Consider the following 57,671-nt stretch of genomic DNA (forward strand, 5'->3'; position numbering starts at 1 on the left):
GGGACATCAAATACCCGACCCGTTTCGGTGCTTAAAGCTCAAATCCAGTAAAAATACTGGTTTGGGCACACCGTCTGCGTAGGCTCACCCTCTTCGGTTTAAAACCTAACGGCCAACCTGGCCAGAGAGCGGATTAAGCAGGGGCATTTAAACCTCAAACACCCACCGCACCTACGGTCTTTGACGACCCGCCACCCGCTAAGCAAGGTGGCGAACCCCAAAGTTCTTTTTACTGAACGCAGTGTATTCCCGAGGGAATTACTTAACGTCCAGAGAAGCCTGATCAAGAGTCAGACCCGGGCCCATAGTGGTGCTCAGGGTGATCTTTTTCAGGTATACGCCTTTCGCGGAAGCCGGCTTGGCCTTTTTCAGGTCAGCAACCAGCGCTTCCAGGTTCTCTTTCAGAGAATTGACGTCAAAACTTACTTTGCCGATACCGCCGTGGATGATGCCACCCTTGTCAGCGCGGAAACGCACCTGACCAGCCTTGGCATTCTTAACCGCAGTCGCAACGTCTGGAGTTACGGTGCCGGTTTTCGGGTTCGGCATCAGGCCGCGCGGACCGAGGATCTGGCCCAGCTGACCCACAACGCGCATAGCGTCCGGGGAAGCCACAACCACGTCGAAATCCATCTTGCCGGCTTTTACTTCAGCGGCCAGTTCGTCCATACCTACCAGGTCGGCACCCGCTTCTTTTGCGGCGTCGGCGTTCGCACCCTGGGTGAACACAGCAACTCGCACGTCTTTACCGGTACCGTGCGGCAGAGTGGTAGCACCACGTACTGACTGGTCGGATTTACGCGGGTCGATACCCAGGTTGATGGCGGCATCAACGGTTTCTGCGAATTTTACATTGGAGAACTCTTTCAGCAGTGCCACGGCTTCATCGATACCGTAGGCCTTGCCAGTTTCCACTTTCTCAGCGATCGCGCGCTGACGCTTGGTCAATTTAGCCACTTACAGACCCTCCACTTCGATACCGGCACTGCGTGCGGAACCAGCGATGGTACGCACTGCTGCATCCATGTCGGACGCAGTCAGGTCTGCCTTTTTCATTTCCACGATCTCTTCGATCTGAGCACGGGTCACTTTGCCCACTTTCTCAGTGTTCGGGCGGCCGGAACCGCTCTTGATCTTGGCAGCCTTGCGCAGCAGTACTGCGGCGGGCGGGGACTTCATGATGAAGGTGAACGAGCGATCGCTGTAAACAGAGATCACTACCGGTACCGGCAGGCCCGGCTCCAGGTTCTGGGTCTGTGCGTTGAACGCCTTACAGAACTCCATGATGTTCACACCGTGCTGACCCAGTGCAGGGCCAACGGGGGGACTCGGGTTGGCCTGGCCGGCCTTCACTTGCAGCTTGATATAAGCTTCGATTTTCTTAGCCATTACAGCTTCCTCTTTAACTGGGTATTAGCGCCTGCGCTGTACACTTGTACGAACATGCAACGCTCGGCTCCCCTGTTTACCCCGCCTAACCTGAGACCAATCTGGCACTATCAGGTTTTCAGGGACGCGAAAGCCCCCTTCCGCCAGCAGCGAAAGAGGGCCGAATCCTTTCAGCTCGAACTCAGTTCTTTTCTACCTGACCGAATTCAAGCTCTACCGGCGTGGAACGACCGAAGATCAACACGGCCACCCGCAGGCGACTCTTTTCGTAGTTGACCTCTTCCACCACACCGTTGAAATCATTAAACGGACCGTCGATAACACGCACCATCTCACCCGGCTCGAACAGCGTCTTGGGCTTGGGCTTATCGACAGAGTCATCAATGCGATTCAAGATCGCCTGCGCTTCGCGATCGGTAATCGGTGCCGGCTTATCTGCCTTGCCACCGATAAAGCCCAGCACACGCGGCGTCTCTTTCACCAGGTGCCAGGTATCGTCATTGAGCTCCATTTCCACCAGCACGTAACCGGGGAAAAACTTGCGCTCGCTCTTGCGCTTCTGTCCGGCACGCATTTCCACCACTTCTTCGGTGGGCACCAGCACCTCACCAAACAGATGGTCCATTTCGTGCAGCTCAATGCGCTCCCGGAGAGTCGTTTTCACGCGCTTCTCATAGCCGGAGTAAGCCTGAACTACATACCAATGCTTTGCCATGGATTAACCTTTAACCAATAATCTTGGATGCAGCCCAACCGAGCCCGGTATCCAGCGCCCAGAGAATCACTGCCATCAGCAACACGAACACAACCACAATCAGGGTGGTCTGAGTTGCCTCCTGACGGGTGGGCCACACTACCCGGCGCACTTCGTTCTGCGCCTCCCGCAATAGATTCCAGAAGGAATTACCCTTCTCGGTCTGCACTGCTACAAATACAGCCGCCAGGCAAAGCGCAACGATTGCCAGAACGCGATACAACAGGGGAATTTCGGCGTAGTAGGAATTGCCCGCCACAGCAGCACCAACAAGCAGCACCACCAACAGCCACTTGAGGCCGTCAAGACGAAAGGTTTTCGCCTCTATTTTAGCATTCATACACGGAAGCCTTTAGCGCGCCTCAATACTGCAAGGCGTCTTTATTGCCAACGACCACAAAGAGCGACAGCAGTACAGGATAGCCCAACTGCAGGCCCCTTGCGGGCATCTGAAAGTTGGCAGGCCAGGAGGGACTCGAACCCACAACAGCCGGTTTTGGAGACCGGTGCTCTACCAATTGAACTACTGGCCTGGAACACCCGGATACGTGACGACAAACGCCAGCACCGGAAAAAACGAGGGGCGGATCATACCACCCACCCCAGCGTTTGCAAGCGTGACTGCCAATTCTTGCCGGCAGCCACACTCAACATCGATTACTCGATGATTTTGGCTACAACGCCAGCACCAACGGTACGGCCACCTTCGCGAATCGCGAAGCGCAGACCTTCTTCCATGGCGATCGGGCAGATCAGAGTCACAGACATCTGAATGTTGTCGCCCGGCATTACCATTTCAGTGCCTTCCGGCAGCTCAACCGCACCAGTTACGTCGGTAGTACGGAAGTAGAACTGAGGACGGTAGCCTTTGAAGAACGGGGTGTGACGACCACCTTCGTCCTTGGACAGGATGTAAACCTCACCTTCGAACTTGGTGTGCGGGGTGATGGAACCTGGCTTCGCCAGAACCTGACCACGCTCAACTTCGTCACGCTTGGTGCCACGCAGCAGGGCGCCGATGTTCTCACCAGCACGACCTTCGTCGAGCAGCTTGCGGAACATTTCAACACCAGTACAGGTGGTAGAAGTGGTTTCTTTGATACCAACGATCTGAATTTCGTCACCAGTGTTGATAATGCCACGCTCTACACGACCGGTTACTACGGTACCGCGACCAGAGATGGAGAATACGTCTTCGATCGGCATCAGGAACGGCTGGTCTACAGCGCGCTCTGGCTCCGGGATGTACTCGTCCAGGGTCTCTACCAGCTTCTTAACAGCACTGGTGCCCAGCTCGTTGTCGTCTTCACCGTTCAGGGCCATCAGGGCAGAACCAGCGATGATCGGCGTGTCGTCACCCGGGAATTCGTATTGATCCAGCAGCTCGCGCAGCTCCATCTCTACCAGTTCCAGCATCTCGGAGTATTCTTCAGAGCCTACGCCGCCGCAGTCTTCTGCCAGCAGGTCTGCCTTGTTCAGGAATACAACGATGAACGGCACACCTACCTGACGGGACAGCAGGATGTGCTCGCGGGTCTGCGGCATAGGGCCGTCAGTCGCGCCACACACCAGGATTGCGCCGTCCATCTGAGCAGCACCGGTGATCATGTTTTTAACGTAGTCGGCGTGACCCGGGCAGTCTACGTGCGCGTAGTGGCGGGTCGGGGACTCGTATTCAACGTGAGAGGTGGCGATGGTGATACCGCGCTCACGCTCTTCCGGTGCGTTATCGATACCGTCGAAGGCAACGGCTGCGCCGCCCCATACTTCGGCACATACGCGGGTCAGCGCTGCGGTCAGGGTGGTTTTACCGTGGTCAACGTGACCGATGGTGCCCACGTTTACGTGGGGCTTGGAACGTTCAAACTTTTCTTTTCCCATTGCGGGCCTCCCAATATAAGCGTGAGCCGAACTAGCGACTTTACCCAAGAACGGCTCCCGGGCATCTATCAAAGAGCCTACTCGGGAACCAGTGCACCCAGGCCCGCCTAAAGGCATAAAAGCCGGATACAAATAGCCGCGGAGACACAGGTCACCGCGGCTACGAATAATGGAGCTCATGGGCGGATTTGAACCGCCGACCTCACCCTTACCAAGGGTGTGCTCTACCCCTGAGCTACATGAGCTTACTCCGAAACTGACAGCGAACTGCCAACGCAGGCGGGGCGGCCTGCCTTGCACTCAACTCAAAGCCAAGTACAAATCCAACCAAACTGGCTCCACACGAAAATTGGAGCGGGCAGCGGGGATCGAACCCGCATCATCAGCTTGGAAGGCTGAGGTTCTACCATTGAACTATGCCCGCATATCGCGTGCGAAAACCTCCAAGTAGAAGATCAAACAACCTCTTCTACCCTCGATGCCAGCACACAGGCATCTAAATAATGGTGCAGGGGGGTGGATTCGAACCACCGAAGCTTGCGCGTCAGATTTACAGTCTGATCCCTTTGGCCACTCGGGAACCCCTGCTCGAAAGCGGTGCGTATTCTCTACAGCCACCTCTTCGATGTCAACAATTTTTCTTTCAATTTCACACACTTACCTAAATTTCTTCGGCAGCCCGTGAAGCGGGAAAGAATGGAGCTGGCGAGAGGAGTCGAACCCCCGACCGGCTGATTACAAGTCAGCTGCTCTACCAACTGAGCTACGCCAGCGCCCCTGAATTACCACCTTAAAGACGGCAATCCCACCCGGGGTTGTTGACCTCCCCCTTAAGTGGAGGCGGGATTCTAGGGGAAGTGTCCGAGACAAGCAACAGGGGATTGTCGCTTTTCTTTACCCCAAAACGGCTCGTCGCCGGATTACTCATCGCCACCACTGCGGATCTCGCTACATAGATTCTGGCGGCGATCGATGTCCGGGTAGTCCAACTGAAGCTGGCTCCAGAAGTCATCAGCAACAGCGTCCGCAGACACGCCCCCGTTCGCGCCCCCGAGAACCACCCAGCGCTCCAGGTAGGTTTGCGGTTCTTCGCGGTATTCGGCGTCAAAGCCGCGACTCTGCAACTCTTCGGCCAGCGCCTTTGCGCGCTCGATTTCAGAAAAAATTCCGAAGGATATGCCGTTTTCTAACGACCCCTTGGGGATCACATAACTATCGATGCCAGCGGCCTGCAATTCCCGCAACTTGCGGAACGCCTGCTGTGAGGAGTTCAACGGCGCCAAGAAAACCCAGTAGCGCATCTGCCCGTGCATCTCAATTTCCCGCAGGGCGGCCTCCACCTGCAATGCCTGCAGGCGCCGGGCAACATCCTCTCCCTGATAGGCCTCTGTAAACGGCCCCACCAGGGTGCACAGCGCCTCCGCAGAAACCGAACGGCTGCCATCAACCGGCACTTGCGGCTCGGGTGCCTCCATCTGTTTCGGCTCGGGCGCTGACGATGCCAGCTCGGCAGGGTCCACTTCGCTGACCAGGGAGATACTTGCCGCCTCCCCCTCTTCCTGTGCCGCAGGGGTAACCCGTACGGCTGCAGGCTTGTCATTCGACAGAAACCAGGCAAACAGACCGAGATTGGCCAACGCCAACAACATGAATATCCAACGCATAATTTTCAGCTAGTTGAAAGGAGACAATTGAAACGGAGTCTTTACAGCCCGACTGCAAGAGGCCCGGCCGGGAGATAGAGCGCATTCTAGCCAACTACACCACCCTTCCGGCGACTACTGGCGCACACGAATGACGAAATCTCACCGAATCATGGATTCGTCACCGCCAACCCCTCCATCACCAGGTCCTCGACAACCTCGCTGGGACGATCACACCAGGGGGCGAGCAGGCTGCCGTCGCCCCCGCAAAACAGCAACCGCGGGCGAGCAGCGCCCTCCACAGCGCATTGATGAGCCAGCGCGTCGTAAGCGCGCTCCACAGCGCCCAACACCATCAGGGGCAACCCGCGATTTACCGCCTCTGCCGTGTTTCGCCCGGGGGAAAGAGAGATTTCCGGCTGCACCGGCGGCGCCACTTTGACCGCGTCGGTATCGCTATACAGCGCGCGGCGCATCAACCCCAGCCCCGGCACTATGTAGCCGCCGAGGTGCTGACCATCTGCGCCCAGCAGGTCCAGAGTAACGGCGCTGCCGCAATCCACGACCAGCGCAGGGGCCGGGGCGCGACGATAGGCCGCGAGCACCGCGAGCCAGCGATCCACCCCCAGACGAGAAACATCCTGATAGGCGCAGCGCACACCACCGCACTCGGCAGTAACGCGGGCAAATTCGACACTCACGCCAAGGGCACTCCGCAGACGGGCCGCGATCGACTCGGCCACAGATACCCCAGCCACATTCGCCACCCGCACCCGCGACGGTGCGTGTTCGCTCCACGCCGCGGGCAGGGATTCCGCATCCCACCATTCGCCAGGCGCGAGCACCCCCCGGTCGGCGACTTCCGTTTCGCTATGGCCGGCCGAACTGTCCGGGACATTGATCAGTCGCCACTTGGCTCGGGTATTCCCCTGGTCCAGCTCTAGAATCTTCACCTGCCCCTCTCCACTTGCCGACTCCCACCCCTCAACTGCCCGACTAACCTTGCCACTCAATCGCTGTCGGCCGGGCGCAGGGACACTTCGCCACCATGAAAAACTTTCTGTGCACCATCGATTTCCAGCAGCAGAGCGCCGGTGCTATCAACGCCCCGCTCAATACCGCACCAACGCTGCTGGAAAGACCGCAGACACACCTCTGCACCGGCAAACTGGTCGAGTGCCAGCCAGGCGTCCCGCCATTCGGAAAATCCGGATTCGGGATAGGCTTCCAGCATCGGCAACAGTTCATCGAGCATCGCCGCCACCAGGGCATTGCGGGAGATACCTGGGCGCACCTCGGCGAGATCGATCCAGGGCTGCCCGATTGACTCTGCCGCGGCAGCGGGCAAGCGCATGTTCAGCCCAATGCCCACCACCACGGCACAGCGGTCGGTAAGGTCCCCACTCAACTCCAGCAGCACGCCGGCCAGCTTGCGCCCGCGGCACCACACATCGTTGGGCCATTTCAGTCGCACATCCGGTACATCGAACCTGGCCAGTGCCCGCGCCAGCGCCACCCCCACCGCAAGGCTCAACCCCTCCAGCAGCTGCACCCCGCCACTGAACTGCCAACCTATGGAAATGCTGACACCGGAAGCGAACGGACTCGCCCATGCGCGGCCCCGGCGACCGCGACCCGCCGTCTGCTGCTCGGCAAGGACCACCTGCCCGTGGCCAGCGCCGGACTCGAGACTCGACAACACCCGCGCGTTGGTGGAATCCACCTGGTCAAAAATATTCAGCGCGCGCAATAGCGGGACGGTACCGGCGTCCAGCTGCTGCTGAATCGCCTCCGCACTCAGCAGATCGAGCCCACCGGCAACACGGTAACCGCGCCCTTTCACGGACTCTACCTCGAGCCCCAGCGGCTCCAGCTTTTGCAGCTGCTTCCACACCGCGGCGCGGCTGACTCCAAGCACCTCCCCCAGAGACTGGCCGGAGTGCACTTCGCCGTCGGCAAGCAATTGCAACAGAGGGCGCAGGTTTGCCAGTGACCCAGCCAGGGATTCGGACCTGGAATTTTCAGGTGTGGTACGGGAGGCCAAGATGCACTCTCCAGAAGTTCAGAAAATGAAAACAGAAATTAAAAAGTAGCCGGAAGAACCGATCGGGAAAACGAGCCGAGTGAACGAATCGAGAGTGCTACTCAAGCGTGCCGATCGGAACAAACACTCAGACATACTGCCGATAGTAGCGGTGTCCGAGCGACGTCAGGATTTCATACCCGATGGTGCCGGCCGCCGCCCCCATAGTATCGACTGTGAAGGTAGGACCGAGCACTTCGATCAGGCCCAGCTGCTCGCGCTGCCGACCATTCAATGCCGACACATCGAATACCGTGGTGTCCATGGATACCCGGCCCAGCATCGGCACGGGAATACGGTCTGTACCCGCAATAGCCACCCCCCGGCCGCGACCACTTTGCGCGCGCAACAGGCCGTCGGCGTAACCACCCCGGACCACCGCCAGCCAACTGCCCGCCACCGCCGTCTGGGTCGCGCCGTACCCCACGGCGCTGTCCTCAATGACCTGGCGCAACTGCAACACCGGGAGTCGTAAATTGACCACCGGGCGCATGGGGTTGGGCTGGGTGGGCGTGGGGTTGACGCCGTAGAGCGCCGAGCCCGGGCGCACCAGATCAAAATGAAACGCTTCGCCAAGGCAGATACCTGCAGAGTTGGCCAGGCTGGCACGCACTCCCGGGCAAACCTGCCTCAACCTGTCGACCATCTCGCTAAAGGCGGTTAACTGCCGGCTATTCTGCGCATGCCCCGCTTCGTCGGCACAGGCCAGGTGCGTGAGGATCAACTGCAGGTTTGCCCGGCGCAATAACGCGGGCTGCTGAATCAGCCCGGCAAATTCCTTTGCCCCCATTCCCAGGCGCGTCATTCCCGAGTCCACTTTTAACGCCGCTGGCGCTGCGAGTGACTCGTCACCGCCCATACCGAGGGTTTGATCGCACCAATGCTGAATCTGCGCTGTGGTCACCAGCACCGGAATCAGTCCGGCCCGGGCACAGCTCGCCTCACATCCCGGGCGCACACCGGTCAACACATAAATGATCGCCTCGGCGGGCAACAGGTTGCGCAACGCTTCACCTTCGGGCTGAGTGGCCACAAAGAAAGTTCGGCAACCCGCGGCAAACAGTGCCGGTGCGACTCGCGCTACGCCGAGACCGTAAGCGTCCGCCTTGACCACTGCGCTGCACTCACCACCCCCCTGCAGGTGTGCGCGCAGCCACCGGTAGTTTTCCACCAGGGCGCGCAAATCAATAGTGAGCAGCCCTTCGCGCTCCGATTCGGAAATTGTTACTGGCAAAGTCCCGTCACTCCACAGACTCGATTGATCGCCATCAACTGGCCGACAGCAGATTTTCCCGGCGCAGGGCCCGGGCGCCCGTCATCACCGCCGCAGCCACCAGGCCGAGCGTTACCAGTGAACCGGACAACATCCAGCCGGGAGACACCCAGTCGCCAATCAACAGGCCTTTCAACCACTGCTGGTGCCCCACCAGCGGCAGTAGTTGCCAGGACTCGGCCAGTTTTACCTGGGCGATATCCAGCATCATCAGCATCACCAGCGGGGCAATCTGGAAAATACTCAGCTGAGTCTGCGCGTCTTTGAATGAGTGAGAACGCAGCGCCAGGAGTATTTGCAATACCGCCACCAGCAGCGCCAGCGGCAACATGATCAGGCCCATGGTGATCACGCCGCTCACAGTAGTCGCACGCTGAATGCCCAGCTCGGTGAGCGGCATGATTGGCATCAATAACACCAGCGCCGTAATGGCCAGCAGTGACCCCAGCCAGCCCAGACTGGCCACCGCGACCGTCTTGGCGGTGATAATCTGCCAGCCGGCCAGGGGCTGCAACAGCAGCGGCTCCAGGCTCAGGCGCTCGCGCTCGCCGGCAGAACTGTCTACCGCGGTGGAGAGACAGGCGACAAACAGGGTCATGATCAGCAACCCCGGCACCGTGGCCAGAATCAACGCGCCGCGGCTTGAGGGAGTGCTCACATCCCGGGTTTCCACCCGCCAGGGCGACAAGGTGCGCGGCGCCACACCGCGCGCCGTGAGACGCTGGGTAACCACCAGTTGCTGCAGAGCGCCGAGACGCTCCTGCACATCGCGCTGGGCGCGGCCACTGGTGGACTCGGAGCCGTTTACATAGAGGTATACCTGCGGGGCGCGGAAGTCCTGATAGCGCTGGTCAAAGTCATCACTGAATTCCAGTACCACATCGTAGTCCTCAGCGAGCAACTCGCGCGGCGAACCCTCCCCCAGAGAATCCACGTCCAGGTTCGGCGACGTCAGCCGCTCGCTGATCAGCGGCGCGCGCTCGGCGCCCAGCAGCGCCACCCGGGTCACTTCCTCGCTCTGCTTTTTCACCATGAAGGTGGTACCCCCGGCCAGCATCACCGGGAACATCAGTGAAAAGCACACCGCCATGATCAGTGCACGGCGGTCCCGCCAGGCTTCCAGCAGCTCCTTGCGCAACAGCGGCGCCATCTGTTTCCAACCCTGAAAAACTGCTCGTGAACTCACGCCGGCTCTCCTTCTGCTTGCGCCACTGCAGGACGCTGCCCGTAAGCCAGCGCCACAAAACTGTCTTCGAGACTGGTACAACCGGTCGCTGCGGCCAGCTGTTCCGGAGTCCCGGCCCCTACAATCTGCCCTGCCGCCATCACCAGTACCCGATCTGACAGTTCAGCCACTTCCGGCATCACGTGGCTGGAAAACAGGATGGTGGTGCCTGCGGCCCGCAGCCGCAGCAGGGTCTTGCGCAACAGGCGCACCGCGAGCACATCCAGGCCGCGAGTGGGCTCGTCGAGAATCAGGTGCCGGGGCCGATGCACCAGCGCGCGCGCCAGCGACACTTTCATGCGCTCGCCTTGGGAAAAACCTTTGGTACGGCGATTCCACAGCCCGTCCAACTCCAGCTCGTCGCGTACCGCCTGCAGGGCCTCCTGCAGTACCGCACCGGAAAGCCCCTGCATTTCGGCGAACACCGACAAGTACTCGCGCACAGTAAGGCGCTCGTACAAGCCCTCGCGGTCACCGACCACACCCAATTGGCGGCGCACCGCCATCGGATCCGTAGCGGGGTCGGCATCCCCCACCAGTACCTGACCGGAATTCGCCTGCAGCAAGCCGCACACAATACGCAGGCAGCTGGTCTTGCCCGCGCCATTGGCGCCCAGCAACGCGGTAATGCGCCCGTCCGGCACCTCGAAACTCAGGTTGCGCAGCACCGGCTGGCCTTCAAAGGATTTGCAGATATTGTCGACGCGAATCATCGTTGGTCACCTCCTGCAACTTCTTCCGGGGAGGGTTGTTCGTCACTGGTTTCGCCACCAGCGAGTATTGAGTCTGCCTCCGGGATGGCCAGATCTGGCATCAATGCGGGCCCAAAGGCCGCGGCAGTAAATGGCGGCCGGCGGATATCCGCCAGACAGCTGTCATCCAGCGCCGTATCCGGCTGGTCGAGAAACTGCAGAATCAGGTCAGGTACACAGCCGCGCGCGGAATTGATATGGCCGCCACCGCGCACCACCAGGTGCTGCTGATTGGGCAGGTAGGCGAGCTGCTCATCCGCATATTTTGGTGGCGTAATCGGGTCGGCGGTGCCGGAGATCAGCAGTATCGGATGATCGCGGGGCTCCGGCGTATCGTAGGGACGGGCCGGTACCGGCCATACCTTGCAGCCCTCGACAAAGATGCGCACAAACATATCGCCGATAAAGGTATCCGCGGAGTCCCGCGCAATATCCCCGGCGTCAATGCGATTCATCTCTTCGGCACAGGCTACTGAAAGGGTCAGCCCCATGGACATGGCCCCCTCCATATCGGCAAACAATCCAAGAATCCCGGACAAAGGCGCAAAGTTGCCACGGCTCGCTTCTGTTACCGCGTAGGGCAACTGTGCCGCGGCAGCGGGATCGTAGAGCGCCGAACGCACCGCACCGGCGAGCATCCAGGTTTCCACCGGCTCTTCCACCGCGCGTCCGGTAAACGGATCGGGGAAGTTGCCCGCTTGCTCGTCGCTCCAGTTGGCCAGCAGGGTGTCCAGCTGACTGCGCCAGTCGCCAAACCCGGCGCACACCAGATCTTCACTGCAGGCCTGCTCCAGTTCTTGCAGCGCCGACTCTGCCGCTGTCGCCGCGAGGAAAACCTTGGTGTCGATCGGGGCCACGCCGTCCAGCACAAGGCTCTGCAGGGACTGCGGATACCACTGCTGGTACAGGAGTGCGGTGCGCGTGCCCCAGGATCCGCCCCACAGGGAAATGCGAGTGTGCCCCAGGGCCTGGCGCACGGTTTCCAGGTCGTCCACGGTCTGACGGCTATTAATAGTGAGTGGTCGCTGACCCGCACCGATATAGCAGACCGCCATCTGCGCGGTAAAGAGCTCAATACTGCTCGGCGTATCGGCACCCAGCCCACAGTCGAAAGCGTCGGAACGGCCGCCCCCGCGGCGGTCCACCATCACGATGTCCCGCTCCCGGTTGAGTTTGCGCAAAGGGTTGAGCAGCCGCGCGAGATCGCTGGCCGCCTGCCCCGGACCACCGGCGAGCAGGTACAGGGGCTCGTGTTGGCCACTGTTCACCGCCGGCGCCACCAGTACCGATAACTGCACATCGCCTTCCTGGCTGACGGGCACGTGATAGCAGCGCAGAGATTGTGGCCAACCGTCGGCGTAGCAGGGTTCGCTTTCAAGCCCGGCTGACGCTCCCGGGGCGTCAGTTGCCGGGGATTCGGCAATGGCACCGACACTGAGCGCCCCGCCAATCAGTGATAGACCCAACCAGTAACGCAACCGACTGGAAATAAGAGGCTTCCTTGAGTCCAATACCCACTCCTGCTTTCTGTGCTGCTTTTATATGAATACCTGATGTGCCGACGACCCCGTGGCGCTGTCGGCAAACTCAGCCAGTCTACCGGACTTTTTCCGCTCCCGCCCACGGTTTGCCGGTGTTCCCGGCGATAGTCGTGGCACCCCGGCACGCTCGGTGGTATCGTTTGCGGTCGTTTTTATATCGAATAATTAATAGACACCGACACCCCACCGAAAAAATGAGCTTTTCAGACAGAGAAAAACAACTGGTACGGGCAGCCTTTGCCTGGGGGCAGATCACGCAAAAAGAGGGCTATACCCTCTCCGATCTGGAAATCGAGAAGTCGGTGCTCTTCCGCCGCCTACTGGCTGGCCGCCCTCCCCTCGCTTTCCCGCCTCCTCTGCGCCACGGTTTCCCCTGGTACGAGGTCATCGAGGGCCGCAGCGAGCATGTGGTCAATGCTTCCGAAGCCTCGCCGGAACACAGCATCATCGCCCCCGGCAGCAAGCCGGGCGACACCTGCATTCTTATCGACGGTGCCTTCTGGCGCGTGGCGGAGACGATCCGCGAGCGCGAGGAATACCTGGTGGAATGGGGCGAGTACCCGATGCAGTGGCGACTGTGCAAGCACTGGGAAGTGAATTACGAGATGACCCAGCAGCTGAACACCTTCCGCAAGGACAATCCGGACGCGAACGTGAATCTGGCGAGCCGCGGCGGGCAGAAAGAATACAGTGAGTTCCGGGTGGACGATGACCAGACGGTGTGGCTGTCTGAATGGCACTTGACCCGCATTGGCCTGCCGGGCTGGGTGTGGGTTGGCGTTGAAGTGGAGGCAGAGCCCTCTGTGCACGAGCTGGCGCCGCTGTGTCAGGACCAGCATGGTGCGCTGGTGCTGGGTGTGACCGGTGCCGACCGCGGTCCGGGCTGGCTGCGCATCGAAATCGCCAGTGGCGAGGCGCGCTATATCAAGCTGGGGGATGAACTCGAATACAAAACGGTAATCGCTTCCGCGGTCACTGAGTTTGACCGCCTGCTACACAGTATCGCCGGCGACGATCTGGAAGTCATGGATCGCCGTGGGGACGACCTGTTGCGCTGCTACCGGGTGCCCATGCAACTGGCCCCCCTCGAGCATTTTGATCTCGGGGATGTAAATTACGATCTGGTGCCTGAGAACGCTTACGTCGGATAGTTGTACGCTCCGTAGCTTTTGGTACTTCGTAGCACTTCCAGTGGCGGCACTGACGCCGGTGAAAGTTCGCGAGACACGCCGTGAACCCATCCCTGGGGGCTCTGCAAAAACATCCTGTTTTTGAAGGTCTCGCGAACTTCCCCCGGCGTCAGTACCTGCAACTCCCCCTACGCACTTCGACCATCCTTTGTCCGGATATAGCTTACGAGGCAGATCAAATCAGACTGAAGCCTGGGTGCCGGCACCACCGGAACAGCTAGAGAAGAAATACCACTCCAGCCAAATCAATCCACATCCCGCCCACGCCCAGCACGCAGCAATTCAAACCACTCTTCACGATCCAGCTCCATTTCCAGAGCCCCCAGGGCCGCCACAAGTCTTTTGGGGTTACCGCTCCCGAGTACCGGGATCACCTTTGATGGGTGCTTCAACAGCCACGCCAGCGCCAATTGCATGGGGCCATGCTCCGGATTCAGGTCGCGCAGTTGGGTCAGGCGTTGCAGCTCCCGCTGCACACGCACTGCACCTTCGTCATTGCCACTGAACAGCCTCCCACCGGCGAACGGCGACCAGGCCATGGGGATAATATTGTGTTGCTGGCAGTGATTCAGCTGACCGTCAAACATCGGCTGGGAATGGAGTAGAGAAACTTCGATCTGATTAACCACCAGTGGCAGGGAAAGGCGGGACTGCAACAGGTCGGCCTGATGGGGCAGGAAATTGGACACCCCCAGGTGTTTTACCTTGCCCTCAGCCACCAACTGCTCCAGTACTGCTGCCAGAGCCTCGGCATCCATCAACGGGTCCGGGCGATGCAGCAACAGCAGGTCCATCTGCTCAATACCCATATCCCGCAAACTGGCTTCCACCGCACCGCGCACATGGTCGCCGTCCGTAGCGTAGTGATTAATACGCGCACCGGACGCTTCGCCAGCCAGGCGGATACTGCACTTGCTGACGATTTCCATCCGTTCGCGCAACTGCGGCTTCAATTTCAGCGCTTCGCCAAAAAACTGTTCGCAGCGATAGTCACCGTAGATATCCGCAAGATCAAAAGTGGTTACTCCCAGGTCCAGCATCTGCTCAAATAAAACAATGCGCTCGGCGGGAGAGTAACTCCAGTCGGTAAGGCGCCAGAGACCGAAGGCGATACGGGACAGTGAAAGTTCGGGAGCGAGGAGAGAGGTAACGCACTGCATAAAAAAATCCGCCGGATCAAAAGATACCGGCGGATTTTCGCATACTACTGCCGGGATTGAATCGGCCCCTGCCGGGGCGGATTCAGACCCACAGGCTTACGCTGCACTTACTGGGGCAGATTGAGCGTTTCCGCAATATCCGCCCAGGATACCAACTTGAAGTTCTGTGCCTGGCTCGGCATACGGTTGCGGCCGTCCTGCACCACCAGCAAGCCTTGCGGGTACTGGCTACCAAAGGCCGCACTGGACACTTCAAGACCATCGGTTTCCGAACTGCCGTCGAGATTCTTGTCCAGGTTGATATCCACCTTGAAGTTACTTACAAACTGGCTGCCATCGCGGCTGAACAGCGCGTAGCTGTTGTTGCCCTGGCTGGATACCACCAGATAGCTCTTGTCGCCGGCATGGTAGAGGCCCATACCTTCCACATCGGCTGCCAGGCGCTCGCCATCCACCGCGGCGATCAACTGCGGTTTGGCTTCGCGGGACAGGAAGGCGGCGATATCCAGACGCCAGATACCACCATCTTCTTCACCGAAGAACAGCGTCTGCATCTCGTCATCCACCACGCAACCTTCCACCTGGCTTTCCACCGCTAGAGAGGCGACCTGCTGCAGGCTCCAGTCCACGTTGCCAGTGCCGGGGACTATCTGCAGCAACTGCACCGCGCCCTCCTTGTCCGACACCCAGGTCATCAGGTCGGCACCCTTGCGGTACACACACAGCCCGTAGGGGTCTTCCATATCCAGATTGCGCAGCCCCAGGTATTCCACCTGCCCGGCGGCGCTGATGCCGAACAGACTCACACCGGGGTCGGTACGGTTGGTGGCGGCGGCAATGGCCACAAACTTGCCGTGCTGGATCGGGCGCAGGTCTACATTGTTGACGCGACCGACCGCGAAGTGTTCCACCAGCTTGCCGTTCAGGTCGTAAACATTGAGGCCGCTTTTCTTGTCGGTACCCAGAATCAAGCTGGCAGACGGATTGACCGGGTTAACCCAGATGGCAGGGTCATCCGCGGCATCGCCACCGGAAGTAACCGGCGCAGTCTGGCCGCTGGCGCGCACCCGCGGGATTTCTACCGGGCCGCGGAAGGCCTGCATTTCAGCAGCGGGCTCCGGCAGGGTCACGGCAAAGCGGTGCACCTGGTCACTCTCTTCTTCCAACGCGAGCAATGCGCCCTGCAAGACCGCGGCGGACACCGGCTCCATTTCCGCCAGTGCTTCCACAAAATGCGGCCCCTGACGGGGGGTATTGATATTAAAGGCGAGGACCCTGTCACCGGCGGTCAGCCACAGGTTGCCGCTGACACTATCCAGCCACAAGCCGCCAAATTCGTCGGCCGCCAGGGCGGAGGAAGTGGCGAACACCTCCCGCTCCTCGTCCATTTCCGCGTCGGCATTGAGGGTCCAGATACCCAGTGGCGGCTGGGCAACCAGGAGTTTTCCACTGCGGTCGTCCACCACGCAGGAAGAAACCTGCTCACCAAAATACAACGGTCGCACGCCGGTAAATTGCCAGGCCTGCTCGCGGGGGTGCACCACGTATTCGTGACCGAGGCCATTTTCGTCGATAGCAAACAAGTGCGTGCGGCCGGCCTGGCGGGAAAAGCACATGGCCACCTGGGGCGCACTGGTACTCATAGCGCCCAGGTAGCGGATGCGCGGGCTGCCGTCCTCTAGATCCAGCAGGCGTAGTTGCAGCTCAGCGCTGTCCTCATCGTACACCGCCACAAGCCAACTGTTTTCTTCCAGCTGCTGCAGGGCAAAGCGCTCCACGGTGCCGCCGTCGAGAGCGAGCTTTTCACTGCCTTCGGCATCCACCAGTACCAGGCCGCGCTTTTCACTGGCCAGCAGCAGGTATTCACTGCCGCCCAGCGCCAATGGTGCGAGCTGGCTGGAAATCACATCACTGAGTGCGAACTCTGATTGCGATGTCAGGGGGGCGGGCTTTTCCGCAGACTTCTCGATTTGAGGTCCGCAGGCACTGAGCAGGCCGGCAAGCGCCAATGCGCCAGTGGTTCTTAAAAAGGTATTTCGCGACATAATGCTTTCGTCTGTCTGAGATTGGCCAGTCCTTTGACTGCAGGAGGAGCCAAAATACGCCCCCAAGATTGCAGAAAGATGGCAAACAGGTGACTAACTGATTTCATGGTTTAAAAATAGCAGAAAGCCCGGCACCGACTTCCACCGGTACCGGGCTTTTGCATGACCTGAACCCCTAACTTAGAACGCGGAGCGCCAAGTCAGGCTGTAGGTCGGCGTGCTGTCTTCGAACTGCATTTCGTTGACCGGCTCGCCGTAGTCACGAATGTACTCGACCTTCTCCTGATCCAGCAGGTTGGTGCCGCTGAAGCGCAGAACCGATTGCTGAGTCACATTCCACTCGATGAACATTTCCAGGTTGCCGTCGTACTCGGTGATCACGTATTCCTCAAACTCGGTCTCGAGGGATTCGCTGCGTTTCTGATAAGAGACACCGGCGCCACCGAAGCCAGGGATGTCCTGGGTCAGGCTGATGTTGTACACCGAGTCCGGCTGGTTGCGGAAGGTGCGCATCTCGCCGGTGAACGGGTCTTTGATCTCGGAGTCGAGGTACGCGTAGTTGGCGTAGAAACCGGTGTTTTCCAGGCCCATGAAGGCCAGCGGCATGGAAATGTCGAATTCGACACCCTGAGAAGTGCCGCTACCCACGTTCATCGGCGTGAACAGAGCACCGCCGGCTTCGGTGTCCACACCGGTGTCGGTCAGCTCGATCACGTCATCGATGTCGCGGTAGAAGAAGTTCACGCCCACAATGCCGCGGCCCGGCAGACGGTGCTCAAAACCGAGATCGAAACCCCAGGCCAGCTCGGATTGCAGATCCGGGTTGCCCACGGTGATGTCTTCATCGTCCGGAGTCTCGTCCTCTTCAAACGGGGAAACCAGGTCGAACTCCGGGCGGCGCAGGGTGCGCGCAACGGACGCGGTCACGCGGTTGTCCCCATCCATGTCCCAGCGCAGGCTGAGAGACGGCAGCAGCTCATTGCTGTCGCTGGTGGCACTACCGTCTTCGTTGGAAACTTCGCGCTCGTAGATGTCGTAGCGCAGACCACCTTCCAGGCTCAGCTCATCAGACATGTCGTAAGTCAGCTTGGCGTAGGGTGCGACGCGGGTCTCTTCGATATCCGCTTCCACGTCAAAAAAGCCAGCCTGCATGCCGGTGCGCTCACTGGCACCGAACGAAAGGCCGGTTTTCAGCTCGGTGGCGCCAAGGGCAACTTTGTAGCTGCCTTCCAGCGAGTAGTTCTGGTCTTCGATAAACAGTACTTCGTCGCCAGTTTCCACCCCCTCGGAAACACCATCGTCAAATTCTTCTTCGGTCTCGAAGTTGACGGTGTCTTCCTTAAACTGGGACAGGGCCGCACTCAGCTCCAGTTCACCTCCACCCAGAGAGGTAACGTACAGGCCATCAATGCCCCAGCTGGTCTGGTCGATCTGTTCTTCCTGGGTGGCGATGGCTACCAGATCGCCCTCGGTGCGGCTTACCACGTCGCCTTCGTACTCGGTGACCAGTTCATTTTCGGTGCGGTCGGTAAATACGTAGTAACCGTTGAAGCGCAGCTCAGAGGTGTCATCAAGCTGGAAGCCAACAGAGCCGTTCAGGGAGCTGTCGTTGCCGTCGCGAGTATCTTCTTCGAAAGCGTAACCTTCGAGCATTTCTTCATCGTAATACTCTTCCGTTTTGCGCTTCGGGTTATAGCGCTCCTGGATATTGGCACCCAGCCAGAAGTCGTATCCTTCACCAGCGTGGGCAATGGCCGCAGAGCCGATGGTGCGGAAATCTTCAGAGTCGGCGTAGTAGGTACTGCCCAGACGCGTGGTAATGCCATCGAGCTTGGCGCCATCTTTCAGGATCACGTTGAGCGAGCCGGCAACGCCCTGGGAAGTCATATCCGCAGAAGGCGAGCGGATGATTTCGATGCGCTCAACCAGCTCGGAAGGAATACGGTCTACAAAGAAAGTGCGATCGGCACCCTGACCCGGGATCGGGCGACCGTTGATCAATACTTCGGTGTACTCGGCGTTCATACCGCGCAGTTGGACCGCATCGTATTCGAGCACGTCGGAAGTGAAGGCAACGCCCGGGGTACGCTTGAGCATTTCGCCTACGGTCAGCGGCTCGAAGCGCTGGAAGAAGTCCAGGTCAAAAGACAGCGTCGGGTTGATGTCGTCGGTGCGGTCGCGATACACATTGGTACCGGTTACTACGATCTCTTCCACGCCGGAGGCTGCGGTCATGGCGGCCATTTCGTTGGCTGAGCTCTGCGCAGCGGCGTTGACACTGATGATGGCGGCGGCAAGAGGCGCCACCATTTTCAGATTGAATACAGACTTGGTCATAATTCCCCGTTCCCCATTTCTTTCCAGTCATCGGAAAGTGGTGTTACTGATTGCAGAAGCAGTTGGTTGGCCGTTGTATGGAGGGGAAAAACTGCATATCCCGCTCCCGACCTGTTGATTTGTGGGCGCAGGCTAATCTTGAGATGTGAACGTTGCGTTACGGTTTTTTTAAAATTGTCATATTGCGCCGTTATTGTTGCCGACAGAAAAGGCCCCAAAGCCAGGCAACCAGCAGCGCAGGCTATTGCCAGGCCTCATTGACAGCAGATATGAATAATTGGTGAACGTTTTATGACTGACACAAAACACCCCGCCGCCGAGGATCAGGCACCCGCCAGCCCACAGCGCCGCACCCTGTTCAAGGCCATCGGCGCAGCGACTGCAGCCACGGCCGGCGCGACCCTGCTGCCGGGATGTTCCGCAGAGAAGAAACCTGCGGAATCCGACAACCTGGGGTTTGCGGAAATCCCCCACCGGCTGGACTTCAACCATCACATACCGGAAGGCTATAGCGCCGATCGGGTGATGAGCTGGGGCGACCCTCTGGATGCCTTCGCCGACAAGTTTGTGCCGGAAAAGCTCGACGCCAGTGAACAGTCCCGCCGCTTCGGCTACAACAATGATTTCATTGCCTTTATGCCCCTGGACCCGGATGCCGCCCCCGGTGAGGGCGACAGACACAGCTTGAGCCGCAATAGCGAACGCGGCCTGCTGTGCGTCAACCACGAGTACACCCAGCCCCACCTGATGTTCTCCGGCTATACCGAGGACAACTCGATCCGCGGCACCAGCGATGACCATATCGCGGTGGAGCAGCAGGCCTGCGGCCACACAGTGGTGGAAGTCGAGAAGACCACGACTGGCTGGCAGCCGGTACTGGGCAGCCCCTACAACCGGCGCATCTCCCTCACCACGGCGATGGATATTGTCGGAGCCGCCGCTGGCGACAAGCGTCTGCAAACGAACGAGGATCCCAGCGGCACCCGCGTGTTCGGCACCGTGGGTAACTGCGCCGGCGGCAAAACGCCCTGGGGAACGGTACTGATTGCCGAGGAAGGATTTGGCGGCGCCTTCCAGGGTGACCCGGACAACGTGGCGGACGAAGTAGAAGCGCGCAATCACCACGCCTTTGGCATCGCCGAAGACAATCGCAACTGGGGCGACTACGACCGTCGATTCGACATCACCGTTGAGCCCAACGAGCCAAACCGGTTCGGCTGGATGGTGGAATACGACCCCTACGACCCGGAATCCACCCCGCGTAAACTCACCGGCTTCGGCCGCTTCGAGCACGAAGGCTTTACCGTGGTGAGCAAACCCGGCGAGCCCATCGTGGCGTACGGCGGCGATGACGAAGCGCACCAGTTTGTCTATCGCTTTGTATCCCGGGGTATTTACCGCCCGGGAGAAAACGCACACAACCGCACCTTGCTGACCGAGGGCACTCTGTATGCCGGGCAGTTTAACGAGCATGGCTCCGGGACCTGGCTGCCGCTCCTATTCGGCCAGGGACCGCTGACAGGGGAAAATGGATTCCGCAATCAGGCCGATGTGCTGATCGACTGCCGCCGCGCTGCCAGGTTAATGGGTGCAACGCCAATGGACCGCCCGGAAGATGTGGAAACCAACCCGGCAAACGATTGCACCTATGTCATGCTCACCAAAAACAGGAAGCGTCTGGCGGGTGAAGAAAACCCCGCAAATCCGCGCGCGCGCAACACCGCCGGCCACGTACTGGAAATCGTGCCGCCCGGGCGCAGCGGAAACCGAAACCATGCCAGCAACACCTTCCGCTGGAACACGTTTTTACTGGGCGGCAATCCCAACGCGGAAGACCCCGCCGAGCGCGGCGCCTATGGCCAGCAGCAACCCGGTAATATTTCTGCCCACGGCTGGTTTGCGAACCCGGATAATGTAGCGTTCGACGGGCTGGGCAATATGTGGGTTGCCACCGATGGCTGCGAAAGCTTCGGTTTTCACGATGGGTTGTGGGCGATGGCCACCGAAGGAGAATTGCGTGCGGCACCCAAGCATTTCTTTGGCTGCCCGGAAGGTGGAGAAATCTGCGGGCCGGAATTTACCCCAGATGGCAAGACACTGTTCGTCGCTGTTCAGCACCCGGCGGATGCGGACGACTCGACGTTCGATAATCCATTGCATCGCTGGCCGGACAATGACCCGACCCTGCCACCGCGGCCGACGGTCCTGGCTATCCGGAAAGATGAGGATGGGATTGTAGGAAGCTGATTTTTTGCGGTTCACGTTTTGGCAGGCCCGGTGGTTCCAAAGAAATCACACCGGGCGTGTCATTCAGGATGATCGCAGGGAAGCGAACCACCGGGAAATGGAATCGCGCCGCCACACCAGTAATACGAGCGCGATGGCAAAATAAATCGCGGGCTCAATCCAGCCACTTTTCACCGACCACCAAAAATGCCAGCAGGCCAGCAGCACCACCGGGTACAGGAGCCCGTGGAGCTTCTTCCAGTTTTTTCTCATCCGGCGCATCAATGCCGGCAGTGATGTGATCGCCAGCGCAAACAGGATCAACCAGGCAGAAAAGCCCAGCAGAATATAAGTGCGCTTCACCAGTTCAGTACCGATCAATGACCAGTCCAGCCCGAGGTCCAACGCCAGCCAGGCACTGAAATGCAGTGTGGCCCAGGTGAAACACCACAGCCCGAGAGGACGGCGCAGGCGGTTCAGCTGACCGAAATGCAGTGCCCGCGCGAACGGCGACACCAACAGGGTAAGCAGCAGCAGCCGCAGAGTCCCCATACCCAGGTAGTGAATCAACTCTTTTACCGGATCCCCGCCCAGGCGTCCGTCGTTGACCGCAACAAACAACCACAGCAGGGGCAGCAGCGCACCGATGTGCACACAGATTTGTAGCGCGATCGCCAACCTTTTGCGCCAAGCTGTTTTTTTCACCGAGCCAGCCATCAATAAAACTTCTTCAGGTCCATACCCGAGTAAAGACTCGCCACCTCTTCGGCATAACCGTTAAATGGCAGAGTCGGCTGGCGCTTGACTGAGAACAGGCCGCCGGGACCAATAAAACGCTCGCTGGCCTGAGACCATCGGGGGTGATCCACCGCGGGATTCACATTGGCAAAAAAACCGTATTCCTGCGGCGCCAGCTTGTTCCAGCTGGTGGGAGGCATGTGTTCCACAAGTTTTATCTTGACGATGGATTTGATCCCCTTGAACCCGTACTTCCACGGCACCACCAACCGAATCGGCGCGCCGTTCTGGGGCGGCAGGGTTTTGCCGTAGAGCCCGACGGAGAGGATACTCAGCGGATGCATGGCCTCGTCCATACGCAGCCCCTCCACGTACGGGTAATCCACACCACCTCCCACGTAGCGGTTGCGCTGCCCGGGCATTTGTTCCGGGTCGTACAGTGTCTCGAAAGCCACGTACTTGGCGCGACTGGTAGGCGCAAACCGTTTCAGAAACTTGCCCAGCTCGAACCCCACCCAGGGAATCACCATGGACCAGGCCTCCACACAACGCATGCGATAAATGCGCTCCTCCAGCCCGATCTCACCCATCAGCTTCCACACATCCACCGTCCCCGGCTTTTCCACCTCTCCCTCTACAGTCAGGGTCCAGGGCTCGGTTTTCAGCTGCTGGCTGTGTTCTGCCGGGTCCGTCTTGCCGGTACCGAACTCGTAAAAGTTATTGTGCGTGGTGACCTTGGCTTCCGGCGTGAGGGCGAGCTCGGGGGCGGGCTTATCGGCCGCAAAATCGAGAGGCTTGCGCGGCGCGGCTTGCGGTTTGTCAGCCCCGAACAGGTCCAGTGCCTGCGCGTTTCGCGCGAGCAGCAGCCCGCCAATTCCCGCACCAACCCCCTTGATCAGGGTACGGCGGGAAACATAAGCGGACTCGGGAGTCGCATGTGCTTCAGTGAGCAGTTTCGGTGGCGGCGATTTGATCAGCACGTTCTGGCTCCAGCGTTGTTCTACAAAGTGACCACGCACTCCATGGTCGGTGAAAATGAGTTTGTTCCGTCGTCTGCCGTTCTGATACCGGTCTTACTTTACTGGAACAAGCTGGATAAGACCGTTTTTCAATGATTTAGTGCCGAATTAGCACTCTTCGCAATAGGAGAACAGTATTTTTGGTGGGCAGCCGAAATGCAGACTAATGTTTTAACTCTACTGTCACCTTCACTGAGAAGCCGTGGCATCTGGCCCACCATAGCCAACTCCCACCAATGCCCAAACTGGGCCTTATGAGGTAGCGAACATGCTTGAGACAATTATTGTCATACTCGTCGTGCTCTGGCTGCTGGGGCTCGTGAGCTCGTACACCATGGGTGGCTTTCTGCACGTATTACTGGTGATTGCAGTAATCCTGCTGATCCTGCGCCTGGTGCGGGGCCGCGGACCATAGCGAAGCGAAACCCACGGGCGAAGCCGAACACCGAAGGCAAAGCCGATTTATTGTGATCTGACCAGCGCCCGGGCCGACAACGCCCGGGTGCTTGTCAGTACACTGCCGTAATCACTGCCGACATCAACCCTATGGATCGGCATGCCCTGCCAGGTGGTCGACGGCAAAATCACCCATATTCTGCGCGAGTTCACGCTCTCCAACAAATACCGCGGTTGCCCCCTCTTTGCGCAGAATCGGATCCATTTCTTCGCTTTCCGCACAGACCAGAATGGTGATTTCCGGGCGCAAGAGCTTTGCCGTTGCCATCATTTTCTGTGTGCGCACCATATCGGGCACCGTCACAATCAGCATGCGTGCTCTGGCAACGTGAGCCTGGATCAATACATCCTCATCCGACGCATCTCCACAAACCGCCGGAATTCCCTCAGCGCGCAATCGCTCCACCCGCTCCCGTTGTATTTCAGCCACCACGATGGACATGCCGGTTTGACGCAACTGAGTACCAATACGGGTTCCCAGCTTGCCGTAGCCAACGATCAGGGCGTGCCCGGTAAGGGATCGCAAATCGGTGCTCATGGGCAGCTCGGCGAGGGGGTCGGCGGAACGCTCCATGGCCCGCGCCAGTTTCGAGCGCCCACGTATCCAGCGTTGCGCCGGCTCGATCAGATTGAAAAGCAGCGGATTCAGCGCGATGGAAATCAATGCACCGGCAACGATCAGGTTTTGCCCCTGTTCGGGTAATAACCCCAGCGACATGCCCAGTGCCGCGAGAATAAATGAAAACTCGCCAATCTGCGCGAGACTGGCAGATACAGTAAAAGCCGTGTTCAGCGGATAGCGGAATAACAGAACGAGCAGGAAGGCGGCCAGGGTCTTGCCAAAAACAATGATCGCAACAACGGTCAATACCCGCACAGGCTCTTCCAGCAACATGGCCGGGTCAAACAGCATACCTACCGAAACGAAAAACAAGACCGCAAAGGCATCGCGCAGAGGCAAAGACTCTTCTGCCGCCCTGTGGCTGAGGGCGGACTCCCGCAGCACCATGCCGGCAAAAAAGGCACCGAGTGCGAAAGACACACCAAAGATGACCGAGGAAAAATAGGCGATTCCCATGGCGGTGGCGATCACCCCCAGCGTAAACAGCTCGCGGGACCCCGTGCGTGCCACCTGCCAGAGTAACCAGGGGAAAAGACGCCGGCCGGCCAGCAGCATCAGCGCGATAAAGATACCCACTTTTCCCAGTGTCAGGGCAACGGTGACAAGCAGGCTGCCGGCATCCTCAGCCCCTGGAGTATCCCCTCCCAGCCATCCGGCGAGCGCCGGTAATACCACCAGGGCAAATACCATCACCAGGTCTTCAACGATCAGCCAGCCCACCGCAATTCGGCCGTTCAGCGTATCCAGTAAGCCTCGCGACTCAAGCCCCCGCAGTAGCACGACGGTACTGGCAACCGATAACGCCAGGCCGAACACAACACTGGCACCAAGGCTCCACCCCCACCAGTGTGCAACGGAAGCACCCAGCGCAGTCGCCACCATTATCTGTGCCAGAGCACCAAAAATGGCGATGCGCCGCACCGCCATCAGATCTTTCAGGGAAAAGTGCAGCCCGACACCGAACATCAGCAGAATCACGCCAATTTCCGCCAGCTGCTGGGACAGCGCCATATCCGCCACGAAGCCCGGCGTAGCCGGCCCGATCATTACGCCCGCGATCATATACCCCACCAGGGCGGGCAAGCGCAGGCGCACGGCGATAAACCCGAGTACCAGCGCTAACCCGAGCGCGACTGAGATGGTGGTGATCAGGGCAATATTGTGATGCAAGCGTTTTCCTTAGCGCATGTATGGACAACACCAACCAGTTCACTGGGGCGAATTTAGGCGTTGACAGAGGTGTAACGTGTGGTGGACAGGGCAACCGTCAGGTCATAAAGAACTGCTGCAGCCCCACCAACACGTTGGTTGTGGCCACAGAAGCAAGAATCAACCCCATCACCCGGCTGACGATACTGGCACCGGCACTGCCAATCCAGCGGTAGATCCAGTTGGCGGTCAGCAGTAGCAACAATACGATTCCCAGGACCGCAAGCATGGCGGTAGCGGATTTCACCTGGTGAATCGGGTCAAAGCGGTGATTGTCGGTGAGCACGACCGCAGCCAGCATCGCGCCAGGAGAGGCGATCGAAGGCACCGCGAGCGGGAATATGGCCGTTTCGTGCCCTTCTCGCACGATTCCTACCTCAGATTCCGGTTTGCCCTCACCGAATATCATGGTTAAGGCAAACAGGAACAGGACGATACCACCAGCTACCTGGAACGCCGACAGTGGCACACCGACCGCTTCGAGCAGGTATTGGCCCAGCAACAGGAAGAACATCAAAATACCCGTGGCCACTGCAACCGCCAACAGCGCGATTTTGCGCCGCTGCCATTCGCTGTGTGCACTGGTCACCGCAATAAACACCGGCAGGGTGCCTACCGGGTCGATTACGGCAAAGAAAAAGACAAAGCTGCTGATCCAATCGTTCAAGTGGTTCCCTGTTAGCGCGTGCTAGTATCGAAAAAATAGAGGATATGATTCCACAAGAGTCTAGTGCATGACAAACCATTCCCCGACAGCCCGCCGTATCGCCAAGACCATCCTCAATGGCTTCGATGCCTATTTCGCCGATTTTCAGAATATTACCCTGGGCGCCAAGGCGCGATTTGAAACCGCCGCCTGGCCGGCGGTACGGGAAACCAACAAGGAGCGCATTGACCTCTACAAGGTCAAGGTCAATCAGGTGCTCAAGCTTGTGCACTCGGTAACCAGCAAAGATACGACCCAGCTGGAACTGTGGGGGCAGGCCAAGGCCACGTACGCCCAACTGATCGCCAACAACAACAATTACGAAATCGCCGAGACCTTTTTTAACTCGGTGTTCTGCAGCCAGTTCCAGCATGCACATATCCACGACAGCCATTGCTTCGTGAAATCTTCCCGCGCACCGGACGAAAAGCCACTGCGAGATTACAGCATCTATATCAGCTACAGCGGAAGTGAGGGGCTGGAGGCGATGATCGAAGACATCCTCGCCGATTACAGTTTCTCCATTCCCTGGGAAGACATGCCGCGGGATATCGCCAACATCTGTAAAAGCCTGCGCGAGGGCCCCCTGGCGGGCAAGCTGGAGGAGGACGACGAACAGCGGCTGCGGGTGGATATGCTGGAATCCGTGTTCTACCGCAATAAAGCTGCCTACCTGGTAGGACGGCTGATGTTCGCCGGGGAAGTGATCCCGCTGATCCTGCCCTGCCTGAACAGCGGCCGCAGTAGTATCTTTGTGGACACACTGATCCACGACAACGACTCCGCCAGTATCATCTTCAGTTTCACCCGCTCCTATTTCATGGTGGACGCGCCTATCCCGTCACGGTTTGTACGCTTCCTTTCCACCATCATGCCGCTCAAGGAAAAATCCGAGCTGTACAACTCCATCGGCTTCCACAAGCACGGAAAAACCGAGTTCTACCGCCACATCCTTGCGCATATGAAGGTGAGCAACGACAAGTTCATCATCGCCCCGGGGATCAAGGGAATGGTGATGAGTGTATTTACCCTGCCCTCCTATCCAGTGGTGTTCAAGGTCATCAAAGACAAGTTCGATTTCCCGAAAACCGTCACCGAAGAAGTCGTCCGGGAAAAGTACAAATTTGTATCCCGCGCCGACCGGGTGGGCCGGATGGCCGATACCCAGGAATACACCAATTTCATTTTTTACCGCAATCGGTTCAGCGATGAGCTACTACACGAACTGCAGACCCTGGCGCCGTCCAAGCTGCATGTGGATGACAAGTGGGTCATCATCAAGCACCTGTATGTAGAGCGGCGCATGGAACCGCTCAACCTGTACCTGGATCAGGCGGACGAGCAGCAGACCATCGAGGCGATGGAAGAATACGGCAATGCCATCAAACAACTGGCGGCAGCGGATATATTCCCCGGCGATATGCTGCTGAAGAATTTCGGCGTCACCCGCCACGGGCGGGTGGTGTTTTACGATTACGACGAGCTCTGCCCACTCACCGAGTGCAACTTCCGCAAAATACCCGAGCCGCAGACCGTCGAGCAAGAACTGGCTGACCGCCCCTGGTATACCGTGGCGGAAGCCGATGTCTTCCCGGAAGAATTTCGCCTGTTTTTTTCCGGCAACCCGGTGGCCCGCAAAGCGTTTGAGGATCAGCACAGCGACCTGTACGACTACCACTACTGGCAGCGCCTGCAGAAGCGTATTCGCGCCGGCCGGGTAGACAGTACCTTCCCCTACCGCCGCAAGGTTCGCTTTCATCGGCTACCCATCAAACGCAGTGGACAGTGAAATACAGTGGAGCGTGAAACGGTGCCGCACAAGAATGACGAGGTGACAGCCGACTAACTGCATAGCACCCACTGACGGCGGGTATTCACCAGCTATAGTTAAAACAGCGGATTGGTACCGATGGAGGTAAGAAGTGCGGTATTTCGGCGGTAAAGCCCTGTGTGTCGGATTGGTGATGTGGAGTCTGTCGATGAGCGGTTGCGGTTACCTGCCCAGCGAGATGGAATCCGAAATCGGAACCGGCAAGTCAAAAACGCCGGAGGCCGCTGCCGGCGTCAGTATTCACGCCGCCAGTTGTAAAACGCCCGCCAAAGGCTTCAAGCTGGTGACCTTTGATGACCTCTATGACGTTACCGACGATCCCCGCCTGCCGTTCCGCCCCGCCTCCAACCTGCCGCAGAAATACGATGTACGCGCCTTTGTCTGGGGGTACGACAACTGCCAGGAAAAAGGCACCTGCCAGCACGGCGATCACTACTGGTTGATCCGGCGCGGCCCCGAGGGTGATTTTTCCACCTGGGTGGTCACACCGCAATTTCCCCGCATCACCATTGAATCCCGCTGCAAGGAACATCTGAAGGTCGGCAAACGCTACCGGCTGTCGTTTGACAACGGCAAGCTGGTGGGGCTCAGCAGGAACTGATCCGCCTCACACATCCAGCTTTTTCAAGTAGCGGTAAATTGCATCCTGCGAGCGCACATTGCGCTTGCTCTTGTGATTGGCTATACGTCCATTGGTCTGATCCGCATCCAGCAGCCGCGCCTTCTGATTGTCCTGCCACTGCAGCTCCATAATATCCAGCACGGTTTTTCGATGAACAGCGGATTGCAGCGGGAAACTGACTTCTACCCGATGGTCCAGATTGCGTGTCATCAGGTCGGCGGAAGACAGGTACACCTGCACATCGCCGCCATTGTGGAATGCGTAGATTCGTGCGTGCTCCAGATACTTGTCTACCAGGCTGATGACCTTGATGTTGTCTGACAGACCTTTGGTCTGGCACAACAGGGCACACATACTGCGCACGATGATTCGCACTCGCACCCCGGCAGCGCCGGCCCGGTACAGGTGGTCGATCACCTCGGAATCTACCAGGTTGTTGCACTTGATGAATATTTCTGCCGGCTCGCCCGCCGTCGCCGCAGCGATTTCCTTGTCGATACAGGCCAGGATGTTCGGGCGGTTAGTGTGCGGCGACATCCAGATATGGTGGTAACCGGGCTGCAAATGGGGCTGCTTGATAAAGTCGAATACCCGATACGCATCCTCGCCCATTTTGTCGTCACTGCTCAGCAGACTGAAATCGCAGTAAAAGCGCGCGGTGCTCTCGTTAAAATTACCGGTACCAAAATGACTGTAATAGCGGTTTCTTCCACCCTCCTCACGCAGGATGGAAATCAGCTTGCAGTGCACCTTCAGCCCCGGCACACCGTAAATAACCTCCACGCCCGCATCACTCAGCTCGTTGGACCAGTGAATATTCGCCTGCTCATCGAAGCGGGCCTGGAGCTCCACGACCGCGGTCACCTGTTTCTGGTTGCGCACCGCATTCACCAGTGCTGCCACCACCCGTGAGTTCTGCGCCACCCGATACAGGTTGATACGGATTTCGCGAACCTTGGGGTCAATTGCTGCAGACGCCAGCAATTTCGTGATCACGCGGAAATCATGATACGGGTAGTAACACAGGCGATCCGCCTCCCGCAGCCAGTCAAAAATATTGGCGCTGTCCGGCAGTGTGGGCAGTGGTTTGATTTTGCGGTAGGTATGCTGCTTGCTGTCCGCCGGAAAACTCATGAAGTCTTTCGAGTTGTGATAGCGGCCGCCGGGGGTATAGCTGTCGTAACGCCCCATTTTCAGTTTTTTCTTGATCAGCTGCAGAAGCGCTTCCGGCATGGTCGAGTCGTACACCAGGCGTACCGGCTCCGCCTGCTTGCGCTTTTTCAGCGATTTTGCCAATCGATCGACAAGATTCTGCGTGACGTGCTCCCCCAACTCCAGTTCCGCGTCGCGACTGATTTTGAAGGTGTACGCAGCCGCTTTTTCGATGGGCAGCACAAAACGGAACACCTCCACCAGACAGGCGCGGATGACATTATCGAGAACGATATAAACCTTTTCATGGCGCTGCTCCCGATGCGGGATGGCGACGAACCGCGGCAGAATATCCGTGGGTAACTCCAGCCCGGCAAAGCGCAGACTGCCGTCTTCCAGCTCTAGATATATGCCGAAGTAAATGCTCGCTTCATTGAGAAGGGGCATGGTATCCCGATCGTCAATAAAGAAGGGTTCCAGCTCAGGCAATACTTCACGGTGGAAATATTCCTCCACATAGGCGCGCTGACTGTCGGTCAACTGGCGCTCGTTGATGACGTGAATATGGTTGCGCCGCAGATCTTTCAACACTTTGGCATAGGCGTTGCCAAAGCGAGCCTGCAGGCGCAGCACCTTCTCATTGATATGCCCGAGCAGGTCGGAAAAATGCTCTTTTTTCTTACTCCCCTTGGCGAAAGTGGCCAGGCGGCGCACATCCGCCACGCGAACCCGGTAGAATTCGTCCAAATTGTTGGAGAAGATGCCAAGAAAGCGCACCCGCTCGATAATGGGCACACTCTCGTCTTCCACTTCCTGCAGGACGCGGGCATTAAACGAGAGCCAGCTCAGCTCCTTGGGATACAGGGGAATCTCTTTTGCCATACTCTCTAGTGCATTTTCCGTGGAACTGGACTCCAGGGGCTTTCCCGTGGAGCTTGGCAGGCCTGTCGGCAGAGCAAAATTATTCGGTTTCAAACGGATGGACGCTCTCAAAAGCCATAGGTGATGACTGCCCAGTTTGCTACATTTTTGTTACGAGAATTTGACAGCGATAAACATGACAGCCGATAACGCCGCTGAAACCAGCCACAAACGCTACGCCGCCCTTGACCTGGGATCCAACAGTTTCCATCTGCTGCTGGCCGAGTTTCGCGATCAGCGCATGGTGCGCCTGCACACCGACCGCGCCATGGTGCGCCTGGCCGAGGGGCTGGACAGCGAGTGCAACCTGGCGCCCGACGTCGCCGAGCGCGCTCTGGAAGCCCTGCGCCGTTTCGCGCCGGTCATCCAGGATCTCCCGCTGGACAATGTACGCGTGGTCGGCACCAACACCTTGCGCGCAGCCAGCAACCGCGCCGATGGCTTTCTGGAGGCCGCAGAAGCCATTCTCGGTGCCCCCATCGAAATCATCGCCGGTATCGAGGAAGCGCGGCTGATCTATTCCGGGGTGATGGCTGCAGCCGATGGGCCGCCACAATTGCGCTGCGTGGTGGATATCGGCGGCGGGTCTACCGAACTGGTGCGTGGAGTCGAGTCCCCGAGGCAGCTGCAGAGTGTCAGTATGGGCTGTGTCGCGTTCAATCGCCGATTTTTCGAAAGCGGTAAAATCGACGCCGGCAAACGCAACAACTTTATCCGTGCCCGCCGCGCCGCTCAGGCTGAGCTTCAGGAGCTGCAACATATCGCCGATGAAGCATTGGTGATGGGCGCCTCCGGCACCATCAAATCCGTCGCGCGGGTACTGAACAATGGTGAATTACTGCCGATCCTGCGGGAAGACTTGGACGCACTCGCCGACACGGTGGCCAGCTGTAACACCGTGGAAGCCATCGAGCTGCCATACCTGGAGCCACAGCGCCGCCCGGTGTTTGCCGCAGGCCTCGCAATACTGCACGGGATTTTCCGCGAGCTGAATATCCAGCAGATGCATATCTCACCCTATGCCATTCGCGAAGGCATTGTGCATGACCTCGCGGGCCGTGCCGCCGGTGGTGACCGCCGTGCGGATACCGTTGCCAACCTGATGGAACGCGGTGAAATCGATCCCGGACAGGCGAAACGGGTTGCCAATACCGCGCTGCAATTTCTCGGCCAACTGAATCCGCACGCCCAAGTCGCCCAGCGACGCTTACTGCACTGGGCCGCCGACCTGCACGAGATCGGCCTGACGCTCTCCCACAGCAGTTTTCGCAAATTGGGAGCCTACATGATCGAGCATGCGGACATGGCCGGGTTCAGCAAAAACGAACAGGAAAACCTCGCCTACCTGGTGCGCAACCAGCGCGGCGACATCAAAGCGGTTCAGGAGCACTACGGTTTCCACCCCGGCAGCGAGCTGTTACTGTGCCTCCGCCTCGCCTGCATCGTGCACCGGGATCATGTGGATCGGGAAATAACTGGGCTCGACCTTTCCGCCGAGGGCCCCGGTTACCACCTGCGGGTTCCAGAAGACTGGATCTATCAGTATCCGGCCATCGAAGATCTGCTAGCCCTGGAAGTACAGTGCTGGGAAGACAAAGGCATCAAGCTCGCCCTGCAACATATCTAGCAACCTCTTCGGGAACATCGTGACGAAATCCGGCACTGCTGCGACATCACTCGACCGACTGCAACTACAGCACCGCTACGCTGACCTGGGCCCGGTATTCGGCACCCCTACGGCGCCCACACCGCTTGAAAATCCACACCTTATTCATGTGAACAAAGAGGTGATGGCGCTTCTCGGACTGGATGTCGCCGAAGCCACCCACCCGGACTGGCCCAGCTACACCACCGGTAGCAAACTGTTTGCCGGCAGTGTGCCTCTTGCCATGAAATACACCGGCCACCAGTTTGGCGGTTACAACCCGGAACTGGGTGATGGCCGTGCACTACTGCTCGGCGAAGTGGAAAATTCCGGTAAACACTGGGACCTGCATTTAAAAGGCGCCGGGAAAACTCCCTACTCCCGCTTCGGCGACGGCCGTGCGGTATTGCGCTCGACCATCCGCGAATACCTTGCCGGTGAGGCACTGTCGACACTGGGAATTCGCAGCACCCGCGCGCTCAGTATTGTCGGCAGCCGCGAACCGGTGGCCCGGGAATCCATGGAAACCGGCGCGGCCCTGATTCGTGTAGCGCGCACACACATCCGCTTTGGCCATTTCGAATATCTGTTTTACACCCGCCAGCTGGACGCACAAAAGCAGCTGGTGGAGTTTGTATGCGCACAGTTTCTGCCAGAAGTGACTGGCCAACCGATTCAGGAACAGGCGGAAGCACTGCTGCGCTTTACCGTTCAGCGCAGCGCCGAGCTGGCTGCAGGCTGGCAGTCAGTGGGCTTCGCCCACGGTGTGCTGAATACGGACAACATGTCGATCATCGGCGACACCTTTGATTTCGGCCCATACGGGTTTCTCGACGACTACGAGCCCGGCTTTATCTGCAATCATTCGGATCACACCGGGCGCTACGCTTTTGATGCGCAACCCGGAGTAGTGTTGTGGAACCTGAACGCACTGGCCCACGCATTTTCTTCACTGCTGGACGCAGAAATCCTGAAGGATTGCCTGGGTCAGTTTCAGCCGTTGCTGATTGAGCACTACGCGGGATTAATGCGGGCGAAACTGGGACTGGCGCTGAAAGACGATGGTGATCAGCAGCTGTGTGCAGACCTGCTGCAGATACTGGAGCAGGGGCAGGTGGATTACTCGCTGTTTTTCCGCACCCTCAGCCATTACACCGGAGAACGACCCGCGGCTGCGCTGGAAGCACTGGTCTCGCCCTCCCAACACGCAGTACTGCAGGACTGGCTGCGACGCTATGACCAGCGGCTGCAAAAAGAAAAGCGCCCTGCGCAGCAACGCAGCCAGGCGATGCTGGCGACCAACCCCAAATTTGTTTTGCGCAACTACCTGGCACAGCGGGTGATCGAGGCCGCTGAGGCTGGTGATTACCAGCCCCTGGGGATTCTGTTTGATCTGCTACAGTCGCCATTCGACGAGCACCCCGGGTTTGAAGACTGGGCCGCAGCGCCCACGGACACCGGAAAACATCTGCCCATCAGCTGCTCGTCCTGAATCGGGCTTTAGATCGCTCGTTTTAAACCGGCAATCGCGTGGTACGCCTTTTTGGGCGTGCCATCGCGATCAAAAATGAGCGGGTAGTTAGTGCGCCCTACCACCGGCCAGTCGTTTTTCCAGGATTCTGCATCCGTGGTGCCCCACAGAGAAACCCTGCGCACCACCTCCCTATGCTTCCAAAACAGCCTGAACAGAGATTCATAACGGGCCGCCAGTTCGTCCACCACCTTTTGCGGCAGCGCTTCCGGATAGGGATTCAATGCATCGGCATAGGCAAAGTTGGTGGAGATCTCAGCGCCCATATAGTCGTAGGCCTTGGGCAGCACATCGACGTCCAGTTCGGTAATGTGCACATCGAGGCCAGTAGCGGCGATGGCTTCAATACTGGCTTCCAGGCTGGCAAGCTCGGGATCTGCCAAATGCACGTGAGCCTGCATACCCACACCGTGAACCGGCATCCCTTTTTTACGGAATCTTACGATCTGCGCCAGGGCAAAATCCCGCTTCGCAGGGATCGTCATGCTGTAATCGTTGTACAGCAGCTCGGCCTGGGGGTCCGCCTCCTGTGCCAGGTGAAAGGCGCGCGGGAAAAAGCCCTCTCCCAAAGATTTGTACCACAGGCTTTCACGCCACAGGCCCTCGTCGGTTACCGCCTCATTGACCACATCCCAGGCCTGAATTTTGCCGTGGTAGCGGCCGACCAGCGTAGCGATGTGGGTCTCCATGGATAATTTAACGTCGGCCGCCGGACGCAGGCGGCCGTGGCCATCTACAAATACAGATTCCGGCATCTGTGAATGCCACACCAACGTGTGACCGATGTTGTACATCCCGTTCCGTTGACCATAGCCAACAAAGTAGTCTGCGCGTTGCCAATCCCAGCTTTCCGCATCCGGATGGACCTCCTCCCACTTCATTGCATTTTCCGCGGTGATGGCACTGAACTCCCGTGCCACCAGGGCTTCAATACCCGGGTTCCGGGCCAACAGGGTGGTGTTGGAGAGCGCGGTGCCAAGCTTGAAATCACCGGCGAAAAGCGCGGCCAGTCCGGTACCTGCACCGGCCTTGAAACTCGCTTCGGCAAGTAAACGACCCGGTATCGCAGTGCCTGTCACCAGGCCCACGGCCGCTGCAGACAAAGCGCTTCGCAGAAACTGCCGCCGGCACTGATTCATCGCTTTGTTCATGGATTCTCTTCCTCTATTTTATTTTTATTTGATTGCTTTTTAGCCTGCACATCCGGGATCACCCCAATGGCAAAACGCTAGACAGGCCCGCCCCTCATGTTATAGTCAATAAGACTATCATGAGTAATCAACGATCAATAACAATAAAAAACCGAGAGAAAACCATGCAATCGTCCGCCATCAGCGTTCGCGAGAAAATTGGCTACGGCCTGGGTGATACCGCCAGCAACATCGTGTTTCAGGTGGTGATCAATTTCCTGCTGGTGTTTTACACCGATGTATTCGGCATTTCTGCCGCCGCAGCGGGCACCCTGCTGTTGCTGGTGCGTATCTTCGACGGGATTACGGACCCGGTCGTTGGCGGCATGGCAGACCGCACCCGCTCGCGCTGGGGACGCTACCGTCCTTTCCTGCTCGTGATGGCGCTGCCCTACGCCGGGCTCGCGGTACTGGCTTTCACTACCCCGGACCTGGGGGAGAATGGCAAACTTGTTTACGCCTACGTTACCTACACGCTGCTGATGACGGTATATACCGCCATTAACATCCCCTACTCTGCTCTCGGCGGCGTAATCTCCGAAGACACCACCGAGCGTGCCTCTATCCAGTCCTACCGGTTTGCCATGGCCATGGTGGGCGGCGCGCTGGTGTCCGCGCTGACACTGCCGCTGGTGAACCTGTTAGGACAGGGAGACAAAGTGTTTGGCTACCAGTTGGCGATGGCAGTAATGGCCACAATCGCCGCCCTGTGTTTTTTTATCTGCTTCTGGTCCACCCGCGAGCGCGTGCAGCCCGAGGCCGGGCCAGAGAGCGCCGAAAAATTTCGAATGAGAAATTTTGCCGGGGATTTTTTCAATCTGTTCCGCAACAGCCAGTGGGCCATCATTGCCGCGACGACATTTTTCCTGCTAGTACTCGTTGCCATGCGCGGCGCGGTGACGCCTTTCTATGTGACTTACTATTTCCAGACCGAAAGTCTGGTGAGCCTGTTTGTCAGCCTGCCCATGCTGGCCGGCGTTGCCGGTGCAGTGAGCACCAACTTTCTCGCCAAGCGCTTCTGTAAAGTCCAATTGTTCAACTGGTCGATGATTGGTGTCATCGTCACCCACGCGGCGATACTGCCACTGGGGCGCGATCAGGTTTACCTGGCTCTGGGGCTGGCGATGGCCGCCAACTACGTGCACATGATTGCCATTCCCCTGGTGTTTTCCATGGTGCCGGATGCGGTGGACTGGTTTGCTCAGAAAGGGCACCCCAAAAAAATGGCTATGGCCTACTCCGGCCACCTGATGGCGTTGAAGCTCGGCCTCGCCGTTGGCGGCGCCAGTGCAGGCTGGTTGCTGGGGTATTTCGACTATGCCCCCAATGCTGTTCAGAGTGAGCGCACCCTGAACGGCATCGTACTGATCTATGCCGCCGGCCCGGTGATCTGCACACTTATTTCCATGGCAATTTTCCGCCGCTACCAGCTTACGAACGCTTACATCGCCGACCACCTAAGCGGCGCGCAGCCCACCGATGCAGACGCCCTTCCTCCCAAGACTGCTCCTGCGGTTTCCAACCAACACAGTTTGTAGAAGTAAGGACGTGATGAACAATCCAATTCTGAAAGGCTTTAACCCGGACCCCTCCATCGTGCGAGTAGGCGAGGACTACTACATTGCTACCTCCACCTTTGAGTGGTATCCGGGGGTACAGATTCACCACTCCAGGGATCTGGTGAACTGGCGTCTGGTCAGCCGCCCACTGAACCGGGAGGCGCTGCTGGACATGCGCGGCAACCCAGATTCCTGCGGCATCTGGGCGCCCTGCCTGTCCTACAGCAACGGGTTGTTTTATCTCGTGTATACGGACGTGAAGCGCTTCAACGGTAGCTTCAAAGATGCGCACAATTACATCACTACCTGCGACACTATCGAGGGTGAATGGAGCGATCCGGTTTACATCAACAGCAGCGGTTTCGACCCGTCACTATTCCACGATGATGACGGCCGCAAATGGTTTATCAATATGGTGTGGGACCACCGCACCGGGAAGAATCCTTTTGGCGGCATCCTGCTACAGGAATACGATCCGGTGGCGAAAAAACTGGTGGGCACCATCACCAATATTTTCCGCGGCACCGAGGCGGGGCTGACCGAAGCCGCACATATTTATCGTCGCAGCGGTTACTACTACCTGCTTACCGCGGAGGGCGGCACCGGCTACGAACACCGCATGACCTTTGCACGGGCCAAAAATATCCAAGGCCCCTACGAGGTGGATCCACAGGGATATTTCCTCACCTCGGTGGACAACCCGGCACTGCTGCTGCAGCGCTCCGGCCATGGCGATATTGTGGAAACACCCCAGGGTGAAGTCTTCGCGGTGCATCTCTGCACCCGCCCGCTACCCGGATTGAAACGCAGCCCACTGGGCCGCGAAACCGCCATACAGCGGGCACAGTGGAGTGGAGACGGCTGGCTGCGTCTGGCCCACGGCAACAATCAGCCCCAGGCCACCCTGGATACCCCGGACCTGCCCACACACTCCTGGCCCGAAGACCCAACACGCGACGAATTCGACGGTGCGGAATTGCCCATGCACTTCCAATGGTTGCGCACGCCCTATCCGAAAAATTTCTACAGCCTGGAAGATCGGCCCGGCCACCTGCGCCTGTACGGCAAGCAGTCTATCGGCAACCTATTCGAGCAGGCGCTAGTTGCCCGGCGCCAGCAGGCGTTCTGCTTCACCGCCACCACCCGTGTGGAGTTTGTGCCAGAGAGCTTTCAGCAGATGGCCGGCCTCACCTGCTACTACAACGGGCAGAAATTTTACTATCTGTATATCTCCCACGACGATGAGCACGGCAGGCACCTGGCCATCATGAGCCACAGCGAAGGTGAGGTAACCGATGTGCAATTCCCACTGGGGAATTACGGCTCAGGTAGTGAAAAAGTGGTGCCGGTCCCGCAAAGCGTACCCATTTACCTCCGTGCGCAGGTGGCGTTCGAGAAGCTGGATTTTCTCTGGTCTACGGATGGGGAAAGCTGGCAGAAGGTCGGGGATACACTGGATTACAGTATCGTCTCGGATGAGGCGGGGCGCGGCGAAGGTGCCAGCTTTACTGGCGCGTTTGTGGGCATGGCCTGCCAGGATATTTCCGGAGCCGACTGCCCGGCCGACTTCGATTTTTTCGAGTACATCGAGCAATAAGTTGCCGGTTGGCATCACTGCCCGAAATTTTCAGGATGCTACTGATGAGTAGTTTCTCGCAAACACCTGTTGCCCGGAGGCCGAACGTCCCGGGCTTTTTTATTCTTCGCGAGAAAAAGCTAAACCCCAAAAAACGCTACACCTCAAACACAAATCCCTGTTCGGTCAGCTCTTTGTATACCTTCAAATCAAACCGGTATAAATTGGCAGCACGGTAGCTGACCCCAGACTGCTTTTCATCGGTACTCACCAGCAGGTTCATTTTCATCATTTTGCGACGGAAATTGGGCTTGTCGAGAGTGATATTCAGTACTGCTTCGTACAGCCGCTGTAATTCCAGCAGGGTGAACTTTTCCGGCAGCAGATTAAAGCCGATGGGCTCGTGGCGCACCTTGTGCTTCACACGCATCAGCGCTGCGCTCAGTATGCGCTGGTGATCGAAAATCAGTTCCGGTGTATCCCGCACATTCACCCATTGGGCATCCATTTCGGTTTTACCCGCGGAGAGCGCGTGCGCATCTGAACGAACCAGAGCAAAAAAGGCGACCGTAATGATCCGGTCACCGGGGTGTCGGTCCAAATCGCTGAACACATGCAACTGTTCGAGAAAGATATCCCTGACCCCGGTGCGGTCCTGCAGCACCCGACTGGCGGCCTGCTCCAGCGTCTCCTCCAGCTTGAGCCAGTCTCCCGGTAGCCCCCAACGGCCGCGGCTTTCACCCTCACCGTGCTTGACGATCAGTACTTTCAGCTCGCCATCGTCGAAGCCAAAAATCACATTGTCTACGGTGAGTGCGTGTTTCGGGGTATCCATATTTTGATCGCGCGTTCCGCTTGTGGCCTGGCTGCCGGCATACACTACCACCGGCGCAGTTTATTCATTGGCGAATCTGCGGATTATTCCACAGATACCGGAGCATGACAGCGCCAACGCGGAATCGAAATGGTGCCGTTACCGAGAGCATCTACACTAAAATAGAAGCCCCAAGGCAGAAACCGACCGGATAAGGTGATATGGTCACACCTTGTTCTAGCGATGGATCCCACTATGAAAACTCTACTCGTTGCCCTCACCACCCTGCTGTTCACCACCCAGCTCGCGTTTGCCGATGTGGTAGGACGCTGGACCACCATTGACGATGAAACCGGACAGAAAAAGTCAGTGGTAGAGATTTATGAACAGGGCGGTAAATATTATGGCAAGGTGGTAGACCTGCTGATGAAGCCGGACGACACCGTGTGCGATGCCTGCCCGGGCGATAGAAAGGGTCAGAAAATTGTCGGCATGAATGTCATCACCAACATGGTAAAAAAAGGTGACGTCTACGAGGGCGGCCAGATTCTTGACCCGGTAAAGGGCAAGGTCTATGACTGCAAAATGTGGGAAGAAAACGGCAACCTGATGGTGCGGGGGTACCTCGGGTTCTTCTATCGCACCCAGACCTGGTACCCGGCAAAGTAAACCTGAATTAAAGTCTGGGCCGCCTGCCTGCGATCAACGGTTTATCCTTCGCCGCGGCTCACATTGTTCCGTACTCGACTTATCAGACCAAACAACTGTCTTTGCTCCTCGGCACTGAGGCCAGCCAGCGCCTCAGTGCGAGTCTCTTCGGCAAGCTGCTGCAACACCTGCAAGACCGGCGCAGCTGCAGCCGTCAAATAGAGCCGATAGCAGCGCCGATCTTCCGTGTCCTGCCGGCGCTCCACCAGGCCCTCGGCTTCCAGCAGATCCAGTTGGCGCGTCAGGCTGATACGTGCGACGTCCATACGATCTGCCAGCTCAGCCTGCTTTACGCCCTCTTCCCGGGAAAGATTCCACAGTATCTGCCAACGAGAGCGAGTGAGGTCGTAGCTTTTGGCGCGACGATCAAAATTACGACGAAGTAGATGCGCTACGCTATGCAGCTCAAAGCACATGCGGGCTCTGATTTCAGAGTCTTTCATACGAGCTCATTTTTTAAAGTGCGCCGAGATGACCCCGACTCAAAACCGGGTCATTGTATGGAAACTTGCCTTAAACTCAACGTCGGATTGGAGCTTATAGTAAAAAAAAGGCCATCCCCATGGATGGCCTTTCGTGTCTTGTTCCATTGCGGACAGGGCGGTTTTTTACCGGGCGTCGCGCACCAGGCGAATGGCTTTGGGTTTTTCCCGTTCGCCGTAGGTGAGTGCGCCGCTGGCGAAATCCACATACCAAGAATAATGAGTATGAAAATTAGACGGTGACGAGGACCAAACGTCCGCTGAGGCGGCATTTGAGAAAAGCGCGCGGTTGATCGCCGGGCCGGCGCATTGCAGCTCGAGCAGGCTGCCCAGCTCGCGGATATTCGGCAGGCGCCAATCGCCATCGCCGGAGACCGCGCCCTTCTTGTCGAGTGCCGCCGCATAGGTCAGAGCCTCGGCCCAGTTGAGCCCCAGGGGGTCACCCCGGTCGCAGGCCTCTCCCGCGACACCTTCCAGACAGGCGCGCCAGATCAGGCCCGTTTCGGTGTCGGCAACGGAACCATCGTCCTGTTGTCGATAGCGGGAGGCGGGTGCCGAGGCCCAGATCTGTTCGCTATTGCAGCCCTGAGCGGCCTGCGCCGGGGCAGCCGACAGCTGCGGTGCCGATGCCGATGCCGGGCTGGGTTCGTTTTTCCCGGATCCGTCCGCCCAATCCCTGACCAGCCTGATATGGCGACCGTTGTTCCGCGGCATGGGCGCGGAGTAGCCGAACTGGAAGTTGACCGCCCAGGCCCTCTGTTGCAATTCGGCGTCCGGCGAATGGCTCCAGTAAAAACCGTCTTGGGTGTTGGGAAAATAGGTAGTGTCGATGGCCGGGGCGCTGCGTCCAAAGTTCACCAGGCCGGAGAGTTCATCCATTGTCGGTACACGCCAGTCGTCGAAGCCGCACAGCCCCCGCCGGTTGGTGCGGCTGACGAATTCCTCGATATTGCAATAGGTGGCTGGCTGGCCTTCGACATAGCCGGTGCACTGCGCGTAGCGGCTGTTCCAGTCGCCGATGGCACCGCCGTTGGCACTTTTGTCCGGGTTGTACCAGGTAAAGACATCGTCGGCGTCGTGGCGTCCGCGGTTGCCGTAGATGCCGTCGCCGGGCTGTTTGACCTCCCAGGCCAGACCGGTGGTTTCATCCAGTACGCACTGCCAGCTCTGCGCGTCCTCGGGCAGCAGCTCGCCTTTGGCGTCGACCTTGCGATAGGCAAAGCCGGCCGCGTCATCGGCGCGCCCTTCGCTGGCGATGTCCCGGCCCTGATTGCAGTCCTGCTGGCTGAGGATATCGCCCACCAGGGATTCCCCATTGGGCAACCGCTCGCGGTCAACACTTGCGGTGCAATCGCTGTTGACGCCCCTGGGGTAATTCGCACCCCAGGTGATGCCGGTGTCGTTGAGTTTGTTTCGCGGCTGGGAAGAATCCCCCCCGGATTCCGAGCATCCGTACAGGCAGGCGACCGCCAAAGCCAGCGTAATGACCGGCGCAGTTTTATGCACGAACATATTCAGGCCAACACACCCGGAATCACTTCACTCTGATAACCCTGGTACAACGGGTGCTGGTGGGCCTGCAGGGCCACCGCCGCCGTGTGTATCTGATGCAGGGGCGTATAGGAAGCGCCGCCGGCATTGGATACACCGCGCTGTATGGCACCGCCGCCGCCGGCCATGATCAATGGCACGTCGGTGTTGCTGTGGGCATCGCCGTTACCCATATCGGTAACCTCGCAGACGATGGTGCTGTCGAGCAGCCCCCGGTCCCGCAGGCGGCCGATCAGTGAAGCCGACAGGCTGCTCAGGTGGGCCCGGGTCTCCCGGTAGTGAGGGTAAGTCGGATCGCCGCCGTTGCCGCCGTGAATGGATGAGTGGTAGGTGTTCTGGAAATCCAGGTAGGGCAGAGTGAACTCGGCACCGTCGTTGCCCAGTGCCAGAGAGCAGGAGGCGGTAAAGTTGCACTCTAGCGCAAGGGCGATGATATCCGCCTGCAATTCCGCCTGTTGTTGGAAGGTGGAAAATTCGATCGGAAACTCGACCGGTGGGCTGGCGGCGTCGCAGGACATACCACCACCGCCCAGATCCTGCAGGCGCCGCTGGGTTTCCTCGATCGCCGTCAAATGAGAATCGAGGCGCTGTTGTTCGTAAGACCCCAGTTTTGTTTTCAGGGCGTTGACTGCATCCAGGTGTGCGTCCACCGCGTTCAGCTTGGGATCACCGCCCCCGCCGCCCGATTGCAGATTCCCGAACAGCCGGTTAAAGGCGTTGAAGGGGTTGTCTTCAAACGGCACTTTCGAACCGTTGTCCTTGGTCAGAACGCCGTTGCCATTGCTGTGCACGCCCAGGTTCACGTAGGTGAATGGCAGGTTCTCACCGAGGATTCTGCCCATGTTCACGTCGAAACTATCGCCGCCCCAACTGTTGTTGATGATTGTGGGCATGACGCCGTGACCGCCGCGATGGTGCCCCATGTTTCTGAGAAAGTTGCACTCGCTGGCGACGGTGCTGTAAGGCTGGGACATGGCCCCGAAACTGGTCAGATCCTCGTTGGGGTACCAGTGTTCCGGCAGGGCGCCGTCGGGTACATAAATCACCACCGATTTGTTGGGGCCCGTCTGCGCCTCGGCCAGGCGGGAGGCCATCATGCCCCCGACCAGCGGCGAGGCCCGCAGCAGTCCCTGGCCGATCCCCGCAGCGGCGAAAATTTTCAGTAAATCCCTGCGTCTTTTGTCAAACACATTCTTGTATGGCTTTTTCATAACTTGCGCCCTTATTCTGTTTATATGGCTGATCGGCTGGGTCCGGGTGCCTCAGCGCTGCCACTCTTTGCGGTAACGCACCGCATCCAGAGTGCTCATGTTTTCGAGCATCGCCCGGGGGCTCTGCTGCACCAGGGTGTCGGTCATATCTTCTACCGTGCAGGCGTAACCCTCCTCCTCGACCGGATCCAGTGCCCGCCCTTCCGGGTTGGAGTTGTCGATGCTGTCGTGCCCCACCCCGAGCATAAAGCGGAACATATTCTGCGATACGCAAGACTGCGCAGCGGGCAGGGTCGCCAGTAGCTGACCCAGGCCGCGCGAACCCTCGAACGCGATCGACTCGCCGCGGTTGCTCAGCACATCCGGTGCGTACAACGCGCCGCTGGCGTCGATCAGATTGCCGTTGAGGTCGACGCTGCGAGGGTTGCCCACCGCGTCGAAGTCTTCCATGCCGCCGCCGAGGGGGTTGATCCACTCCTGGTGACAGTTCAGACAGGGCGCCACGGAAGTGAGCGCTTCGTACTTCACGCGGTTGGTGGTGGCCGGATCGGCGATCAGATCCGCCAGTTCTTCCAGACGCTCGGCGCGGCTTTCCGTGATACCGGCGGGCGGATCCGGTTGGTCCTGGCACAGCATGCGACGGCGCACGCGCACCGAACGCCGGATCGGCGAGGTTTCGGTCAGCTCTGCCCAGCGCGCCATAAATGCACCGCTGGTGAGGATGCCGCCGCGGTCACTTGTGGTGACCTGCTGGAAGTCGTCGCCGGAAACGCCGCTGATACCGTAGTGCTGCGCCAGGGGTCCGTTGACGAAGGTCCAATTGGCATCATAAAGGGAGGCGAAAGCCTCGTTGCCGTTCAGCATCACCTCGGCGAAGACTTCGCGGATTTCCCGCTCCATATGCGGCGCCACATTCTCGAAACCGGGCCAGGCCGCCGTGTCCTTGGGCGCGTTTTCCAGGCTATCGGTCCCCAGCCAGCTTCCGACGAAGTCACCCATGGTGTCCCGGGCCTCTGCCAGGTCCAGCAGCCGCTGCGCTTCCTGGGTGATCTGTGCCGGGTCGCGCAACTCGTCGTTGGCCGCCTTCTGCAGGGCGATATCATCCGGGGTGGAACCGGCGAACGAGTAGCTCAGCCAGGTAGCCATTTCGTGCGAGGTCAACTCGAAGGCGTTCATGTCAATTGCACTATTGGCCGGATTCGATTCACCCAATTCGTGGCGATAAAGGAACTGTGGCGAAGACAGCATGGTCATCAGCGCGAGCTGCATGCCCCCTTTTACATCGCCTTCGGTAAGTGTGCCGTTGGCCAGTTCCGAGTAAGTTTCCACTTCCTGGGTGTCCAGTGGGCGCCGGAAGAGTTTCGGCGCAAAGTCGCCGATAAACTGATCCACGCAGCTCTGGTTGAAGGCGCCGCAGTTCAGTGCCGGTGAGAAGTCGCGCGCCGCCGACCAGGCCGCTATTTCCTCGGCCGCCGTCAGGAAGCGATCGTAGGTGCTGGTCACCATCGAGGCGTGTGTGTTGTTGATGAAGTAGCCCACCTGATTGTCGTCAGCCAGGCTCTCGGCAACGGCGAAATCCACACCCAGCAGATCCCCGACCGTATTCTGGTACTCGGCACGGGTCAGGAGTTTTAACTGGCGCGCACCGTAGCGGACCATCTCGCAATTCAGCGGTTCCAGGTCTTCCCAGAAGGTATCGGCGATATAGTTGCCGACCCTTTCCGCGCATTCAGCCCCACATTCTTCCGCTCGGCCCATGGGCATGTTGTTCTCGATAAACCCGATCATGAAATCCAGGTCCTGAGGCGTCGTCAGCGGGACGCCGACGCGACCGCCATCGCCGGCGAAGCCATGACAACCGGCGCAACTGGCCGCATAGATCTCGCCGCCGGTCATATTGCCGGTGCCGCCGCTACTGGAGCTGCCGGATGACGAACTGGAGCCGCCTGACGAGGAGCCGGTGCCACCGGACGAGCTCGAGCTACTGCTGGACGAGCCGCCGGGCCCGAGGCAATCCGGTGGGTCAAAGCTGCCGTCATGGTCGCCCTGGAAGCCAAACTCGACGCTGTCTCCAGGGGACAGCGCACCATTCCAGCCGACGTCGCTGGCGCTGACAGTGTTGCCCGAAACGGCCAGGTCCACATTCCAGGAGTTCGTGACCTGCGGCGCTTCACTGAACTGAAGCGCAACCTCCCAGCCGCTCACCGCGCTGGTGCCAGCATTGCTCACGGTGACATCAAACTGGTAGCCACTAGTCCAGACATTCTCGTTAGTGATTGCGCAGGAAACGCCATCACCGCCGCCACTGCCACTGGACGAAGAACCGCTTGAGCTGGAAGAACCGCCTGAACTGGAAGAGCCACCTGAGCTGGAAGAGCCACCTGAGCTGGAAGAACTACCTGAGCCTGAAGAACCGCTTGAGCTGCTGGAGCTGCTGGAGCTGCTGGAGCTGCTGCCACCGTCCCCGACGATCCGGTGCAGAGTGCCACCGATGATATCCACCAGATAAACTTCGCCGCTGTTGGATTCCCCGAATGAGGAAATCCCCAGATTCGTTTCCAACAGTTGGTACATCGCATCGGTATAGGCCCACACCCGGCCACTAACGTAGTCACCGAAAATATAGGCGCCCTGCATGCCAGCAATCTGCGAGCCGCGATAGACGTAGCCACCGGTGACCGATTGCCCCAGCCCGTGATCGTACTCGAACACTGGATCCTCGTAAGGGCCACTGGTGCTGCAGTTGTTAGAGGTGCTGTGAAAGCCCTCGCGACAGCGCCAGCCGTAGTTGCCGCCGCTTTCGATCACATTGATTTCCTCATACCCGGACTGGCCCACATCTGCCAGCCACAGATCGCCGCTGGACTTGTCAAAGCTCCAGCGCCAGGGATTTCTGAGGCCGTAGGCGTAGATCTCCGGCAGGCCGCCGCCGCTCACGAAAGGGTTGTCCGCGGGAACGGCGTAGGGAGAACCGCTGTCCACATCGATCCGGAGCATGGCGCCGTGCCAGTTACTGGTGTCCTGGCTGTTGGCCTGGGGGTCGTTGGCGGAACCGCCGTCGCCCAAACCGATATACAGGTAGCCGTCGTGCCCGAACGCGATGTGGCCGCCGTTGTGGTTAGCGTAGGGCTGCGGCAGGGAGAGGATATCCTGGCGCGAGCCAGCGTCCAGGCTGGCGCCACCCGTGCTTTCCGTAAAGCGCGCGATCACCGAGGTCATCGGCTCCGAAGCCGGCGTGGTGAACGACAGGAAAACCTGGCCATTGCTCTGGTAGTCCGGATGGAAGGCCATCCCCAGCACACCGCCCTCAACCGCGGTATCCACCAGACCAGACAGATCCAGATAGGTGTTCTTGGTGGCCGTGGCATTGTCGTTGGCATCGATCCAGTAGACGGTGCCGGTTTTTTCCAGCACATACCAACGGGAATCGTCCCCCGGCGCCTGCATCAGCCCCAGTGGCTGACTGAAGGTCAGGTTCGGGAACGCCCGCTCCAACTCCACCGCCGGGGGTGGCCCGCTGGGGCCGCCGCCACTGGAGGAACTGGAACTACCGGAGGAGCTGGAGCTGCCAGAAGAACTGGAACTTGAGCCCGAACTGCTGCTGGAAGAGCTTGAACTGGAACTGCTACCTCCCTCACAAATAGAACCGGTTATCGCCGGCACCGAAGCACTGCCGCCACCGTTGCTGACCTGCAGGCCGAATTCGGCGAACTGACCCGGCTGGAGATTGCCGTTCCAGGAAGAATTGGTCGCGGTATAGGGGTTGTCACCGGAGGTATCGGCATTCCAGCTATCGGTCACCACTGTGCCGTCGCTGTACGCCCAGCCCACCTCCCAGCCGTTGATCGGGCTGGTGTCGTTGTTGGTGATTCGGATACTGGCCTGTGCGCCGGAGCCCCAGTCGTTGACCACGACGTACTCGCAGGTTGCAGCGATCGCCGCGGATGTGGAACACCATGCGCATAAGAGCAGCAATAATGATGAGATTTTCTGGACGGGACTATTCATTATTATTTCCTGCACCGTTGCAGTGTAAACGGATGCCACCGTAGTGCGGCGGCGCCTGTACCATTCAGCCCCCGGAGCTTACCGACGACCTGATGTGGAACGCAGAAACGGCGGCACTCGGCATTGATTCCGGGTTCGCCATTTTTCGATCCGGTTTTTTAACCAACTTAATGTCCGGCCTACTTTTTCTGTCTTTCGCAAGAGTTGACGTTCTAGAAGGAATTTCCCAAACCGATTGCGCATAAATCTTCGCAAAACCCTCTACGGTTTCACGAAAATCTACTCGAGCGGCTTGCGGGAAGGTGGTGGATCGGCCGATGAAGCTGGGCGACACGGTATGCGATGCCCGCCCGGACGAGAGAAAAGGACAGGAAATTGTCGGTATGAATGTCATCACCGATATGGTGAGAAAAAGCGATGCGTACGAAGGCGGTCAGATTCTCGATCCGATAAAGGGCAAGGTTTATGACGGCAAGATGTGGGAAGGGAATGGCACTCTGAAGGTGCTTGGCTAGCTCGGTTTCTTCTAGCGGACTCAGACCGGATATCCGGCAAAGTAAAACAAAAAAGAGGGCTTTTTAGCCCTCTTTTTCTTTGCTGTCGACAACCCAGCCTATTTGCGTTCGACCTCGACTTTATCCACTTTCTGGAAGCCCCGCGGCAGCTTGTTACCGCGCCTGCCCCGCTCTCCCTCGTAGTGTTCCAGCTCCGAGAGCTTGATCTTGGTGTGGCGCTTACCGGCGTGAATGATCAACTGGTCCTTGCCTTCCAGCACCGCGATTCCCACGACGATCTCCTCGCGGCTGGCCGCGCGAGCGGAAGGGATATTGATGATCTTGTTGCCCTTGCCTTTGGACAGCTGCGGCAGTTCCGTCACCGGGAACACCAGCATCCGGCCCTCGCTGGTAACGGCGGCGAGCAGTGCAGATTCGGGGCTTTCAAGTTCCTGCGGCGGCAACACGCGGGCATTTTTCGGCAGGCTCAACATGGCTTTACCGGCCTTGTTGCGGGACTGCAGATCGGCGTAGGTGGCGATAAAGCCGTAGCCTGCGTCCGACGCCAGCAATACCTTCTGCTCGTCATTGCCCATCAGCAGCCCTTCAAAAGTGGCCCCCGATGGCGGGTTGATACGACCGGACAACGGCTCCCCCTGCCCCCGCGCAGACGGCAGGGAATGCGCGGCGATGGCGTAACTGCGCCCGGTGCTGTCGAGCACCAGCGCCGGCTGGTTACTCTTGCCTCGAGCGGCGAATTTAAAGCCGTCACCGGCCTTGTAGCTGAGCGAGGTCGGATCAATCTCGTGGCCCTTGGCCTGACGGATCCAGCCCTTGTCAGACAGCACTACAGTGATCGGGTCGGAAGACAGCAGGTCCGCTTCATTAAACGCCTTGGCCTCTTCTCGCTCCACAATCGGGGACCGGCGCTCGTCACCGAACTCGTCGGCGGCCTGCAGCAACTCTTTCTTGATCAGGGTTTTGAGGCGACGCTCGCTGCCCAGGGTTTTGGTCAGAGTATCGCGCTCTTTGTTCAGCTCCGCCTGCTCGCCGCGGATTTTTACTTCCTCGAGGCGCGCCAGTTGGCGCAACTTGGTATCGAGGACGTATTCCGCCTGCACGTCGGACAAACCAAAGCGTTCGATCAACGCTGCTTTGGGTTCGTCGTGCGTGCGGATGATTTCGATCACTTCATCGATATTGAGAAACGCGATCAGCAAGCCGTCCAACAGGTGCAGACGCCTCTCAACCTTGTCGAGGCGGAACTGCAGGCGACGCCGCGTGGTAACGGTACGGAAGCTCAGCCACTCGGTGAGGATCTTGTCCAGGGACTTCACCTGCGGGCGACCGTCGATACCGATCATGTTCATGTTGACCCGGTAGCTTTTCTCCAGGTCGGTGGTAGCGAACAGATGGTTCATCACCTGCTCCAGATCCACGCGGTTGGACTTGGGAACGATCACCAGACGGGTGGGATTTTCGTGGTCAGATTCGTCGCGCAGGTCGCCCACCATCGGCAGTTTTTTGGCCTGCATCTGTGCGGCAATCTGCTCCAGCACCTTGGAGCCACTGGCCTGGTAAGGCAGTGCGGTAACGACGATATCGCCGTCTTCTTTCGTCCACACCGCGCGCATTTTTACCGAGCCCTTGCCGGTCTCATACATTTTCTGCATGTCCGCACGGGGGGAGATAATCTCCGCCTCGGTGGGCATATCCGGGCCCTGGATGAACTCGCACAGCTCGCTGACGGTCGCTTTGGGGTTCTCCAGCATGTGTACAGTGGCATCCACCACTTCGCGCAGATTGTGCGGAAGAATATCTGTGGCCATACCCACGGCGATACCGGTGGTGCCGTTCAGCAGAATATTGGGGACGCGCGCCGGCAGTACCGCGGGCTCGTCCATGGTGCCATCAAAGTTGGGCTGCCAATCCACGGTGCCCTGGCCAAGTTCAGACAGCAGCACCTCGGAGTATTTGCCCATGCGCGATTCGGTGTACCGCATGGCCGCGAAGGATTTTGGGTCATCCGGCGAGCCCCAGTTGCCCTGGCCATCCACCAGTGGGTAGCGGTAGCTAAACGGCTGCGCCATCAGCACCATCGCTTCATACACCGCGCTATCGCCGTGCGGATGGTATTTACCGATCACATCGCCCACGGTGCGCGCAGACTTCTTGTATTTAGCACTGTTCTTCAGCCCAAGCTCGCTCATGGCGTAGACAATCCGGCGCTGTACCGGCTTGAGGCCGTCGCCGAGGTTGGGCAGGGCGCGGTCGAGAATCACGTACATGGAGTAATCCAGGTACGCCTTCTCGGTGTAATCCGCCAGGTTCTGGCGTTCGGAGGCGTCGTAGACTGAAGGCTCGGTCATACTGCGAGAGTCTCGTTATTCTGCGGAAAGAGCTGGATTATGGCGGAGTGACGCAGCGGGTTCAAAGGGCGCTGGCCCAGGCCGCACCAAACACCGCATTCTGGCCACTTTTTAACCGGCGAGACTGCGATCTCCCTGGCCGATATGCCATTTCAAGCTCCCCACCTCCCCGAAAACCTGTGATAACTTACCCCGCAATCTACCAACTCGGGGAACGGATATGCCCGCACTCTTCGCCTTTCTGCACCATCTGGCCTTTATCGCCATGACCGCGGTGCTGACCATGCAGCTGGTGCTTCTGGGGCAGAGTTTTACCCTGCAGAACGCTCGCAAAATTCGGATCGTTGACCGTATCCTGGGTATTTCCGCTGCGCTACTTTTGATCGTGGGCTTTTTGCGCGTGTTCTATTTCGAAAAAGGGGCGAGCTTTTATTTTCAGAACGGGGCCTTTCACGCAAAGCTGGCGCTGTTCGTGATTGCTGCCCTGCTTTCCATCTACCCTACCATCCAGTTTCTGCGCTGGGGGAAAAGCCTGCGCGCAGGCCAGATTCCTGACATCAGCGATCGCAAACGCCGCTGGATGCGTATCATCGTACACACCGAACTTACTGCCATCGTCGGTATGGCCCTGTGCGCCGCACTGATGGCCAGAGGCATCGGCTACTTTGGCTGAACCGGCAGAACCGAACTTGACGTCACTCGCACTCAACAATCTTTCCATTGGCAACCTGGAAAATATCGACCTGGACGTGGGCGCCGGCGAAATCGTTTGCCTGTCTGGAACGTCCGGTTCCGGTAAAAGCCGGCTGCTGCGCGCCATTGCCGACCTGGATTTACACAGCGGCACTGTGCGCCTTGGGGCCATCGGCCAGAGCGATATGCCCGGCCACCGCTGGCGCAGTAAGGTAATGCTGGTACCCGCAGAAAGCGCATGGTGGCACGATACCGTGGGGGAACATTTCCCTGAACGCTCGCAGGAACCCCTGCAACAACTCGGGCTGGAAGCGGGCGCATTTGGCTGGCCAGTATCCCGCCTTTCCTCCGGAGAGAAGCAGCGGCTGGCACTGATACGCGCCCTGCTTCGCAGACCGGCAGCACTGCTGCTGGACGAACCCACGGCGAATCTCGACAAAGACAGTACCGAACGGGTGGAAACCTGGTTGCGCGACAATATTCGCCAACAACAGCTACCGACGCTGTGGGTCGCGCATCACGAAGACCAGATTGCACGCGTGGCCGACCGGCACGTGCATATTGTGGACACCGGGATTGAAGAACAGGCGATGACACCGTGAATGTCATCGACCTCTCATGGTGGCAACTGGCGCTGACGGCATTACTGATCATCGCCCTGGCCGCGTGCACCTTTCTGGCGCACCTGGGTGTGGGCAAATCGCTGCTGATCGCCGCTGCCCGCACCGCGATTCAGCTCACCCTCGTGGGCCTGGTACTGGAAGCGCTGTTTTCCGTCGGCAGCCTGCATTGGGTGGCACTGATGGGCATCGGCATGCTGCTGCTCGCCGGGCGCGAAGTGGTGGCGCGGCAGAAATACAATCTGCGGGGCGGTTGGAGTTTTGGCATCGGCACCCTGTCGATGTTTATCTCCGCCTTCGCCGTCACCGTACTGACACTGGTTGCAGTGATCAGCCCCGATCCCTGGTACACACCGCAATACGCCATCCCCTTACTGGGCATGCTGCTTGGCAATACCATGACCGGTGTCGCCCTGTCTCTGGACCGGCTGACCGAGAGCGCAAAGCGTTCACGCAACATTATTGAAAACCGTCTGATGTTGGGCGAGACCGCACAACAGGCGATTGGCGAATTCCGCCGCGACGCCATGCGCGCCGGCCTTACCCCGATCATCAACGCCATGGCCGCTGCCGGTATCGTCTCCCTGCCGGGCATGATGACCGGACAGATACTCGCCGGCACCTCGCCGGCGCTGGCAGTGAAATATCAGATACTGATCATGTTCACCATCGCCGCCGGCACCGGCTTTGGTACCTTCGTGGCTGTGACACTCTGCGCGCGCCGGTTGTTTGATGGGCGAGAGAGATTACGGCTGGACCGTCTGACCCGGTAGCCTCGTTTGAATTATCCAGCTATTCAACACAGACCGAATCCAGCACACTCCGAATCAGGCAGTTCAAGTGGTGCATCTGCTCCGCTTGCATAAACTGATCTCTGTACTCGCTGACAAACTGTTCCATCGGAAAATGCGTGCCTTTTACCATTCTCCAGGCATAGCGGTAAGCGATCATTTTTTGTAACTCGTTGACCTCTGCGTGCTCGGCACCCGCCCCTGCAGGTTGCGGCGTTTCCTTGCGTTTCTGATCCAGCCACACGGAAATCTGGTCGTCCTCATCCGGCCGTGCAATCACGTGAACGTCCCGCAACACATTCCAGAAGGTCGCCGCATTAGCGGTGCGAGAACCCAGCTGCCATTTTTCCCTGGGAATTTCGAAGTAACTCAAAATAGTCGCGATCGCCGATGTGTGATCGAACACAGTATCCCCACCTGGACGGAACACGGTTTTCGGTGGAATGCGCGGTGAAATCAGTAACAGGGGCACACGCACACCCAGGCGATCAAAATCAAATGGATGCTTTGGGCTCAGCTCGGGCTTGACCGTACCATCTTCCGGATTTTGCCAGGGAGCCACTGCTGCAGGCGGCTCCACGTGATCGTAGGTACCGCCGTGTTCATCGAAATTGATAATCAGCAGCGTATCCTTCCAGGCCGGCGAATTTTTCAGGGCGAGATAAATATCCCAGAGAAACGCCTCTCCCTGAGCCAGATCACCGGGCGGATGATAATCGGTTCCGTTGTGCCCGAATCCCCATTTTTTTTCAAACCAGGTTGGCTCCAGGTAACTGAAGCGGGGAAGGCTGCCGGCCTTCGCGAGCGCAAAGAAATCGCTCAGGTCTTTGAAATGTGCAGATTTATCGCCCAGGGAGGGCCACAGCAGATCCTGTGTAAAGCAGTAATTTCCTTCGTCAAATTCGAACCCCGGCCAGGTCTGGCTGTAGAACACTGCCCAATCCCTTTCCGGGCTGTCGTACCCATTCTCCGAGAGCACATTCCAGAGTGTTTTTTCACTGAATTCATAGGGATAACCATCGACATGCCAATAGTTATCCACCATGGCATATTTGGTATCGCTTAGATCGTGGTAATAGCCGATCGAATTTCCCGTCAGTGAAAACGCGCGATTGCAGTTTGTCTGGGTTGGAATAGAGGAAAAATAGACATCGGACACCGCGTAAGATTTGGCCAGGTAATTGATGACCTGCAGAGAGTCTGGCGTATAACACTGCATGATCTGCTCGGGATGATTGCTGGCACTGGCGTAATCTCGGATAAACCCCTGCATGTTGTCCGCGATCTGCACCTGAACATGTTCAAAAGGTTCGTGGGGGTCAACATCGGGAATAGATCGTCCCTGTGAAGGCGCCACCCTGGATGCAAACGTCACCTTACCCTGGTAGCTATTTGAATAGTGCCCCGTATTCAAGCCATTGAAGGGAGGTGCCTTAAAGCCTGCCCGCGGCTCCGGAATAAAATTGCAGGATTCATCGGCGTCATATAACCACCCCAGTAGATGATCCAGTGAGCGATTTTCCAACATCAGGTAAACGATGTGTTTAACGGGAGCATTGTTACTCATCAGACAATCCTTGTTCTCAGGTTTTACTGTTCCACACCAAGACTATCTAGCCATAAAGAACTAACCTGGTCACGTTAGATGTAGCGCCATTGCGCCCAGGTGAGACATCCCACCCACTGCCGGGTGCGTACCTGGCCCAAGCGGGTTTCGCGGGTATAGACATTGCTCCCGACCTTGAGCAGGATGGCGCTATTCCATTGGCAAACATCCAATCGATTGAGCGCAGTAGTTGAGCGAGGAACAATAATAATGAACGATTGCCTGATCATCGGCGGCGGCCACAATGGCCTGGTGTGTGCCTGCTACTTGGCCAAAGCCGGCAACAAAGTCACCATTCTGGAACGCCGCGATATTGTCGGCGGCGCAGCGGTTACCGAGGAGTTCCACCCCGGCTTCCGCAACTCTGTGGCCAGCTATACCGTCAGCCTCCTGAACCCCCAAATCATCCGCGACCTGAATCTGCACCGGCACGGCCTGCAGATCAAACTGCGCCCGCAATCGAACCTCTTTCCGCACCCGGATAACGGCAGTCTGTCGTTCCATAAAAACCCGCAGGACACCCTCGCAGAGATTGCGCGCTTCTCTGAGAAAGACGCCGCCGCCCTGCCCGCCTTTTATGAAATGCTGGAGACGGTAGCCGATGTATTGCGCGAGGAACTATTGCGCACCCCGCCCAATGTAGGCGGCGGACTAGCGGATCTTATCCGCGCCGGCAGTTTCGGTATGCGCGCCCGAAAACTCACCATGGCGCAGCGCCGCGATACCCTGGACCTGTTCACGAAAAGCGCCAGCGATGTGCTGGATACCTGGTTTGAAAGCGACCAGGTGAAAGCCGCCTTCGCATTCGACTCCATTGTGGGTAACTACGCAGCCCCGAGCACACCCGGCTCCGCTTACGTACTGCTTCACCACGTATTCGGCGAGGTCAATGGCGAGAAAGGAGCTTGGGGCCACGCCATCGGCGGCATGGGTGCGATTACCCAGGCTATGCTGAAAGAGGCCAAACAGCTCGGTGTAGAAGTCATCACCGGCGCCGAAGTAAAAGAAGTATTGATCGAGGGCGGCCTGGCGAAAGGCGTGGTACTCACCAGCGGAGAAACCCGCCTCGCCCGCAAAGTGATTGCCAACGTGGGCCCAAAACTGCTGTTCGGAAAACTGGTCGACCACCAACATCTCGACCCGGAATTCCAGCGCCGGGTGCGGGGCTTTAAAGTCGGCTCCGGCACCTTCCGTATGAACGTGGCCCTGAAAGAGCTACCCGACTTCACCTGCCGCCCGGGCAAACAACTGCAGCCACACCACCAGTCCGGCATCGTTATCGGCCCCAGTATGCAATACCTGGAACAGGCCTATCTGGATGCCAAGCAGTTCGGCTGGTCGAAAAAACCGATTGTTGAAATGCTGATCCCCTCAACGGCGGATAACTCACTGGCCCCCGAAGGGCAGCACGTTGCCAGCCTGTTCTGCCAGCAGTTCGCCCCAGAGTTGCCGGGCGACCGAGACTGGGACAGCGAGCGCGAACAGGCGGCCGATACCATTATCGACACCGTCACCGAATACGCGCCCAACTTTCGCAATGCCATCATCGCCCGTCAGATTCATTCGCCACTGGACCTGGAGCGCAAGTTCGGCTTGATGGGAGGCGATATCTTCCACGGCGCATTGGGGCTGGACCAGCTGTGGAGCAACCGCCCGTTTATGGGATTCAGTGATTACCGCACGCCGATTGAGGGGCTGTATATCTGCGGGTCCGGCACTCACCCAGGCGGTGGCGTGACTGGGGTGCCGGGGCATAATGCGGCGCGGGAGATATTGAAGGGTTGAGATGTTACCCAGGCAAAGACGGTAACCAGACGTGAAAAGCAGGCACGCTACTTTTGAAGCACTTTTTAAAATCTGACCTTAACTTTACTGTCCGGAAACCGTTGGCCACTACGCAACGTTACTCTTGAGCGCATGAAGTAGGTCCGCTTGTACCGTTTTTTTTAAAAAGCCGTTTTGACAGGTACACCCACACAACCATAGCCTGCACAACCATCGCCAGTACAACCATAGGTTTTGACAACAATGACTCAGCCATCCAAATCGCCGGACAAAGCCAAGGTGACCACCTTCGATGAATTTGTCCAGCAGGTAGATTACTCGTTGATGGATAGCTTAAATGCCGACCCAGACGCTACAACGGATGGCAATGACCACCGCGCGCGCCCAGTATTCTCAGGGCACTTCGTGCCGGTAACACCAACACCGATTGGACAGCCAGAATATGTCGCCCACAGCCGCAGTCTCTTTCAAGAGCTAGGACTCAGCGACGAACTTGCCCAAGACCCAAAATTTACCCAGTTATTCTCTGGGGATATCTCCGCAGCCCGCGCCCCTATGCATAACTTCGGCTGGGCAACAGGTTATGCGCTATCAATTTACGGTACTGAATATATCCAGCAATGCCCATTTGGCACCGGCAACGGGTATGGTGATGGACGGGCCATCTCCGTGTTCGAAGGGGTATTTAACGAGCAGCGCTGGGAAATGCAATTAAAAGGGGGCGGCCCAACTCCGTATTGCCGCGGAGCCGACGGGCGCGCGGTATTGCGCTCAAGCGTACGTGAATTTCTCGCACAGGAGTATATGCACGCTTTGGGTGTGCCGACCTCCCGCTCGTTAACCCTGTATGTATCAAAAACGGATACCGTATCCCGCCCCTGGTATTCCGATCATTCCAGCGCATTTGATCCAGACATAATCACCGAGAACCCGGTGGCAATATCAACACGCGTAGCACCTTCGTTCCTGCGTGTTGGGCAAATTGAATTATTTGCCCGCCGCGCCCGCAGCAATGCACATGACAATGCTCATGAAGAGCTGCGCATGATCGTTATGCATTTGATTGCCAGAGAATACCAAGACGACATCGACCCTAGCCTTAATTTTTCAGATCAATTGATTGAGTTAGCGCGATTCTTTCGCCAGCGTCTTAGCGCATTGGTCGCCAACTGGCTGCGTGTAGGTTATTGCCAGGGAAATTTCAACAGCGACAACTGCGCCGCTGGCGGCTTTACGCTGGATTATGGCCCCTTTGGTTTTTGTGAAGTTTTTGACCCCGAATTCCAACCCTGGACCGGTGGCGGTCAGCATTTTTCATTCTTCAACCAGCCAACCGCCGCAGAGGCGAACTTTCATATGTTCTGGACGGCCATCCGCCCCCTGCTCGCGGACGACAATGAAGCACTAGAACAGCTGGATCAAATACGCCGTGATTTCCAGGAAGTAATGCAAGACCAATTGCATCACATGTGGGCAGCCAAGCTCGGTCTCACAGAGTTCAACCTGGATCTTTTTAAGGAACTGGTGACGCTCATGAGTCGCTCAGAGGTGGATTACACCATGTTCTTTCGTGAGCTTTCCCATATACCTGAGGATATTGCCGCATTGAAAAAAAGCTTCTATGTCAAAACATCCTCTGAGCTCGACGGAAAATGGCAGTCCTGGTTAAGTGACTGGCGCGACCTGGTGTTGGTCGGTTATGACTTATCGACGGCAGCTGAAAAGATGAAACGCATCAACCCGAAGTATGCGTGGCGTGAATGGCTGATCGTCCCAGCCTATCAACAGGCCACACAGGGTGATTACGGCCTGATCAAGGAGCTACAGGAAGTCCTGAGCTACCCTTATGATGAGCAATCAAAAGAAATCGAAGAGAAATACTACCGCCTGAGGCCCAGAGAGTATTTCAATGCAGGGGGCGTATCACACTACAGCTGCTCATCTTGAGCGCGGCATTTCTGAAGCCGATTTTTGGAACTTCCCTAGTGAGCAGCAATGAGTCGCTGCTACAGCGAGTGTCCGTTAAGGCGGGGGAAGATCACTATTTCGATGCCCCGTACTCGCGAATCACTTCGATCTTCCCAACGATGTTCTTATTGAGCTCATCCAGATCTTCCGTGGGTATCCACCACTCCGCATGGCCAGCTGCGCCGACACACTTGATCGGGTATCGGTCCATAAACTCTTTATTGACATAAAATCGAGTGACATACCCTTTGCCAAAATCGGTAATGTTCCATTGGGTGAGCGCTATTGCGTATTC

General features: G+C 58.3%; 45 protein-coding genes and 5 tRNA genes. 16 read left to right on the plus strand and 34 right to left on the minus strand.

Features of this window, described 5'->3' with window-relative positions; translation table 11 throughout:
* Positions 1 to 258: 258 nt before the first annotated feature.
* The 17 genes from rplA to Q1A74_RS12515 form a co-directional block, all read right to left on the minus strand.
* Positions 259 to 957: a 50S ribosomal protein L1 gene (gene rplA, locus Q1A74_RS12435; protein WP_299596383.1), complete on the minus strand. Its 699-nt coding sequence runs from the start codon at positions 955 to 957 to the stop codon at positions 259 to 261.
* Positions 958 to 1,389, minus strand: coding sequence for a 50S ribosomal protein L11 (rplK, locus tag Q1A74_RS12440; RefSeq protein ID WP_226701944.1), 432 nt, complete (start codon positions 1,387 to 1,389; stop codon positions 958 to 960).
* Positions 1,390 to 1,570: 181 nt separating this feature from the next.
* Positions 1,571 to 2,104, minus strand: coding sequence for a transcription termination/antitermination protein NusG (nusG, locus tag Q1A74_RS12445; protein WP_299596395.1), 534 nt, complete (start codon positions 2,102 to 2,104; stop codon positions 1,571 to 1,573).
* Positions 2,105 to 2,114: 10 nt separating this feature from the next.
* Positions 2,115 to 2,483 carry a preprotein translocase subunit SecE gene (gene secE / locus Q1A74_RS12450; RefSeq protein WP_299596398.1) on the minus strand — a complete coding sequence of 123 codons (369 nt, stop codon included), beginning with the start codon at positions 2,481 to 2,483 and terminating at the stop codon, positions 2,115 to 2,117.
* 117 nt (positions 2,484 to 2,600) lie between these two features.
* Positions 2,601 to 2,676 (minus strand) — tRNA-Trp (locus tag Q1A74_RS12455).
* A gap of 124 nt (positions 2,677 to 2,800) precedes the next feature.
* Positions 2,801 to 4,024, minus strand: coding sequence for an elongation factor Tu (tuf, locus tag Q1A74_RS12460; protein ID WP_299596351.1), 1,224 nt, complete (start codon positions 4,022 to 4,024; stop codon positions 2,801 to 2,803).
* 170 nt (positions 4,025 to 4,194) lie between these two features.
* Positions 4,195 to 4,269, minus strand: a tRNA-Thr gene (locus tag Q1A74_RS12465).
* Between the two features lie 105 nt (positions 4,270 to 4,374).
* Positions 4,375 to 4,448: transfer RNA gene (locus tag Q1A74_RS12470), tRNA-Gly, on the minus strand.
* 80 nt (positions 4,449 to 4,528) lie between these two features.
* Positions 4,529 to 4,612, minus strand: a tRNA-Tyr gene (locus Q1A74_RS12475).
* A gap of 109 nt (positions 4,613 to 4,721) precedes the next feature.
* A tRNA-Thr gene (locus Q1A74_RS12480) sits at positions 4,722 to 4,797 on the minus strand.
* 147 nt (positions 4,798 to 4,944) lie between these two features.
* Positions 4,945 to 5,688 (minus strand): hypothetical protein, encoded by a 744-nt coding sequence (locus Q1A74_RS12485; RefSeq protein WP_299596400.1) that lies wholly within the window; start codon positions 5,686 to 5,688, stop codon positions 4,945 to 4,947.
* 149 nt (positions 5,689 to 5,837) lie between these two features.
* A complete protein-coding gene (locus Q1A74_RS12490) occupies positions 5,838 to 6,620 on the minus strand; it encodes a type III pantothenate kinase (protein ID WP_299596404.1) in 783 nt (260 codons plus the stop codon).
* Positions 6,621 to 6,676: 56 nt separating this feature from the next.
* Positions 6,677 to 7,711: a bifunctional biotin--[acetyl-CoA-carboxylase] ligase/biotin operon repressor BirA gene (gene birA, locus Q1A74_RS12495; protein WP_299596407.1), complete on the minus strand. Its 1,035-nt coding sequence runs from the start codon at positions 7,709 to 7,711 to the stop codon at positions 6,677 to 6,679.
* Positions 7,712 to 7,838: 127 nt separating this feature from the next.
* Positions 7,839 to 8,984, minus strand: a complete 1,146-nt coding sequence (gene alr, locus Q1A74_RS12500) for an alanine racemase (protein ID WP_299596410.1) — start codon at positions 8,982 to 8,984, stop codon at positions 7,839 to 7,841.
* A gap of 34 nt (positions 8,985 to 9,018) precedes the next feature.
* A complete protein-coding gene (locus tag Q1A74_RS12505) occupies positions 9,019 to 10,209 on the minus strand; it encodes an ABC transporter permease (RefSeq protein ID WP_299596413.1) in 1,191 nt (396 codons plus the stop codon).
* Positions 10,206 to 10,961: an ATP-binding cassette domain-containing protein gene (locus Q1A74_RS12510; RefSeq protein ID WP_299596416.1), complete on the minus strand. Its 756-nt coding sequence runs from the start codon at positions 10,959 to 10,961 to the stop codon at positions 10,206 to 10,208. The genes Q1A74_RS12505 and Q1A74_RS12510 overlap by 4 nt, the downstream gene beginning before the upstream one ends.
* Positions 10,958 to 12,511, minus strand: coding sequence for an alpha/beta fold hydrolase (locus Q1A74_RS12515; RefSeq protein WP_299596419.1), 1,554 nt, complete (start codon positions 12,509 to 12,511; stop codon positions 10,958 to 10,960). The genes Q1A74_RS12510 and Q1A74_RS12515 overlap by 4 nt, the downstream gene beginning before the upstream one ends.
* A gap of 224 nt (positions 12,512 to 12,735) precedes the next feature.
* Between Q1A74_RS12515 and Q1A74_RS12520 the strand changes: the two genes are divergently transcribed.
* Complete coding sequence (locus Q1A74_RS12520) at positions 12,736 to 13,692, plus strand: hypothetical protein (RefSeq protein WP_299596422.1); 957 nt, start codon at positions 12,736 to 12,738, stop codon at positions 13,690 to 13,692.
* A gap of 284 nt (positions 13,693 to 13,976) precedes the next feature.
* Here Q1A74_RS12520 and Q1A74_RS12525 read toward each other — a convergent pair whose 3' ends face one another.
* The 3 genes from Q1A74_RS12525 to Q1A74_RS12535 form a co-directional block, all read right to left on the minus strand.
* Positions 13,977 to 14,891 carry an aldo/keto reductase family oxidoreductase gene (locus Q1A74_RS12525; protein ID WP_299596425.1) on the minus strand — a complete coding sequence of 305 codons (915 nt, stop codon included), beginning with the start codon at positions 14,889 to 14,891 and terminating at the stop codon, positions 13,977 to 13,979.
* Positions 14,892 to 14,998: 107 nt separating this feature from the next.
* Positions 14,999 to 16,936 carry a phytase gene (locus Q1A74_RS12530; RefSeq protein WP_299596429.1) on the minus strand — a complete coding sequence of 646 codons (1,938 nt, stop codon included), beginning with the start codon at positions 16,934 to 16,936 and terminating at the stop codon, positions 14,999 to 15,001.
* A gap of 180 nt (positions 16,937 to 17,116) precedes the next feature.
* Positions 17,117 to 19,273, minus strand: coding sequence for a TonB-dependent receptor (locus tag Q1A74_RS12535; RefSeq protein ID WP_299596432.1), 2,157 nt, complete (start codon positions 19,271 to 19,273; stop codon positions 17,117 to 17,119).
* A gap of 291 nt (positions 19,274 to 19,564) precedes the next feature.
* Here Q1A74_RS12535 and Q1A74_RS12540 point away from each other — a divergent pair, with 291 nt between their 5' ends.
* On the plus strand, positions 19,565 to 21,520 hold the full coding sequence (locus Q1A74_RS12540; RefSeq protein ID WP_299596434.1) for a PhoX family phosphatase: 1,956 nt from the start codon (positions 19,565 to 19,567) through the stop codon (positions 21,518 to 21,520).
* Between the two features lie 63 nt (positions 21,521 to 21,583).
* Here the strand turns inward: Q1A74_RS12540 and msrQ are convergent, their stop codons facing one another.
* Both msrQ and msrP read right to left on the minus strand, forming a co-directional pair.
* Positions 21,584 to 22,204: a protein-methionine-sulfoxide reductase heme-binding subunit MsrQ gene (gene msrQ / locus Q1A74_RS12545; protein ID WP_299596437.1), complete on the minus strand. Its 621-nt coding sequence runs from the start codon at positions 22,202 to 22,204 to the stop codon at positions 21,584 to 21,586.
* Positions 22,205 to 22,215: 11 nt separating this feature from the next.
* A complete protein-coding gene (msrP, locus tag Q1A74_RS12550) occupies positions 22,216 to 23,217 on the minus strand; it encodes a protein-methionine-sulfoxide reductase catalytic subunit MsrP (protein WP_299596440.1) in 1,002 nt (333 codons plus the stop codon).
* Positions 23,218 to 23,524: 307 nt separating this feature from the next.
* On the opposite strand from msrP, the gene Q1A74_RS12555 reads away from it, so the two are divergent.
* Entirely contained in the window at positions 23,525 to 23,671 is a 147-nt protein-coding gene (locus tag Q1A74_RS12555) for a lmo0937 family membrane protein (protein WP_161859444.1), read from the plus strand.
* A gap of 129 nt (positions 23,672 to 23,800) precedes the next feature.
* Here the strand turns inward: Q1A74_RS12555 and ybaL are convergent, their stop codons facing one another.
* A complete protein-coding gene (gene ybaL, locus Q1A74_RS12560; protein WP_299596445.1) occupies positions 23,801 to 25,504 on the minus strand; it encodes a YbaL family putative K(+) efflux transporter in 1,704 nt (567 codons plus the stop codon).
* A 97-nt stretch (positions 25,505 to 25,601) separates the two neighbouring features.
* Entirely contained in the window at positions 25,602 to 26,210 is a 609-nt protein-coding gene (locus Q1A74_RS12565; protein WP_299596448.1) for a MarC family protein, read from the minus strand.
* A 67-nt stretch (positions 26,211 to 26,277) separates the two neighbouring features.
* Here Q1A74_RS12565 and aceK point away from each other — a divergent pair, with 67 nt between their 5' ends.
* Both aceK and Q1A74_RS12575 read left to right on the plus strand, forming a co-directional pair.
* A complete protein-coding gene (aceK, locus tag Q1A74_RS12570) occupies positions 26,278 to 28,038 on the plus strand; it encodes a bifunctional isocitrate dehydrogenase kinase/phosphatase (RefSeq protein ID WP_299596451.1) in 1,761 nt (586 codons plus the stop codon).
* A gap of 133 nt (positions 28,039 to 28,171) precedes the next feature.
* On the plus strand, positions 28,172 to 28,681 hold the full coding sequence (locus Q1A74_RS12575) for a hypothetical protein (protein WP_299596454.1): 510 nt from the start codon (positions 28,172 to 28,174) through the stop codon (positions 28,679 to 28,681).
* 6 nt (positions 28,682 to 28,687) lie between these two features.
* On the opposite strand, the gene ppk1 is transcribed toward Q1A74_RS12575, so the two are convergent.
* Positions 28,688 to 30,829, minus strand: a complete 2,142-nt coding sequence (gene ppk1, locus Q1A74_RS12580; RefSeq protein ID WP_299596457.1) for a polyphosphate kinase 1 — start codon at positions 30,827 to 30,829, stop codon at positions 28,688 to 28,690.
* 82 nt (positions 30,830 to 30,911) lie between these two features.
* Here ppk1 and Q1A74_RS12585 point away from each other — a divergent pair, with 82 nt between their 5' ends.
* Entirely contained in the window at positions 30,912 to 32,402 is a 1,491-nt protein-coding gene (locus Q1A74_RS12585) for a Ppx/GppA phosphatase family protein (protein ID WP_299596460.1), read from the plus strand.
* A 19-nt stretch (positions 32,403 to 32,421) separates the two neighbouring features.
* On the plus strand, positions 32,422 to 33,912 hold the full coding sequence (locus tag Q1A74_RS12590) for a YdiU family protein (RefSeq protein ID WP_299596464.1): 1,491 nt from the start codon (positions 32,422 to 32,424) through the stop codon (positions 33,910 to 33,912).
* An 8-nt stretch (positions 33,913 to 33,920) separates the two neighbouring features.
* Here Q1A74_RS12590 and Q1A74_RS12595 read toward each other — a convergent pair whose 3' ends face one another.
* Entirely contained in the window at positions 33,921 to 35,102 is a 1,182-nt protein-coding gene (locus tag Q1A74_RS12595; protein WP_299596467.1) for an endo-1,4-beta-xylanase, read from the minus strand.
* Between the two features lie 164 nt (positions 35,103 to 35,266).
* On the opposite strand from Q1A74_RS12595, the gene Q1A74_RS12600 reads away from it, so the two are divergent.
* Both Q1A74_RS12600 and Q1A74_RS12605 read left to right on the plus strand, forming a co-directional pair.
* On the plus strand, positions 35,267 to 36,679 hold the full coding sequence (locus Q1A74_RS12600; protein ID WP_299596469.1) for a glycoside-pentoside-hexuronide (GPH):cation symporter: 1,413 nt from the start codon (positions 35,267 to 35,269) through the stop codon (positions 36,677 to 36,679).
* Between the two features lie 13 nt (positions 36,680 to 36,692).
* Positions 36,693 to 38,297: a glycoside hydrolase family 43 protein gene (locus Q1A74_RS12605; RefSeq protein WP_299596472.1), complete on the plus strand. Its 1,605-nt coding sequence runs from the start codon at positions 36,693 to 36,695 to the stop codon at positions 38,295 to 38,297.
* A 136-nt stretch (positions 38,298 to 38,433) separates the two neighbouring features.
* On the opposite strand, the gene Q1A74_RS12610 is transcribed toward Q1A74_RS12605, so the two are convergent.
* Positions 38,434 to 39,111, minus strand: coding sequence for an NUDIX domain-containing protein (locus Q1A74_RS12610; RefSeq protein ID WP_299596475.1), 678 nt, complete (start codon positions 39,109 to 39,111; stop codon positions 38,434 to 38,436).
* 234 nt (positions 39,112 to 39,345) lie between these two features.
* Here Q1A74_RS12610 and Q1A74_RS12615 point away from each other — a divergent pair, with 234 nt between their 5' ends.
* Entirely contained in the window at positions 39,346 to 39,759 is a 414-nt protein-coding gene (locus tag Q1A74_RS12615) for a DUF2147 domain-containing protein (RefSeq protein ID WP_299596478.1), read from the plus strand.
* Positions 39,760 to 39,800: 41 nt separating this feature from the next.
* On the opposite strand, the gene Q1A74_RS12620 is transcribed toward Q1A74_RS12615, so the two are convergent.
* The 4 genes from Q1A74_RS12620 to Q1A74_RS12635 all read right to left on the minus strand — a co-directional run bounded on the left by Q1A74_RS12620 (position 39,801) and on the right by Q1A74_RS12635 (position 47,050).
* Positions 39,801 to 40,241 (minus strand): MarR family winged helix-turn-helix transcriptional regulator, encoded by a 441-nt coding sequence (locus Q1A74_RS12620; RefSeq protein WP_299596481.1) that lies wholly within the window; start codon positions 40,239 to 40,241, stop codon positions 39,801 to 39,803.
* Between the two features lie 165 nt (positions 40,242 to 40,406).
* Complete coding sequence (locus tag Q1A74_RS12625; RefSeq protein ID WP_299596485.1) at positions 40,407 to 41,792, minus strand: DUF1566 domain-containing protein; 1,386 nt, start codon at positions 41,790 to 41,792, stop codon at positions 40,407 to 40,409.
* Positions 41,793 to 41,794: 2 nt separating this feature from the next.
* Positions 41,795 to 43,042: a DUF1552 domain-containing protein gene (locus Q1A74_RS12630; RefSeq protein WP_299596488.1), complete on the minus strand. Its 1,248-nt coding sequence runs from the start codon at positions 43,040 to 43,042 to the stop codon at positions 41,795 to 41,797.
* 51 nt (positions 43,043 to 43,093) lie between these two features.
* On the minus strand, positions 43,094 to 47,050 hold the full coding sequence (locus Q1A74_RS12635; protein WP_299596491.1) for a cellulose binding domain-containing protein: 3,957 nt from the start codon (positions 47,048 to 47,050) through the stop codon (positions 43,094 to 43,096).
* Positions 47,051 to 47,295: 245 nt separating this feature from the next.
* Between Q1A74_RS12635 and Q1A74_RS12640 the strand changes: the two genes are divergently transcribed.
* Positions 47,296 to 47,565, plus strand: a complete 270-nt coding sequence (locus Q1A74_RS12640; protein ID WP_299596995.1) for a DUF2147 domain-containing protein — start codon at positions 47,296 to 47,298, stop codon at positions 47,563 to 47,565.
* Positions 47,566 to 47,663: 98 nt separating this feature from the next.
* Here the strand turns inward: Q1A74_RS12640 and parC are convergent, their stop codons facing one another.
* On the minus strand, positions 47,664 to 49,913 hold the full coding sequence (gene parC / locus Q1A74_RS12645; protein WP_299596494.1) for a DNA topoisomerase IV subunit A: 2,250 nt from the start codon (positions 49,911 to 49,913) through the stop codon (positions 47,664 to 47,666).
* A gap of 220 nt (positions 49,914 to 50,133) precedes the next feature.
* On the opposite strand from parC, the gene Q1A74_RS12650 reads away from it, so the two are divergent.
* From Q1A74_RS12650 to fetB, 3 genes are read left to right on the plus strand one after another with little or no spacing between them, the layout of a single operon-like run.
* Positions 50,134 to 50,586 carry a DUF2214 family protein gene (locus Q1A74_RS12650; RefSeq protein ID WP_299596497.1) on the plus strand — a complete coding sequence of 151 codons (453 nt, stop codon included), beginning with the start codon at positions 50,134 to 50,136 and terminating at the stop codon, positions 50,584 to 50,586.
* 16 nt (positions 50,587 to 50,602) lie between these two features.
* Complete coding sequence (locus tag Q1A74_RS12655) at positions 50,603 to 51,208, plus strand: ATP-binding cassette domain-containing protein (protein ID WP_299596500.1); 606 nt, start codon at positions 50,603 to 50,605, stop codon at positions 51,206 to 51,208.
* Positions 51,205 to 51,999, plus strand: a complete 795-nt coding sequence (fetB, locus tag Q1A74_RS12660; protein ID WP_299596504.1) for an iron export ABC transporter permease subunit FetB — start codon at positions 51,205 to 51,207, stop codon at positions 51,997 to 51,999. Before Q1A74_RS12655 ends, fetB begins: the two co-directional genes overlap by 4 nt.
* A gap of 19 nt (positions 52,000 to 52,018) precedes the next feature.
* Here the strand turns inward: fetB and Q1A74_RS12665 are convergent, their stop codons facing one another.
* Positions 52,019 to 53,584, minus strand: coding sequence for an alkaline phosphatase family protein (locus Q1A74_RS12665; protein WP_299596507.1), 1,566 nt, complete (start codon positions 53,582 to 53,584; stop codon positions 52,019 to 52,021).
* Between the two features lie 216 nt (positions 53,585 to 53,800).
* On the opposite strand from Q1A74_RS12665, the gene Q1A74_RS12670 reads away from it, so the two are divergent.
* Complete coding sequence (locus Q1A74_RS12670; RefSeq protein WP_367275395.1) at positions 53,801 to 55,408, plus strand: phytoene desaturase family protein; 1,608 nt, start codon at positions 53,801 to 53,803, stop codon at positions 55,406 to 55,408.
* Between the two features lie 243 nt (positions 55,409 to 55,651).
* The gene (locus Q1A74_RS12675) at positions 55,652 to 57,355 is read left to right on the plus strand and encodes a protein adenylyltransferase SelO family protein (protein ID WP_299596512.1); all 1,704 of its coding nucleotides are present in this window, start codon (positions 55,652 to 55,654) and stop codon (positions 57,353 to 57,355) included.
* Between the two features lie 94 nt (positions 57,356 to 57,449).
* Here the strand turns inward: Q1A74_RS12675 and Q1A74_RS12680 are convergent, their stop codons facing one another.
* Positions 57,450 to 57,587: a hypothetical protein gene (locus Q1A74_RS12680; protein WP_299596515.1), complete on the minus strand. Its 138-nt coding sequence runs from the start codon at positions 57,585 to 57,587 to the stop codon at positions 57,450 to 57,452.
* Between the last annotated feature and the right edge of the window lie 84 nt (positions 57,588 to 57,671).

Origin of the sequence: uncultured Microbulbifer sp. (genome assembly GCF_947504145.1) — a bacterium.
In the GTDB taxonomy this organism is placed as follows: Bacteria; Pseudomonadota; Gammaproteobacteria; order Pseudomonadales; family Cellvibrionaceae; genus Microbulbifer.

Excerpts from the sequence above, each read along its gene's own strand:
- rplK (WP_226701944.1), bottom strand. The coding sequence starts at position 1,389 with ATGGCTAAGAAAATCGAAGCTTATATCAAGCTGCAAGTGAAGGCCGGC.
- nusG (WP_299596395.1), bottom strand. The coding sequence starts at position 2,104 with ATGGCAAAGCATTGGTATGTAGTTCAGGCTTACTCCGGCTATGAGAAG.
- secE (WP_299596398.1), bottom strand. The coding sequence starts at position 2,483 with ATGAATGCTAAAATAGAGGCGAAAACCTTTCGTCTTGACGGCCTCAAG.
- tuf (WP_299596351.1), bottom strand. The coding sequence starts at position 4,024 with ATGGGAAAAGAAAAGTTTGAACGTTCCAAGCCCCACGTAAACGTGGGC.
- Q1A74_RS12485 (WP_299596400.1), bottom strand. The coding sequence starts at position 5,688 with ATGCGTTGGATATTCATGTTGTTGGCGTTGGCCAATCTCGGTCTGTTT.
- Q1A74_RS12510 (WP_299596416.1), bottom strand. The coding sequence starts at position 10,961 with ATGATTCGCGTCGACAATATCTGCAAATCCTTTGAAGGCCAGCCGGTG.
- Q1A74_RS12520 (WP_299596422.1), top strand. The coding sequence starts at position 12,736 with ATGAGCTTTTCAGACAGAGAAAAACAACTGGTACGGGCAGCCTTTGCC.
- Q1A74_RS12525 (WP_299596425.1), bottom strand. The coding sequence starts at position 14,891 with ATGCAGTGCGTTACCTCTCTCCTCGCTCCCGAACTTTCACTGTCCCGT.
- Q1A74_RS12530 (WP_299596429.1), bottom strand. The coding sequence starts at position 16,936 with ATGTCGCGAAATACCTTTTTAAGAACCACTGGCGCATTGGCGCTTGCC.
- Q1A74_RS12535 (WP_299596432.1), bottom strand. The coding sequence starts at position 19,273 with ATGACCAAGTCTGTATTCAATCTGAAAATGGTGGCGCCTCTTGCCGCC.
- Q1A74_RS12540 (WP_299596434.1), top strand. The coding sequence starts at position 19,565 with ATGACTGACACAAAACACCCCGCCGCCGAGGATCAGGCACCCGCCAGC.
- Q1A74_RS12555 (WP_161859444.1), top strand. The coding sequence starts at position 23,525 with ATGCTTGAGACAATTATTGTCATACTCGTCGTGCTCTGGCTGCTGGGG.
- aceK (WP_299596451.1), top strand. The coding sequence starts at position 26,278 with ATGACAAACCATTCCCCGACAGCCCGCCGTATCGCCAAGACCATCCTC.
- Q1A74_RS12585 (WP_299596460.1), top strand. The coding sequence starts at position 30,912 with ATGACAGCCGATAACGCCGCTGAAACCAGCCACAAACGCTACGCCGCC.
- Q1A74_RS12595 (WP_299596467.1), bottom strand. The coding sequence starts at position 35,102 with ATGAACAAAGCGATGAATCAGTGCCGGCGGCAGTTTCTGCGAAGCGCT.
- Q1A74_RS12600 (WP_299596469.1), top strand. The coding sequence starts at position 35,267 with ATGCAATCGTCCGCCATCAGCGTTCGCGAGAAAATTGGCTACGGCCTG.
- Q1A74_RS12605 (WP_299596472.1), top strand. The coding sequence starts at position 36,693 with ATGAACAATCCAATTCTGAAAGGCTTTAACCCGGACCCCTCCATCGTG.
- Q1A74_RS12610 (WP_299596475.1), bottom strand. The coding sequence starts at position 39,111 with ATGGATACCCCGAAACACGCACTCACCGTAGACAATGTGATTTTTGGC.
- Q1A74_RS12615 (WP_299596478.1), top strand. The coding sequence starts at position 39,346 with ATGAAAACTCTACTCGTTGCCCTCACCACCCTGCTGTTCACCACCCAG.
- Q1A74_RS12620 (WP_299596481.1), bottom strand. The coding sequence starts at position 40,241 with ATGAAAGACTCTGAAATCAGAGCCCGCATGTGCTTTGAGCTGCATAGC.
- Q1A74_RS12625 (WP_299596485.1), bottom strand. The coding sequence starts at position 41,792 with ATGTTCGTGCATAAAACTGCGCCGGTCATTACGCTGGCTTTGGCGGTC.
- Q1A74_RS12630 (WP_299596488.1), bottom strand. The coding sequence starts at position 43,042 with ATGAAAAAGCCATACAAGAATGTGTTTGACAAAAGACGCAGGGATTTA.
- Q1A74_RS12635 (WP_299596491.1), bottom strand. The coding sequence starts at position 47,050 with ATGAATAGTCCCGTCCAGAAAATCTCATCATTATTGCTGCTCTTATGC.
- parC (WP_299596494.1), bottom strand. The coding sequence starts at position 49,913 with ATGACCGAGCCTTCAGTCTACGACGCCTCCGAACGCCAGAACCTGGCG.
- Q1A74_RS12650 (WP_299596497.1), top strand. The coding sequence starts at position 50,134 with ATGCCCGCACTCTTCGCCTTTCTGCACCATCTGGCCTTTATCGCCATG.
- Q1A74_RS12665 (WP_299596507.1), bottom strand. The coding sequence starts at position 53,584 with ATGAGTAACAATGCTCCCGTTAAACACATCGTTTACCTGATGTTGGAA.
- Q1A74_RS12675 (WP_299596512.1), top strand. The coding sequence starts at position 55,652 with ATGACTCAGCCATCCAAATCGCCGGACAAAGCCAAGGTGACCACCTTC.
- Q1A74_RS12680 (WP_299596515.1), bottom strand. The coding sequence starts at position 57,587 with ATGGACCGATACCCGATCAAGTGTGTCGGCGCAGCTGGCCATGCGGAG.